The sequence below is a fragment of the Paenibacillus sp. 22594 genome, assembly GCF_052044425.1.
Classification (GTDB): Bacteria; Bacillota; Bacilli; order Paenibacillales; family Paenibacillaceae; genus Paenibacillus_AQ.
The window spans coordinates 1-57,671 of the sequence record NZ_JBQENA010000003.1 but is presented as its reverse complement, the minus strand read 5'-3'; the positions used below and the strand labels follow the sequence as shown (position 1 = coordinate 57,671).

The 57,671-nt window shown below is 45.6% G+C and carries 44 protein-coding genes (1 of these 44 running past the window's edge); 36 read left to right on the top strand and 8 right to left on the bottom strand.

The annotated features are described in order from the left end of the window. Positions 1 to 236, top strand: partial view of a glycine cleavage system protein GcvH gene (gene gcvH, locus ACTJKB_RS11075; protein ID WP_440833962.1) — the 3' portion only. The gene continues 157 nt to the left of window position 1, outside the view; 236 of the gene's 393 nt are visible here — the last part of the coding sequence; its start codon lies beyond the left edge, outside the window; the stop codon is at positions 234 to 236. A gap of 127 nt (positions 237 to 363) precedes the next feature. Here the strand turns inward: gcvH and ACTJKB_RS11070 are convergent, their stop codons facing one another. From ACTJKB_RS11070 to ACTJKB_RS11060, 3 genes are all read right to left on the bottom strand, one after another. Continuing rightward, positions 364 to 999, bottom strand: a complete 636-nt coding sequence (locus tag ACTJKB_RS11070; protein WP_440833960.1) for a hypothetical protein — start codon at positions 997 to 999, stop codon at positions 364 to 366. A 71-nt stretch (positions 1,000 to 1,070) separates the two neighbouring features. Next, positions 1,071 to 1,934 carry a flagellar motor protein MotB gene (locus tag ACTJKB_RS11065; RefSeq protein WP_440833959.1) on the bottom strand — a complete coding sequence of 288 codons (864 nt, stop codon included), beginning with the start codon at positions 1,932 to 1,934 and terminating at the stop codon, positions 1,071 to 1,073. Further along, a complete protein-coding gene (locus ACTJKB_RS11060; protein WP_440833957.1) occupies positions 1,931 to 2,716 on the bottom strand; it encodes a flagellar motor protein in 786 nt (261 codons plus the stop codon). Before ACTJKB_RS11060 ends, ACTJKB_RS11065 begins: the two co-directional genes overlap by 4 nt. Positions 2,717 to 2,896: 180 nt before the next feature. On the opposite strand from ACTJKB_RS11060, the gene uvrB reads away from it, so the two are divergent. Together uvrB and uvrA are read left to right on the top strand one after the other, a co-directional pair. After that, positions 2,897 to 4,888, top strand: coding sequence for an excinuclease ABC subunit UvrB (gene uvrB / locus ACTJKB_RS11055; RefSeq protein WP_440833955.1), 1,992 nt, complete (start codon positions 2,897 to 2,899; stop codon positions 4,886 to 4,888). A 389-nt stretch (positions 4,889 to 5,277) separates the two neighbouring features. Beyond that, positions 5,278 to 8,151 (top strand): excinuclease ABC subunit UvrA, encoded by a 2,874-nt coding sequence (gene uvrA, locus ACTJKB_RS11050; protein ID WP_440833954.1) that lies wholly within the window; start codon positions 5,278 to 5,280, stop codon positions 8,149 to 8,151. A gap of 103 nt (positions 8,152 to 8,254) precedes the next feature. Here uvrA and ACTJKB_RS11045 read toward each other — a convergent pair whose 3' ends face one another. Continuing rightward, positions 8,255 to 8,491, bottom strand: coding sequence for a DUF3977 family protein (locus ACTJKB_RS11045; RefSeq protein ID WP_440834734.1), 237 nt, complete (start codon positions 8,489 to 8,491; stop codon positions 8,255 to 8,257). 6 nt (positions 8,492 to 8,497) lie between these two features. Beyond that, positions 8,498 to 10,147: a nitrite/sulfite reductase gene (locus ACTJKB_RS11040; protein ID WP_440833952.1), complete on the bottom strand. Its 1,650-nt coding sequence runs from the start codon at positions 10,145 to 10,147 to the stop codon at positions 8,498 to 8,500. 436 nt (positions 10,148 to 10,583) lie between these two features. Here ACTJKB_RS11040 and ACTJKB_RS11035 point away from each other — a divergent pair, with 436 nt between their 5' ends. From ACTJKB_RS11035 to galU, 6 genes are all read left to right on the top strand, one after another. Beyond that, positions 10,584 to 10,793, top strand: a complete 210-nt coding sequence (locus ACTJKB_RS11035; RefSeq protein ID WP_074087233.1) for a hypothetical protein — start codon at positions 10,584 to 10,586, stop codon at positions 10,791 to 10,793. A gap of 148 nt (positions 10,794 to 10,941) precedes the next feature. Further along, on the top strand, positions 10,942 to 12,117 hold the full coding sequence (locus ACTJKB_RS11030) for a S1C family serine protease (protein WP_440833951.1): 1,176 nt from the start codon (positions 10,942 to 10,944) through the stop codon (positions 12,115 to 12,117). Next, positions 12,086 to 14,062 carry a stalk domain-containing protein gene (locus tag ACTJKB_RS11025; protein ID WP_440833950.1) on the top strand — a complete coding sequence of 659 codons (1,977 nt, stop codon included), beginning with the start codon at positions 12,086 to 12,088 and terminating at the stop codon, positions 14,060 to 14,062. The genes ACTJKB_RS11030 and ACTJKB_RS11025 overlap by 32 nt, the downstream gene beginning before the upstream one ends. A gap of 147 nt (positions 14,063 to 14,209) precedes the next feature. After that, entirely contained in the window at positions 14,210 to 14,881 is a 672-nt protein-coding gene (locus ACTJKB_RS11020) for a hypothetical protein (RefSeq protein WP_440833948.1), read from the top strand. A gap of 428 nt (positions 14,882 to 15,309) precedes the next feature. Further along, positions 15,310 to 17,829 (top strand): DUF3656 domain-containing U32 family peptidase, encoded by a 2,520-nt coding sequence (locus tag ACTJKB_RS11015; RefSeq protein ID WP_440833946.1) that lies wholly within the window; start codon positions 15,310 to 15,312, stop codon positions 17,827 to 17,829. A gap of 270 nt (positions 17,830 to 18,099) precedes the next feature. Then, complete coding sequence (gene galU, locus ACTJKB_RS11010) at positions 18,100 to 18,987, top strand: UTP--glucose-1-phosphate uridylyltransferase GalU (protein ID WP_074087226.1); 888 nt, start codon at positions 18,100 to 18,102, stop codon at positions 18,985 to 18,987. Between the two features lie 233 nt (positions 18,988 to 19,220). Here galU and ACTJKB_RS11005 read toward each other — a convergent pair whose 3' ends face one another. Continuing rightward, positions 19,221 to 21,968, bottom strand: coding sequence for an O-antigen ligase family protein (locus ACTJKB_RS11005; protein ID WP_440833945.1), 2,748 nt, complete (start codon positions 21,966 to 21,968; stop codon positions 19,221 to 19,223). A 321-nt stretch (positions 21,969 to 22,289) separates the two neighbouring features. On the opposite strand from ACTJKB_RS11005, the gene ACTJKB_RS11000 reads away from it, so the two are divergent. The 27 genes from ACTJKB_RS11000 to ACTJKB_RS10870 all read left to right on the top strand — a co-directional run bounded on the left by ACTJKB_RS11000 (position 22,290) and on the right by ACTJKB_RS10870 (position 54,499). Then, positions 22,290 to 23,087: an ABC transporter permease gene (locus ACTJKB_RS11000; RefSeq protein WP_440833943.1), complete on the top strand. Its 798-nt coding sequence runs from the start codon at positions 22,290 to 22,292 to the stop codon at positions 23,085 to 23,087. After that, positions 23,077 to 24,420 carry an ABC transporter ATP-binding protein gene (locus tag ACTJKB_RS10995; protein WP_440833942.1) on the top strand — a complete coding sequence of 448 codons (1,344 nt, stop codon included), beginning with the start codon at positions 23,077 to 23,079 and terminating at the stop codon, positions 24,418 to 24,420. Before ACTJKB_RS11000 ends, ACTJKB_RS10995 begins: the two co-directional genes overlap by 11 nt. 35 nt (positions 24,421 to 24,455) lie before the next feature. Further along, positions 24,456 to 26,447: a class I SAM-dependent methyltransferase gene (locus ACTJKB_RS10990; protein ID WP_440833941.1), complete on the top strand. Its 1,992-nt coding sequence runs from the start codon at positions 24,456 to 24,458 to the stop codon at positions 26,445 to 26,447. Positions 26,448 to 26,468: 21 nt separating this feature from the next. Further along, positions 26,469 to 27,482: a glycosyltransferase family 2 protein gene (locus ACTJKB_RS10985; RefSeq protein WP_440833940.1), complete on the top strand. Its 1,014-nt coding sequence runs from the start codon at positions 26,469 to 26,471 to the stop codon at positions 27,480 to 27,482. Then, positions 27,442 to 28,518 (top strand): glycosyltransferase family 2 protein, encoded by a 1,077-nt coding sequence (locus ACTJKB_RS10980; RefSeq protein ID WP_440833939.1) that lies wholly within the window; start codon positions 27,442 to 27,444, stop codon positions 28,516 to 28,518. The genes ACTJKB_RS10985 and ACTJKB_RS10980 overlap by 41 nt, the downstream gene beginning before the upstream one ends. Before the next feature lie 12 nt (positions 28,519 to 28,530). Beyond that, on the top strand, positions 28,531 to 31,923 hold the full coding sequence (locus tag ACTJKB_RS10975) for an acyltransferase family protein (RefSeq protein ID WP_440833937.1): 3,393 nt from the start codon (positions 28,531 to 28,533) through the stop codon (positions 31,921 to 31,923). Between the two features lie 41 nt (positions 31,924 to 31,964). Beyond that, positions 31,965 to 32,861, top strand: a complete 897-nt coding sequence (locus ACTJKB_RS10970; protein WP_440833935.1) for a glycosyltransferase family 2 protein — start codon at positions 31,965 to 31,967, stop codon at positions 32,859 to 32,861. Positions 32,862 to 32,902: 41 nt separating this feature from the next. Then, on the top strand, positions 32,903 to 33,313 hold the full coding sequence (locus tag ACTJKB_RS10965) for a sugar 3,4-ketoisomerase (RefSeq protein ID WP_440833934.1): 411 nt from the start codon (positions 32,903 to 32,905) through the stop codon (positions 33,311 to 33,313). 44 nt (positions 33,314 to 33,357) lie between these two features. Further along, complete coding sequence (locus ACTJKB_RS10960; RefSeq protein ID WP_440833932.1) at positions 33,358 to 34,362, top strand: acyltransferase family protein; 1,005 nt, start codon at positions 33,358 to 33,360, stop codon at positions 34,360 to 34,362. A gap of 33 nt (positions 34,363 to 34,395) precedes the next feature. Then, positions 34,396 to 34,971 carry an acyltransferase gene (locus ACTJKB_RS10955; RefSeq protein WP_440833931.1) on the top strand — a complete coding sequence of 192 codons (576 nt, stop codon included), beginning with the start codon at positions 34,396 to 34,398 and terminating at the stop codon, positions 34,969 to 34,971. 10 nt (positions 34,972 to 34,981) lie between these two features. Beyond that, positions 34,982 to 36,079 carry a DegT/DnrJ/EryC1/StrS family aminotransferase gene (locus ACTJKB_RS10950; protein ID WP_440833929.1) on the top strand — a complete coding sequence of 366 codons (1,098 nt, stop codon included), beginning with the start codon at positions 34,982 to 34,984 and terminating at the stop codon, positions 36,077 to 36,079. Next, positions 36,060 to 36,995, top strand: coding sequence for a glycosyltransferase family 2 protein (locus ACTJKB_RS10945; protein WP_440833927.1), 936 nt, complete (start codon positions 36,060 to 36,062; stop codon positions 36,993 to 36,995). Before ACTJKB_RS10950 ends, ACTJKB_RS10945 begins: the two co-directional genes overlap by 20 nt. Next, positions 36,946 to 37,350 carry a GtrA family protein gene (locus ACTJKB_RS10940; protein ID WP_440833925.1) on the top strand — a complete coding sequence of 135 codons (405 nt, stop codon included), beginning with the start codon at positions 36,946 to 36,948 and terminating at the stop codon, positions 37,348 to 37,350. The genes ACTJKB_RS10945 and ACTJKB_RS10940 overlap by 50 nt, the downstream gene beginning before the upstream one ends. A 17-nt stretch (positions 37,351 to 37,367) precedes the next feature. Further along, positions 37,368 to 38,111 carry a sugar phosphate nucleotidyltransferase gene (locus tag ACTJKB_RS10935; protein WP_074108961.1) on the top strand — a complete coding sequence of 248 codons (744 nt, stop codon included), beginning with the start codon at positions 37,368 to 37,370 and terminating at the stop codon, positions 38,109 to 38,111. 22 nt (positions 38,112 to 38,133) lie between these two features. Beyond that, positions 38,134 to 38,682: a dTDP-4-dehydrorhamnose 3,5-epimerase gene (rfbC, locus tag ACTJKB_RS10930; RefSeq protein ID WP_440833923.1), complete on the top strand. Its 549-nt coding sequence runs from the start codon at positions 38,134 to 38,136 to the stop codon at positions 38,680 to 38,682. Between the two features lie 76 nt (positions 38,683 to 38,758). Then, complete coding sequence (rfbB, locus tag ACTJKB_RS10925; protein ID WP_440833922.1) at positions 38,759 to 39,781, top strand: dTDP-glucose 4,6-dehydratase; 1,023 nt, start codon at positions 38,759 to 38,761, stop codon at positions 39,779 to 39,781. Positions 39,782 to 39,789: 8 nt separating this feature from the next. Continuing rightward, positions 39,790 to 40,650, top strand: coding sequence for a dTDP-4-dehydrorhamnose reductase (gene rfbD, locus ACTJKB_RS10920; protein WP_440834733.1), 861 nt, complete (start codon positions 39,790 to 39,792; stop codon positions 40,648 to 40,650). 147 nt (positions 40,651 to 40,797) lie between these two features. Further along, a complete protein-coding gene (locus ACTJKB_RS10915; protein ID WP_440833920.1) occupies positions 40,798 to 41,850 on the top strand; it encodes a glycosyltransferase family 2 protein in 1,053 nt (350 codons plus the stop codon). Between the two features lie 235 nt (positions 41,851 to 42,085). Further along, the gene (locus ACTJKB_RS10910) at positions 42,086 to 42,985 is read left to right on the top strand and encodes a glycosyltransferase family 2 protein (protein WP_440834731.1); all 900 of its coding nucleotides are present in this window, start codon (positions 42,086 to 42,088) and stop codon (positions 42,983 to 42,985) included. After that, positions 42,982 to 44,382 carry an undecaprenyl-phosphate glucose phosphotransferase gene (locus ACTJKB_RS10905; protein ID WP_440833919.1) on the top strand — a complete coding sequence of 467 codons (1,401 nt, stop codon included), beginning with the start codon at positions 42,982 to 42,984 and terminating at the stop codon, positions 44,380 to 44,382. The genes ACTJKB_RS10910 and ACTJKB_RS10905 overlap by 4 nt, the downstream gene beginning before the upstream one ends. A gap of 340 nt (positions 44,383 to 44,722) precedes the next feature. After that, entirely contained in the window at positions 44,723 to 45,445 is a 723-nt protein-coding gene (locus ACTJKB_RS10900; RefSeq protein WP_440833918.1) for a heptaprenylglyceryl phosphate synthase, read from the top strand. Positions 45,446 to 45,501: 56 nt separating this feature from the next. Beyond that, positions 45,502 to 47,847 carry a DNA helicase PcrA gene (pcrA, locus tag ACTJKB_RS10895; RefSeq protein ID WP_440833917.1) on the top strand — a complete coding sequence of 782 codons (2,346 nt, stop codon included), beginning with the start codon at positions 45,502 to 45,504 and terminating at the stop codon, positions 47,845 to 47,847. Positions 47,848 to 47,922: 75 nt separating this feature from the next. Beyond that, positions 47,923 to 49,935: an NAD-dependent DNA ligase LigA gene (ligA, locus tag ACTJKB_RS10890; RefSeq protein WP_440833915.1), complete on the top strand. Its 2,013-nt coding sequence runs from the start codon at positions 47,923 to 47,925 to the stop codon at positions 49,933 to 49,935. 131 nt (positions 49,936 to 50,066) lie between these two features. Further along, positions 50,067 to 50,774 carry a response regulator transcription factor gene (locus ACTJKB_RS10885; protein ID WP_440833914.1) on the top strand — a complete coding sequence of 236 codons (708 nt, stop codon included), beginning with the start codon at positions 50,067 to 50,069 and terminating at the stop codon, positions 50,772 to 50,774. A gap of 19 nt (positions 50,775 to 50,793) precedes the next feature. Then, positions 50,794 to 51,909 (top strand): sensor histidine kinase, encoded by a 1,116-nt coding sequence (locus ACTJKB_RS10880; RefSeq protein ID WP_440833912.1) that lies wholly within the window; start codon positions 50,794 to 50,796, stop codon positions 51,907 to 51,909. A gap of 98 nt (positions 51,910 to 52,007) precedes the next feature. After that, positions 52,008 to 52,625, top strand: a complete 618-nt coding sequence (locus ACTJKB_RS10875; protein ID WP_440833911.1) for a hypothetical protein — start codon at positions 52,008 to 52,010, stop codon at positions 52,623 to 52,625. Beyond that, positions 52,622 to 54,499 (top strand): transglycosylase domain-containing protein, encoded by a 1,878-nt coding sequence (locus ACTJKB_RS10870; RefSeq protein ID WP_440833910.1) that lies wholly within the window; start codon positions 52,622 to 52,624, stop codon positions 54,497 to 54,499. Before ACTJKB_RS10875 ends, ACTJKB_RS10870 begins: the two co-directional genes overlap by 4 nt. A 4-nt stretch (positions 54,500 to 54,503) precedes the next feature. On the opposite strand, the gene ACTJKB_RS10865 is transcribed toward ACTJKB_RS10870, so the two are convergent. Both ACTJKB_RS10865 and ACTJKB_RS10860 read right to left on the bottom strand, forming a co-directional pair. Next, positions 54,504 to 55,778 carry a molybdopterin-dependent oxidoreductase gene (locus ACTJKB_RS10865; protein ID WP_440833908.1) on the bottom strand — a complete coding sequence of 425 codons (1,275 nt, stop codon included), beginning with the start codon at positions 55,776 to 55,778 and terminating at the stop codon, positions 54,504 to 54,506. A gap of 194 nt (positions 55,779 to 55,972) precedes the next feature. Further along, complete coding sequence (locus ACTJKB_RS10860) at positions 55,973 to 57,226, bottom strand: MFS transporter (protein WP_440833906.1); 1,254 nt, start codon at positions 57,224 to 57,226, stop codon at positions 55,973 to 55,975. Positions 57,227 to 57,671: the final 445 nt, after the last annotated feature.

Sequence of the window (57,671 nt, the reverse complement as noted above, 5' to 3'; positions counted from 1 at the left end):
CGGCTGGCGACAGCGTGGGTAGCATCGAATCCGTCAAGACGGTATCTGAGCTCTATTCTCCGGTATCGGGAACAGTGACCAAAATCAACGATGCACTCGAAGTCAGCCCGGAGCTGATTAACGATGAGCCTTACAGCGGCGGATGGATTTTTGAACTGGAAATCACTGGGGAGTTTGCCGAAGTGGCGTCCGGACTGTTGGATGCGGCAGCTTACGGCAAGTTGATTGAAGAATAGAACACCTTACGGACACTAGTTTTCTGCATATAAAATAAAGACAGGCCTTCACATCGAATTTCGTGTTACTAATGTGTGAGGTCTGTCTTTTTGTGATTTTTTTGCACTTATACATTGGAATCTGCCACTAATTGGGGAATTCGAGAAGCCCTGGATACAGCTGCGGTGCGATGTGCCATAACACAGGAAGCAGGGCGATCGCAATAACCGCGAACACCATGCACAGCAGGGTGAAACGGTAACGCTTCCGTGGCCGTCCCGCAGGCCTTAGCACGAAATAGTACACGCCAAACGAGTATAAGGGGAACAGTAACGCAAGAGTCATAGCCATGCATACCATAAAGGTCGACTCCCCGGCATTGCCCACGATCATCGCCATAGGATCATATCCAGGATCAATCTGGTACAGAAAAAAAAGAAGCGGGAAATAGGCGAAAAGGACGTGTAAGGGGAACAAACGGATGTGCCGGTCTTCTGCCAGCCCATACAGCATCCACCAATACCCGAGCCAGAGCAGGGCAAATGCCCCCCCGGCCAGCAGAAAATTCCCGCCCATCCATAACAGATCACTGGCGCTATATGCTTCAGTACTATTCCCCCAGAAAATGGAGTGTGGAGAGAATAACATCAGGATTGCGACGGCAGCACCAGCCAGCGGGGTGAAGAAAATTTGAAAAAAAGCGGTAACCATCAATGATACGAAAAGCCGCAAATTCCTCAAAAAACGGGTGGGGTCAGGTGTTGCTCCTTCAGTGGCCTGCATCGCTTTCAGTCTCCTTTACCAGCACAAGTATATTCATTGGTCTTCTGCTGACTCTGAGCTGAAAGGTAATGTTACTCCTCTTCCTGAAGTTGCCGCAGCACTGTAATCTCCACGCGCCGGTTTTTCTGCCGTCCTTCTGGGGTGGAATTGCTCACGGCTGGACGGGTGTCTGCATATCCGGCATATTGAAACGTACCCGGATTCAATCCCTCATGATCCAGAAAGAAGCGCAGCACCGAGAGGGCACGGGCGCCGGATAATTCCCAGTTGTCGTTATAACGGGAACCGGCAGACACCGGCGTATTATCAGTATGGCCTTCGATACTGATTGTTGCTCCAATACCGCGGAATAGTCCTGACAGCTGTCGCAGCGCGGGGAGCGCTGGCGCTTTGAGCTCGGCTCTGCCGACATCGAACAAGTAACGGTTGCTGAGCGTAATCGCAATGCCTTGCGGTTTATCCGCCACAAAGATCTGGTCACCCAGATTGTTGTCTTTGACATATTGGGTGATGACGCCCATGAGCGCAGCCAGTTTGGCTTCCTGCTCGCGGAAGGCCTGCTCACGCGCCGAAGGCTCCGGGTCGGCAGGGGGCGGACTGGCCGCCGGGCCGGTAGCTGCATTTTCCTGCTCCTGACCTGTATCAGAGCTGTCTCCGTTCCCCCCATTCTTCCCATTCCCCGTTCCTTCGGATTGCAGCCCTTTTTGACCATCCAGAACACCATTTCCACCATCCAATACCGGATTTCCGCTTCTGAAAGTGTCCGATAAAGAGCTGGTGACGATGTTGAACTTATGTGTATCCAAACTGCTCATGGCAAACAAAATCACGAAGAATATAAGCAGCAGTGTAATCAGATCCGCATAGGTGATCATCCACCGGTCGCGGTTTTCCCGTCCTTCTATGCGTGGCTTTCTGCGGTTTCTCTGCCTCATGAGGGACCTCTGGTAATGTCGCTGCCGCGTTCCCCGGCGGAACGGTTCAAGAAGGAACGGAGCTTTTTACGCACAAGCTGGGGATGATCCCCGTTCTGCAGGGCAAGAATGCCTACCATAAGCATTTCCATTGTACCCAGCTCACTTTGGCTGCGGGATTTGATCTTGGAGGCAATGGGTAAAAATATTAGATTAGCGCTGGCCACACCGTATAGAGTCGCTGTAAAAGCAACTGCGATGGAAGCTCCCAAGTTAGAAGGATCGGTAAGACTGCTGAGCACGCGGATCAGACCCATAACCGTACCGATGATGCCCATGGTGGGTGCATAGCCGCCTGCGGCTTCAAAAATTTTGGCATAGCCTTCGTATTTGAGCTCTTTAGCGTCCATCTCCAGCTCCAGAATCTGCCGGACCTGCTCGGGGTCTGTTCCGTCAACAATGAGCATGAGGCCTTCACTGGTAAAGGGGTCGGGGTGCTCTTCGGCTCTTTTCTCCAGGGCCAGCACACCGCTGCGTCTTGTGACTGTAGCCATGGAAATCAGCTCTTCTGCCTGTTCTTCCGAGGTGTCCGCATGTCTGCCAAAAGCTATCCGCACCGCCGCTGGCACGCTGCGCAGTCTGGAGGCCGGGAAGCTGATCAGCACGGCGGCAAGCGTGCCTCCGAATACGATGAGTGCAGCATTCAACTGCAGCAGGCCGGACAGGCTTCCGCCTTCCCAGAAAAAGCCGCCGATGAGTGCTGCCAGACCAGCCAGCAAGCCGATAATTGAAGTAATATCCATGAGTTCAAGCTCCTTAAATTTCTATATATTATGGTTTGCATGAATCTGGGCAACACTGTATAATAAACGGGAACAAGTATTCTTATCTTCCATATATTTCAGTTAGTATGGAGAGAGAATCATCAGGGCCACAATTATAATATATTCATATATTTTAGACGATAGAGGGGAGACGGGCAAATGAATGATATTGTCGTCAGTACACAGACTTTTCAGTTGGAGTCCGAGTACACACCCCAGGGCGATCAGCCTCATGCCATACAAGAATTAGTGGACGGCATCCGGCAGGGCAAGAAGCACCAGACGCTGCTGGGAGCGACCGGGACAGGGAAGACCTTTACCATCGCACAAATGATTTCCAAGCTAAACCGGCCCACGCTGGTTATTGCGCACAACAAGACGCTGGCTGCCCAGCTGGCGAGTGAGTTCAAGGAGTTTTTTCCAAGCAATTCGGTAGACTACTTCGTCAGTTACTACGATTATTACCAGCCAGAGGCGTACATTCCCTCCTCCGATACCTACATCGAGAAAGATTCCAGCATAAATGAAGAGATTGATAAGCTGCGCCACTCCGCGACCAGTTCCTTGTTCGAACGGCGTGACGTCATTATTGTAGCCAGTGTTTCCTGTATTTACGGCCTCGGTTCTCCACAGGAATATGGAAGCCTGCTGCTGTCGTTGCGCGTGGGTATGGAGAAGCCTCGGAATCAGATTCTGAGCCGGCTCGTGGATATCCAGTACCAGCGTAACGACATTAACTTTGTGCGGGGCACTTTTCGCGTGCGTGGTGATGTGGTGGAGATCTTCCCGGCTTCACAGGGCGAGCATGCCATCCGTGTAGAGCTGTTCGGCGATGAAGTGGAACGGATTACTGAAATTGATGTGTTGACCGGAGAATTGATCGGGGAACGCGACCATGTGGCAATTTTCCCGGCATCGCACTTTGTCACCCAGGAAGAAACCATGCGTGTGGCCCTGGTTAATATTGAGCGTGAGCTGGAAGAACGGCTGGCTGTGCTCCGCGATGCAGGTAAATTGCTGGAGGCCCAGCGTCTGGAGCAGCGGACCCGTTACGATATCGAGATGATGAAGGAAGTCGGCTTTTGTTCCGGGATCGAGAACTATTCCGGACCGCTCACCTTCCGTGAGCCGGGAGCAACCCCTTACACGCTCATGGATTACTTTCCTGATGATATGCTGATTGTAATCGACGAATCCCATGCGACATTGCCGCAGATTCGGGCGATGTACAACGGTGACCGCGCGCGCAAGACAGTTCTCGTAGAGCATGGCTTCCGCCTGCCGTCCGCGCTGGACAACCGGCCGCTGCAGTTCGAAGAATTCGAAGATAAGGTGACTCAGATTGTATATGTGTCCGCCACACCAGGCCCTTATGAAATTGAACATTGCGAGACGATGATTCAGCAGATTATCCGGCCTACGGGTCTTTTAGACCCGATTATCGAGGTTCGTCCGACAGAGGGGCAGATTGATGATCTGATCAGTGAAATCCGTGACCGGGTGGAACGTGACGAGCGTGTGCTGGTTACGACTCTGACCAAGAAAATGTCCGAGGACTTGACTGATTATTTCAAGGAAATCGGCATCAAGGTCCGCTACATGCACTCTGACATTAAGACGCTGGAGCGTATGGCAATTCTGCGTGATCTCCGGTTAGGCGCCTTCCATGTTCTCGTGGGGATCAATTTATTGCGGGAGGGTCTGGATTTGCCGGAGGTATCCCTGGTCGCGATTCTCGATGCTGACAAGGAGGGCTTCCTGCGCTCCGAGCGTTCACTCATTCAGACCATCGGCCGTGCGGCCCGTAACTCCAATGGCCGCGTAATCATGTATGGTGACCGTATCACAGACTCGATGGAAAAGGCTATGTTCGAAACCCAGCGCCGCCGGGAAACGCAGATTGCCTACAACGAAAAGCATGGAATCACACCCACTACGATCAACAAGAAAGTGCGCGAAATCATCGAGGCCACTAAGGTCGCCGAGTCCAAGGCGGAGTATCTTACCGGCGTGGGTGGCAAGATGAGCAAGAAGGACCGCCAAAGCCTAATGCAGCGTCTGGAGGCCGAGATGAAGGATGCTGCCAAGAACCTGCAATTTGAGCGTGCCGCAGAGCTTCGCGACGCTCTGCTGGAGCTTCGGGCAGAGTGAGGTTTGTACAGTAAAGTACAGGAACGGCGCTGTATATGGCCTTTCCTTTTGGATAAATTGATCTTTGTCCTTGCGTATCCCGAAGGGACAGCCTGCAGTTCGCAGTCTGCGCATCCCGAAGGGACAGCCTGCAGTTCGCAGTTTGCGCATCCCGAAGGGACAGCGGTTTGTCCCTGAAGCGCCCACATTCCAGCGGTCCCGTTAGGGACAAGCGCTCTTCAGTCCACATCGACTAAGCCCATCCGCCCTCACTCCTTCGCCAGCAGCATTGCGGGTGTCCAGAGGGTGCAACCCTTGGGGCCCTCCCTTGGCTAAGGGAGGGTTTGGGAGGGATCGAAAATATTTTGAAATAGCTTTGAAATAGGCTTGATATCTAGGAGGTTATACCGTTGGCGAATGAAAATATTGTAATTAAGGGTGCGCGAGCACACAATCTCAAGAACATTGACGTAACGATTCCACGTGACCGCTTCGTCGTGCTGACGGGACTTAGCGGCTCCGGCAAATCGTCGCTTGCATTCGATACGATCTACGCAGAAGGACAGCGCCGTTATGTGGAATCCCTGTCAGCGTATGCACGACAGTTCCTTGGCCAGATGGAGAAGCCGGATGTCGATTCTATTGACGGGTTATCCCCGGCGATTTCAATTGACCAGAAGACAACAAGCCGCAACCCGCGTTCTACGGTAGGTACGGTTACGGAGATTTATGACTATCTTCGGCTGCTGTTCGCCCGGGTAGGGCATCCGCATTGCCCGGATCACGGCATCGAAATTACTTCCCAGACCGTGGAGCAGATGGTGGATCGGATTATGCAGTATCCCGAGAAGACCCGGCTGCAGATTCTGGCACCGGTAATCTCAGGACGCAAAGGTGAGCATAAGGGACTGTTCAGCGACATCTCGAAGCAGGGCTTTGTCCGTGTGCGCGTGAACGGTGAACTGCGTGAGGTTACTGAGGATATCGTGCTGGAGAAGAATAAGAAGCATACGATTGAGGTCGTGGTGGACCGGATCGTCATTAAGGATGATGTACAGACCCGGTTGACGGATTCGCTGGAGACCGCACTGAAACTGTCCGGCGGGCAAATTCTGGTTGATATCATTGGCCAGGAGGAACTGCTGTTCAGCTCGAACTTTGCCTGTCCGATCTGCGGGTTCAGTATCGAGGAACTAGCGCCGCGGATGTTCTCTTTCAACAGCCCCTTCGGGGCTTGCCCGGAATGTGATGGGCTTGGTGTGAAGATGGTTGTCGACCCGGATCTTCTAATTCCCGATCAAGAGAAGAGTATTGAAGAAGGCGCCTTTTTGGCCTGGACCGGCAGCACATCGAACTACTACCCGCAATTTCTGAAATCGGTTTGCGAGCATTTCAAAATCCCGCAAAATGTGCCGGTAAACAGCCTGTCGCCAGAACATATGCAGAAGCTGCTGAACGGAACGGGCAGCGAGAAGATCCGCTTCCGTTATGAGAATGACTTTGGCCAGCGGAAGGACGCGCTTGTCGCCTTCGAAGGGATTATTCCCAATCTGGAGCGGCGATACCGGGAGACGGCTTCCGATGGCATTCGTGAGTTCATTGAAGGCTTCATGAGTGCCAAGCCTTGCCATGTGTGCAAAGGCAAAAGATTGAAGAAGGAAATTCTCGCCGTAACAGTCAACGAACGGAATGTTGCGGATGTTACCGATCTGTCGATTGGAGATTGCCTTGAATTCTTCGACAACATTGCTCTGAGTGAGAAGGAAACAGCCATTGCCAACCTGATTCTCAAAGAAATCAGCAGCCGGCTCGGCTTCCTGGTCAACGTTGGTTTGAACTATTTGACGCTCAGCCGTGCAGCGGGCTCGCTCTCCGGCGGTGAAGCGCAGCGGATCAGGCTGGCGACCCAGATCGGTTCCAGTCTGATGGGCGTGCTGTATATTCTCGATGAACCGAGTATTGGTCTGCATCAGCGGGACAATGACCGCCTCATCTCAACACTTGGGCATATGCGCGATTTAGGCAATACCCTGATTGTGGTCGAACATGATGAAGATACGATGATGGCTGCCGACTATATTATTGACATTGGTCCGGGTGCGGGTATTCATGGCGGGCAGGTTATGGCACAAGGCACACCTCAGGAGATTATGAATGATCCAAATTCCCTGACCGGAGAGTACTTAAGCGGACGCAAGTTCATTCCGGTTACCTCCGATCGGCGCGCTACAGATGATCGCTGGATTGAAATCCGCGGGGCCAAAGAGAACAACCTGAAGAATGTGAATGTCAAAATTCCACTTGGTGTTTTCACGGCCGTAACCGGTGTTTCGGGTTCGGGCAAGTCTTCGCTTATCAATGAGATTCTCTATAAGAGTCTGGCGCGTCAGCTGAATAAGGCTGTCAAGGTGCGGCCGGGTCAGCACAAAGAAATCCGCGGGCTGGAAAACCTGGACAAAGTCATTGAAATTGACCAGTCGCCAATCGGACGTACACCGCGTTCCAATCCGGCAACCTATACGGGCGTCTTCGATGATATTCGTGATTTGTTCTCCAAGACGAACGAAGCCAAGGTGCGCGGCTTCCAGAAAGGCCGATTCAGCTTCAATGTCAAAGGCGGACGCTGTGAGGCGTGCCGTGGGGATGGCATTATTAAAATTGAGATGCACTTCCTGCCGGATGTTTATGTTCCCTGCGAAATATGCAAGGGTAAACGTTACAACCGTGAGACGCTGGAAGTGAAGTATAAAGGCAAAAGCATCTCCGATGTACTGGAAATGACCGTAGAAGATGCAACAGAATTTTTTAAGAATATCCCAAAGATTCACCGTAAAATGCAGACCCTGCTGGATGTTGGGCTAGGGTATATCAATATTGGTCAGCCGGGAACCACCTTGTCCGGCGGTGAGGCGCAGCGGGTGAAACTGGCCTCCGAGTTATACCGGCGCAGTACCGGCAAGACATTATACATTCTGGATGAGCCGACAACAGGATTGCATGTAGATGACATAGGCCGTCTGCTTGAGGTGCTGCATCGTCTAGTGGACTCCGGTGAATCCGTGCTCGTCATTGAGCATAACCTCGATGTGATTAAGACCGCCGACTATATCATTGATATGGGGCCAGAGGGTGGTAGTGGCGGGGGGACTGTCCTTGCTACGGGAACACCGGAGAAGATCATCAAAGTGGAGGAGTCCTACACCGGCAGATACCTGAAACCGGTATTGCTCCGTGACACCGAGCGCACCAAAGCTCTGGAGCTGCAGACCTCGGACAGTGTATAACCGATAGGATTCAAAGCAGGGCAGGGGCGTTTCCGGCTTGTAGCCGAAAACAGGAAAGGGCCGTGGCAATGCACCACGGCCTTTTTACATAAATGAAAACTATTCAATGACTGCTGATCCCGATGATGATTTTGAAGGCATTGCGCGTTTTTCTTGAACGCTTGAAGCCCTCTCTGAAATCCATAATCCATACGGTTTTTCTTATCCATACTCTAATATACAATGAGTGAAATTTGATAGGGTGCACAACACCCTTTTCTTCGATCTCTGTGCCATCAGCCAGTTCCGTTTCCGTTCTTAGAAGCCATCTGTTGCCAACACCGAACTCAATATATTTCAGAAGACATTACTCCTTGGACGTAGTTACAGGTTCAGCTTCCAAAATAGCGGTAAGCTGTTCCTGAAGGGCAGGTTCGCCTACGCGTCCCGTAAATGCATGGAAATTCTCCTGTTCTTGACGCTGTTCCGTGTAGAAGGAAATGAGCTGCTTCAGAACGGGGCCCACCCGTTCTGCCTTTACGCGGCCCTTCAACGGCCGGGCGAATTCAGCTGCAGGACCACGGTCTCCGCAGCCAAGCGTTCCGCCAACAGCGATATCGAACGCATCGGTCATACCGTCCGGTGTCTTGATCAGCGTGCCTTGCAGGCCGATATCGGCAACCTGCTTTTGTCCGCAGGCATTGGGACAGCCGATGAAGTGAATGCGCAGCTTCTCATCAAGCCGGATATGCTCATCCAGATAGGCAGCGACACTGACAGCTCTCTGTTTGGTCTCGACGAGGGCCAGGTTGCAGAATTCATTGCCCGTGCAGGCGACAGTGCGGCTGATGAAGTGTTTGGCTGATGGCGACAGCCGCTGCAGCACTGGGGCTTCCAGAAGAGCGCTGAGCTTCTCATTCGGAACCCCGCTGATGATGATGTTTTGTGACATCGTGGTGCGGAGCTTGCCTTCACCGTACTGATCCGCCAGCTCGGCTAACTGATCCAGCTCATCGCTGTTCATCCTACCGACGGGAACATTCAAGCCAACATAACTGAGACCTTCCTGAACCTGCGGATGGACTCCGTCAAAATAAGCGGCTTGCCAGCCAATCGTCTGGTCCTCGCCGCGCGGGGGCAGCTCGCCTACGACTTCGATCAGCTTTTCTTTGAATTTCTCCGCGCCCCAATCGGCGACAAGGAATTTCAGGCGGGCGTGATGACGTTTCTCCCGGTAGCCGTTATCCCGGAACAGTGTGACAACACCGGCAGCTACCTTTAGTGCCAATTCCGGTTTTACGAAGACATCAAGCTTTTGCGCCAGATGTGGTTTGGCTGACAGTCCGCCGCCAACCATCAGATGGAACCCCAGAGTTTCAACACCATCGATGACTTTTACTGCAGGTGTATAAGCCAGATCATTAATTTCCGCTTGTGCGTTATTGTACTTGTTAGCAGACACAGAGATTTTGAATTTGCGCGGCAGGTTGGAGAAGTCACGGTTCAGCATAAAGAAATCATTCAGCTGTTCTACTATATCCGTCGTATCAAACAGTTCATCCTTGTCGATCCCTGCCAGTGGGTTGCCGACAATTGTCCGCGGACAGTCGCCGCAAGCTTCGAAGGAATACAGTCCGGCGGCTTCGAGACGCTTGAAGATATCCGGCAGATTCTCGACAGTAAGCCAGTGGAACTGGATGGCTTGGCGTGTAGTCACATCAACCAGGCTTCGCCCGTACAATCTGCCGATTTCAGCCAGTGCTCTGGCTTGGCTTGAAGTCATAATACCGGTGTTGATCCGCACACGCATCATAAAATGGCCATCACGCGGCTTTTGCTGATACACTCCGGCCCATTTGAACAGATCCATATCATCGGCCGGGATGGAACTGTAGCCCTCCAGGGCATATTTTTCAATAATGGTGCGGATCACATCCAGGCCGTCCTTCTGCAGTTTGACGAATTCGAACTTGCTCAGTTTCTCGGGTGCAGCGTTCCATATCGGTTCGTAAGCCATATCTAACTTCCTTTCTGGTTATGTATCGGATGAATCAAGAAGCCCTAAGATTATAAGCCCGATGGTAACATAGTCCGGAGTAGTCCGGCAGTGAGGGTTGTAGCACTACAGTATAACGATTGTTTATCAATAAATAAGGACTTGCTGATAGTTCAAACAGGCATATGCAGAGCATGTCCGTCGTAAGATTCAAAGAGGGGTATATTCGTTGAATAAATAGATATAAGCTGAGTTCTTTGACAAAGAGTGCACAACAGCAACTTCTGTGATCTAAATTGCTGATGTGCAGTATATTTTCCCGGAGAAAAAAATTTTTTGTGACAATTACATAAGTTTTTAAGGATTTTCTATTGCGTCACTGAAATGGTAGCGATAACATAGAAGGAGATATGGAATAGATGAACTAGCTTGACAATACTCTTGGGGAGGTAATGCCATGCTGCTTGCTGAAGCTGCCGCGCAAGGACCGTCTAAATTTCATACCTTCGATGTATTTATGATTTTGTTCACCGTTCTGATCTTCATTGGAGTGATCCGGCTGTTACGGGCACCCCAGAAGAACAAATTCGCCATTGCCTTTGGAGTGGTGAGTCTGCTGGTGTTCGTGGTTTCGGACTACGCAATGGTGATGAACTGGATAAGTTAGTACACAAGTGACAATTGCAGAGCATTATATTCTAGGAAGACACCTTTAACCGCCACTGGCGCTGCTGAAGGCGTCTTTTTATCATTACTAAAGGTATATCCATTAGATTTCAGCAATTCATAGATACAGAGAGGGCCGGTGAAGACGGATGTGGTGGGGGAAACGTAAGTATAGAAAGAGTCTAAGCCTGCTGCTGTGCGGAGTGCTGCTGTCCGGTACGGGGAGCGGTGCCTATTCAGCACTTGCAGCGGGAATTCCAGACAATAGTCCGGCTGGAGCCAAGGACTTCAAGGTTGGGGCTTTCAAGCAAGTAGGAGCTGCAACAGCTGCCGGCAAAAAAAATGTGGTGATGACAGTTGACGCGGTGCCGCAGATTATTAAAGAGGTGTCCCCCTCTGTGGTGGGCATTATCGGCAAATATTCCGGCGACCGCAGCAGCGGACCGGATGACCGGTACAATCTGACCCATGGCTCGGGAATTATAGTCAAAGCGGACGGCTGGATTATAACCAATGCGCATGTCATAAAAGGCTTGCAGAACGCGGTAGTGGTAACGTCAGACGCTAAAAGCTACAGCATCACGGCTTCCTATATCGATGAAGTCAGTGACCTGGCGCTAATCAAAATCAATGCCAAATCGCTGAAGCCCGCCAGGTTTGCCAGCGCATCGAGCAAGCTCCAGGTGGGGGAGAAGGTGATTGCTATCGGGACCCCTATTTCCTTTTCGCTGCGGAATTCGGCTACAGTGGGTGTGGTCAGCGGGCTGAACCGGGCCGTCGATGCCGCCTATCGGCTGATTCAAAGTGATACAGCTATTAACCCCGGGAACAGCGGCGGTCCGCTGGTTAGCATGAGAGGGGAAGTGCTGGGGGTGAACAGCCTGAAATACGCTGCGGTTGGTGTGGAAAATATGGGTTTTTCCATTCCGGCGGATACCGTTCAGTACATCATGAACCAGTTGTTTAAATATGGTGAGGTAAAACGTCCCAGCCTGGGCCTGGAGCTTGAGGAGAGCTGGTCCGCGATTGTTGGGCTGCCTGCTCAGGACCCGCTGACTGTAACCAAGGTCGTATCTGCAGAAGCAGAACAGGCGGGGATTACCGCAGGCGATGTGCTGTATGCGATTGACGGACATCGTGTTGCTTCACTGGTCGATATCAACGAGTGGTTCAAGAGTTATAAACCGGGTACAGCAGTGAAGCTGCTGATGCAAAGTGACGGGGATATTGTGACCCGTAAGCTGGTGCTGGGTCAAGGTGACCCGCTGACCGGGGGAGAGGAGGCGGAAGGTGATGGAGAAGCTGAAGCACAGACAGAAGAATAGCGGACTGCCAGTGGAGGCAGGCCGGAAGACAATAAGCAGAATGATACGGTCGGGGATGTGCGCGTTGCTGGCAGTGTTAATGCTGTTGGCAGTTCTGCCACTCCAGCAGGTGCAGGCAGCGGAGCAGAAGCTGCTGCAGCTGAATCTCAAGGTCGGTAGCACTACCGCAACCGTAAACGGCGAGAAGGTTGTGATTCAAAAGCCCATAGAGGTTAACGGAACGGTGCTCGTGCCGCTGGGTATATTCAAAAAAGCCTTCGGCAGCAGAGTCTCCCTTGAAGCGGGCGATGTGGTCAAGGTGATGTACGGGCCCCATACCGGGGCCATGACCATCGGCAGTACAACCGCCTGGAAGGATGGGGTCAAGATCACGCTGCCAGTTCCCCCGCGTATGGTTTCGGGAACACTGCTCGTACCGATGCGTTTTGTGGCCGGAGTTCTGGGAGCGCGGGTTTCTCCTGGCAGCGGTGGTGGACTGCTAATCACGCTCTCGCCGTCAGAGGCTGAAGAAGAAACGCCGGAGAGCGGCGGAATCGACAGTGATGTCGGCAAAACACGGATTGGCAACAGTTACTATGGGTGGAGTATGAACTATCCATCCGGTCTGGTGGTCGGCGACAGCGGCGGCAATGAAAGTGTAGCTACTTTTACAAGTACAGAGAATCTGTATTATCTGGAGGTTCATGCTTCACCGCTGGAAATAGCAGCAGATCCTGATGAATTGCTGGAGAGACTGGTTCGCGCGGCTGAAGAAGGCGGGGAGACGATTCTGGACCGGGTGGTTTTTCCGAATGCGGAGGTTCCCTACGCCCGGATTGTCAGTAAGGATTCCAGCGGTGCATTGTGGGAAGGCCGTCAATATTACAGTAACGGAAACTTATATGAGCTCTACCTGACAGATGATAATGCAGGGAATTACAAGGATCTGAATCAATATGCTTCACTGTTGAACTCATTTGTCCCTTCATTTAACGCCGGCGACAAGAGTATCCGTGATCTCTCAACGGTCAAAAACGGTCTACGCGAAGGATACAACGACGATTACGGAATATCTCTACAGGTTCCTGCAGGTTGGACTATGGATGATCAACACCTGTACTATGAGAGTAACAAAGGAAGCCATCTGCTTGTAAAGGTTTCTTCAGCGCCATCCGGATCTACATTGGAGAGCTGGAGCAAAGATCTGGATTCACAGATTAGTGATACCTTTGTGCCGGGTGCATATGCCATGCAAAAGGATATGGAGGCCGTAGTCTCTGGTGAGCCTGTGCTCGTTAAGGAAACGGGTCTGAACCCGGGCAGCGGCTGGAGTACAGAGTATCAGATCCTTTTGCAAAAATCCGGCTACCGCTACTACGTGGAATATTGGGCAGCAGCGGGGCAGGATGAGGACAAGGCTCGTTTTAAGACGATCTTAAGCTCCATAGATATCGATTTTTCTAGGATCAAGGAGAACTTTGGCAGGCTGGAGACCGATGATTACATAGCGCTCCGCAGCCAGGTTGTAACCAAAAGCTCCAAGACCTACGGCTATAGCATAGATATTCCACGGCTGTGGATACCTTATCAGGATGTTTTTGAGAGTCAGACCGTAGAATACCGGTTCACCGGCGGACGCTTCCAGATCAATGCTAACCCTGAGGGTTCCGTGGATTATGCGGTAGGCTTGCTGCAAAGTTACTACAAGAACAGCAAAAATGATCCCAAAGGCCCTCAGCTAATCAGCATGGAGGAAATTACGTTTGCGGGAGTCCCCGCCACGATGCTGACGGTCCGCCAGACTAGGGGCGGTATCCCTGGACATATGAAGCAAGTAGTTTTTGGTAAAAATGATCTGGTCTACACCCTCACCATAACCGTAAATGACGCCAACTCGACGCCTGCCCAGCAAGCAGCTCTCGATACGACGCTGAAGTCCTTTCGCATAGCGGCGGGTGGGGAGTAGGGGGGGGGCAGGAGAATTGGAGACTGCTTCATATAACGGTTGCTGCCCCTCTTTGGCAGAAGTATAATAAGGTCAGACGAAGAACGTCCCATTACCTTTTTGGTAGCTTGGGGCGTTCTTTTTTTTTGCGAAAGAGGTGGATAAGTAATGGGTGGAAGTTTTGAAAAAGCGCATGAGTCGTTAGTAGAGCGCCATTTAAGTGTGCGAACAGGGGAGCGGCGAGGGAGGCTGGCCAGGGGACACCAATATGCGGAAAAGCTGCTGCTGCAAAATGTCTGGTGGCCGCTGTTCGGTAACCTGGATCATCTGCATCCAGAGTATGAAGTGTATGATTGGAACCGTAAATCGCAATTCCTGGATTTTGCGTTCATTCAACCTTACGGGAAATTCGGACTGGAATGTGACGGATATCAGAGCCATGTGAAAGACATGGACAGAGAGAAGTTCAGTTATTCTTTAAACCGTGATACCTTTCTGACAGGCATGGGCTGGAGAATCATTCATTTTTCGTTTGATGATGTTCAAAAGCGTCCGGAAGTCTGCCGCATGCTGCTGCAAATGGTCATCGGCCCAACATTAATTCGAAACTCACCGGCATCTTCAATTTCCCCTCAGGAAAGAGAAGTATTAAGAATGGCCTGGTGCACAGGACAAGGGATTCGTCCCAAAGATATTATGGTCCATTATGATGTGAACTTCCGAACGGCACGGAAATGGCTGCAAGGCCTGGTTGGCAAAGGTATGTTGCGCCCTATACTTAAAAATGCGTATATCTGTAGCTACGAGCCGGTTGAGGGTTTTCCAGAAGTATGGTCGTAGGCAGTCTTTGCAGATAGTCCTTGTGGAGAGTCCTTCTAGAGAGTTCTCGAAGAGAGTCCGTTGAGATTGTTGTATGAATTACAACTTTGAATGGAAGATTAGGCTGTATTCGCTGAATTGTTGTACGAAATACAAGATATTCTCTCTTAACCATGCTGAAGTCAGATAAATGCTGCCTTTCATACAACATTTCTTAACTTGAGCCCCGAATTCTGCGGGAATGTTGTATTCTGTACAACACGTGATCCGGTTGAGGGTATGAATTAACATTATCGTTAATCGGCAGCGCGGATTACCTAAAGATACTTTTGTTCTTGAGCATATATAAATCTTGGCAAATCAATGGCGAACTGGTGTGATGTTTGATACAATTAACAGGTTAAAAAGCTTTAAATGACCCGCCGGTAAGGCGGTTTGGGAGGATATAAATGAACGAGCAAGGAATACGCAGAGAAGACGTGGAACTGCTGGCTCCAGCGGGTGACTGGGACTGCATGCGTGCGGCGGTGGCAAATGGGGCGGACGCTGTCTTTTTTGGCGTAGAAAAGTTTAATGCACGGGCGAGAGCGAACAACTTCCGCATGGACGAGCTGCCGGAGATTATGGCATTCCTGCACAGCTATGGTGTGAAGGGGTTCCTGACCTTTAACATACTGGTATTTGAGAATGAGCTGCCTGACGCTAAGGAACTGATTGATGCTTGTGTGGATGCGGGTGTGGACGCAGTAATCGTGCAGGATCTAGGGCTGGTCAAAATGATCCGCGAGATCTCCCCGGACTTCCCGATCCATGGCTCTACGCAAATGACGATTACTTCACCGGAGGCGGTGGAGTTCACCAAGCCTTGGGGGCTGGAACGCGTAGTGCTCGGACGCGAGAATAACCTGAAGCAAATTCGTACGATCGGGGAGCAGGCGCGCCTGCCCATGGAAGTTTTTGTACATGGGGCGCTGTGCGTCTCCTATTCTGGCCAATGTCTGACCTCGGAAATGTGGGGCGGACGCTCCGCTAACCGCGGGGAATGCGCACAGGCCTGCCGTCTGCCGTATGACCTGATGGTGGATGGCGAGATCAAGCCGATGGGCGATGTCACTTATCTGCTGTCGCCTAAGGATCTGGCGGCGATTGATCTGATGCCGGAGCTGATCGAGGCAGGAGTCACCTCCTTCAAAATCGAAGGCCGCCTCAAAAGTCCGGAATATGTAGCTAACGTGGTAGGCAAGTATCGTAAGGCAATTGACCGGTACTTTGAAGGGAATTGGTCACCGACCTCCAAGGAAGATATCCGTGAGCTGCAGCAGAGCTTCTCCCGCGGCTTCACGCATGGCTTCCTGGAAGGTACAAACAATAAAAAGCTTGTGGACGGTACCTTCCCGAAAAGCCGCGGCGTCTATATGGGGACCGTAGAGCAGATTCTGCGTGATGGCGTAGTGTGCCGCATTCATGCACCGCTTAAGCGTGGAGATGGCATTGTTTTTGACGCTGGCGATCCGACGAAGAAAGAAGAAGGCGGACGCGTCTACGATCTGCGCCGCAAAGGCGTGAAGCTGGAAGGCGAAGCCGGGGAAGGCTGGATCATTGATATCGTGCCAGGACGGAGTGACGTGGATCTGCGCCGCCTCCATGTCGGCGACCGCATCTGGAAGACGAATGACCCTGCGCTGGACAAGGCGCTGCGTCAGACCTACGAAACCGAGAAGCCTTACCGGGTCTTCCCGGTGCATGTGAAGGTAGAGGGGCGGGCGGGTGAGCCGCTTGCCACCTGGTGGACCGACGTTCAGAAGAACGTGACGGTCCGCGTGGATTCGGAGCTGCTGCTGGAAGCCGCGCAGAAGCGTCCGATGGATGCCGCCCTGCTGGAAGAGCAATTCGGCCGCCTGGGCGGGACCGTATTCCAGCTGGAGGCTATGGAGTCGCACCTGGAAGGCGACGTGATCGTGCCTATGCGCGAGCTCAACAGCATCCGCCGCCAGGCGGTGGAGCTGCTTGCGGGCGAGCGCCCGAAACCTCCCGTCTACGTGAAACGGGAGGTAGAGGTCTACGGCGGCGCTTCCCGCAGGGGCGCCGCAGGTCCGCGCGGTGAAGCGGAGCTCACCGTGCTGTGCCGCAGCCTGCCGCAGGTGCAGGCTGCCCTCGAAGCTGGCGTAACGAATATATACGCCGACTTCGAATTCATCAAGCAGTTCCCGGCAGCGGTGGACGCTGTACGGGCTGCTGGGGCCAGTATTGCGCTGGCTACGCCACGCATTCATATGCCAGGCGAGAACGGCTACCATGCCAACATCCTGCGTTTGCAGCCGGATGCTGTCCTGGTGCGCAATACCGGAGCGCTCTATTACTACTTGAAGCGCCGCATGGAGCAGCCGGATGCCGTACATCCGCGCCTGATCGGCGATTTCTCCCTGAATATCGCCAATCACAAAGCGGTAGATCTGTTTCTGAACGCAGGCTGCGACGCAGTAACACCGTCCTACGACCTGAACATCCAGCAGATGGTCGATCTGCTGGAACACAGCGATACCTCGCGTATGGAGGTCGTGATCCATCAGCATCTGCCGATGTTCCATACCGAGCACTGTGTCTACTGCACCTTCATGAGCGAAGGCACGGATTATACCAACTGCGGACGTCCCTGCGAGGAGCAGCGAGCTTCCCTGCAGGACCGCATCGGCATGGCCCACCCTGTTCGTGTAGACGAGGGTTGCCGGAATACAGTCTACAACGCAGTGGAACAGTCCGGAGCGGAATATCTGAACAATTTTCGTGAGCTTGGTGTGAACTCCTTCCGTGTAGAGTTTCTGGAAGAAACGCCGGAGCAGGTTGCTGAGGTCCTCAGCCTCTATAGCCGTGCGCTGCGCGGAGAGATTTCCGGCACACAGGTATGGAAAAGCCTCAAGGCTACCAACCAGCTTGGAGTTACGCGCGGTCAATTGGTGAACGCGAAGTAAGCCGGATCGTTCGGGCGGAGATCGATCAGCAACAACGCAGGTTCTGTTTATATAGTGCCTGCAGTTCATCCTAATAAATCCCAGGGTCAGTGTAATTAGGAGCTTGTAGACAAGCTCTTAGCACACTGGCCCTTTTATATACATATCCCTTGCGGTTTCAATAACATCCCTGCCAAAACACACCCAAAACTGCTATAATTAAAGCAAATATGCCATTTTCCCTTTAGCAATGAAATGGAAATTAGAGAAGATCATAGAAGGAGCCCTGTCATGAAGATCCGTAAAGCTATTATTCCCGCAGCCGGTCTTGGCACCCGCTTTCTGCCCGCGACCAAAGCTATGCCCAAAGAAATGCTGCCGATTGTAGACAAACCAACCATCCAGTATATTGTTGAAGAAGCGGTCGCTTCCGGTATTGAGGATATCATTATTGTAACGGGGAAAGGCAAACGTGCGATCGAAGACCATTTCGACAATTCATTTGAGCTGGAATTCAATCTGGCCGAGAAGCAAAAGTGGGAGCTGCTGGAATCTGTACGCAAATCCTCCGAAATGGCCGACATCCACTACATCCGTCAAAAGGAACCCAGAGGTCTCGGTCATGCCATCTGGTGTGCCCGTAAATTTATCGGCAATGAGCCATTTGCTGTTCTTCTTGGGGATGATATTGTTGAAGCTGACAAACCCTGCCTGAAGCAGATGATTGAAATTTACGAACAATATAAATCCTCCATCGTAGGCGTTCAACCTGTGCCTTGGGAAGAGGTTTCCCGTTACGGTCTGGTGGATGGTACGGAATTGGCTGATCGGGTCTTCAAAGCCAACCGTCTGGTGGAGAAGCCCAAGAGAGAGGAAGCTCCGTCCAACCTTGCGATTCTGGGGCGGTATATCCTGACTCCACGTATTTTTGACATGCTCGGTGAGCAGCAGGTAGGGGTAGGCGGTGAAATCCAGCTGACCGATGCCATCTCCCGCTTGAGCGAAGTGGAGCGCATTATTGCTTATGATTTCGAAGGCAAACGCCATGACGTCGGCGAGAAAATGGGCTTCATCCAGACCACCATCCACTATGCGCTTCAGCATGAGGAGCTCAAGGAAGGTCTGCTGGACTACCTCAAAGCAGTGATTGACAGCGAAGCACAGAAAGCAGCGAAGTAAAGGGCTGCGGACAGCTTTTCTTTCTAACCTGGCCCCCGGATTCATCTCTAACAAATTATTATTCAATCCCAAAAGAGCGCCCCGCTGAACACAGTCAGCGGGGCGCTCTTTTGCATGTAAATCTAACATTGGAATCTTTAGAGTAACAGTAACAAGTATTTCGTCATTTTCTCACAAAACGGGTGCCATCCTTAACAAAGGACAACACCCGCTTTGCTTACAATCTCATTTAGTTAGTACTGCGTATTTACAATGGCATCGATTTGAGCGGCTTCCGCTGGATCTGCGGCAATCAGCTTGTCATAGACTGGCTGATCTTGAGCAGCATTTGCTTTTTTTAAGGCGGCCAAGTACCAACGGGCAATCTCACGGTTGGCTGCATCCTTGTAATCTTCGGACAGACCAAGCTTCAAGGTATTGGAGGCCGCTTGAACTTGACCTGCCATCAACTGGATTCTGCCCGCATTGAGTGCAAGTGCAGGAGTAACAGGGAGTGACTGGAGCTGCAAGTCGGCTTGTACCTGGTTGTAAGCACTAATCCCGACATTCAGGTACATGACTTTACTGTCAGCATCCTGCTGGGTGAAAGCCTGCTGAGCCAGCTCATAGGAGCGGGCAATCAGCGAACTGTACCAGTTCGTATCCCAGAGGGTTGCGCTGTTCACAACATCCGTATAATGATCACCCAGCCCAAGCTTTAGGGTTGCCGTGGCTTCCTTATTTTGTCCTGCAATCTGCTGCATTTTTGCCACATTCAGAGCAATCGTTGGTGTTACCGAGAATGGACGTCCCTGCAGCTGCTCAGGAGGCAGAGTTTTCAGATGCTCAACACCATCCGTTACATGCTTATAAGCATCAAGTCCTGCAGTTAGGTACTCCTGCTTCTTGGCTTCGTCCTTTTTGGCATTTGCGGCACTTGCCAGCGCCTGGGAACGGCTGATCAGAGCATCGTACCATTCAATATCCCAGTTAAACTTATCCGCGTTGTCCCGATAGACGGCGAAGGAGAGCTCGCTTTGGCCTTTCAACTCATACGATGTAGCCAATAGCTGGAGCAGCTTCTTGTTATAAGGCTCATCCTTAAGCGCACGGTTGATCACGGTGAACGATTCGTTCAAGTACTGCTCATCCTGAGTTTGGCCATACACCTGCTGGTCCATAGAGGCGAGGTATGCCGCTGCTTCCGGATGGTATGGACGATCCTTTAACGCGGCTACCAAAGGTGCCTTGAGCTCCTCATATGATTGACTTACACCCATCAACTCCTTGGCCTTCACGGCCGAACTGCTGGAGCTAATGGCGCTAATCGACAGGAAGAGCATAAAGGCTGTACCGATAGCCAGGGCCGCAAGGTAACCATAGCGTAACCCTGTTGTATTCCAATTCCGGCGCAGTGATTTGCTGTCCATGGCAACGCCCATTCCGGCAAGACCTACGAATATCAGAATGCCCATAAAAGCATAGCTGAGATTGAAATCCAGCAAGCTGTGGAGAAGAATCGATAAAGCAATAATATAGAAAAAGAATCCATTTTCAAATTCATTTTTATCCCGTTTGAGATATCCACGAATGTATTTGTAGAAAATATAGCCGATAAAACCCATGAACACGATAAATCCGACAATACCTACTTCAATCAGATATTGCAGGAAGAAGTTATGCACCTGGCGGCTTGTATACGGGTTGTTCTGATAGTGCTCATACAGCGAAGTCCAGCCCCCGCCCCCAGCTCCAAGTATCGGATAGTCCTTAATAACTTTTACGGCATCCTTATAAAAAGTAATACGTTCAAGTACACTGTGCTGCTTGAAGTTGATGTTCTCCAGACGTGTTTCCATGTTGGCAGGAAGTACGGTGCGTACGCTTGTACCGATCAACAGGAAGGCAACAACCGCAACCAGCACAACGGACAGCAGCGGCAGCCACAGACTAGAAAGCTTGCGTGATTCCCAGCCGCCGAGCTTGTTCTGCAGCCAAGGAGAGAGATACTGCTGAATGGCCCAGCCAAGTACGGCGACCACAGCGGAGGCCCCAAGCAGATAAGCCCAGCCCTTTAATGCTGCTGCAGAAGTGAAAGCTGTATTCAGTTCCGTCCCAAGATTGGTCATCGGGCCCGCAATGACAAGCGAGGCAATGCCGGCAATAGCAAGATGGATAATCCAGAGAATCTGCTTCGCAGGCTTCAGGGACAGTAGCAGAAGAATGAAGACCACAGGCAGCATCACTAATCCCCCGCGGGACAAGGTCAGCAGCAATGAAATAATGATAGGAACAAGCATGAATCCATGAGTCAGCGTTCCATACCACTTCTTGGATCGAACCAACGCGAAGACAGCCACAAATAGAAATGCCATCAGAAAAGCAGCATATGTATTCGCATATTGGAAAATAGAGGTCAACCGCAGGCCATTGGAGTCAGTCATTACCGCATCCAGATATTTGCCTCCGCGTACAGTATCGGAGAACCACCCCACCAAACCTCCGGCCAATTTCCAGCTGCCCAGCCAGTTCAGCAGACCAAAACCTACAATGAAATAAGAAATAGCCAATATAGCATTTTGAATGACAACATTTAGTTGCTTTTGCTTGAGCAGATATAACGCTATAATGAAGACTGCAATATACATACTCTGAACAAAGAGGATATTCATCGCCATATAATGCGAAACAGCGACAAACAATGACAGGGCATACGTTATAGGAAGCAGCAGCGAAGCCACAACCAGCAAGTCGCGCTGCTCCTCCAGCTTGAACTTCTTATAGTACAAGCCCATCCAGACCAGCAGCAGAAGACCACTGAGCAAGGAAGACACATAAATCGGCTTTTCAAAGTCGATCTGCTGTCCATTAAACAATCCTACCTGAAATGGGGTCCACACCAAAAACATAATGAAAGCAACAACCAATGCCCACACCGGGCTGGATATCTTTTCAACATTTCTCGACTGAGCTGCATTTTTACCGTATACTGGTTTCGACACGTTTTAATCTCCTTTTCCTGTAGGTACGTGGATATTTTAACATATGACTATATGTAGAGTCAGTAATAATTCAATTTTATCTAGTATGCATAAAATTACAACAAATTAATAAAGAGGTAATTTATATAAAAAAGGTCGAAATCGAAGTTTGGGGGAAATTGGTTTAGTGCAGAATCAAATATATATAACCTATCGATTTATTAACGGTCAAGTCTGGAAATATTGAATGCTAAGTTTAGATAACAACAAATACAGAGTACTGTTTCAAAATATATAATATATCTATAGTTTATTTCATCTATAAATTAAGGAGAGAGATTAATGTCTGTTTTTTCATCAATCTATAAAAATAAAAATTTAATAAAACAACTAACTAAAAGAGATATATTAGTTAAATATAGAGGTTCAATGTTGGGAATGATCTGGTCAATACTAAATCCCTTAATAATGCTGATCATCTATACTATCGTATTCGGTGAGATATTTAAGTCTAAGTGGGGAAACACTGAAAATGAAAGTACCTTTATTTTTGGGTTGACACTTTTTACTGGGATGATTGTATATAATTTATTTTCAGAAGTGTTGAGTCGGTCCGCTACGATTATTCAATCAAATGTTAATTATGTAAAAAAAATAATCTTTCCGCTTGAAATACTGGTTGTTGTCTTAATGCTAACAGCTTTATTTAATGGACTTATAAGTTTAATTGTACTTATCATAATGAACATTTTTTTGGGCCAAGCCTTATCTTGGACAATTCTTCTAATTCCAGTTGTTTTATTTCCAATCATTTTATTATCGATGGGATTGGCTTGGTTTTTAGCAGCTTTAGGAGTCTTTTTCAAGGATACAAATTATATTGTTACTCTAATTCTTCAAATCGTGCTGTTTTTATCACCTGTTTTTTATTCAATAGAAAATGTTCCGGATTATTTGAAAGGTATCTATAATTTTAATCCTCTTGGAATAGTGATACAGCAGATGAGAGAAATTGTATTATGGGGTGAAATGCCAAACTGGATTCAGTGGGCAAATATTACCTCCATATCGCTTGTGATTTTTGTGGGTGGTTATTACTTCTTTACAAAGTTGAAAGGGGCATTTGCAGATGTTATCTGAGAATAATGCTATAGAAATAAAAAATATAAGTAAAAAATATTATTTATATAATAGTCCTGCTGATAGAATGGTTTCTTCGTTATTTAAAAATTTTAAAAAGTTTAATGAAGTCAATGCTTTGAATAATATTAGTATAAATATCCCAAGAGGAAAGACTATTGGTCTAATAGGGCAAAATGGCTCCGGGAAAAGTACCCTGCTACAAATAATTACAGGTATTTTAAAGGCGACTAGTGGTGAAATTAAGGTTAACGGTAGAATTGCGGCATTATTAGAATTGGGATCGGGTTTTAATCCGGAATTTACCGGAAGAGAAAATGTTTATATGAACGCTACAATATTAGGTTTAACTAAAGAAGAGATTAATGATAGATTTAGTGATATAGAAAAGTTTGCTGAAATAGGTCACTTTATTGATCAACCGGTTAAGACCTACTCAAGCGGCATGTTCCTTAGATTAGCATTCGCGACTGCAGTTCATACAGATCCTGACATACTTATTGTTGATGAAGCTTTGGCTGTAGGGGACGTGCGTTTTCAGAGTAAGTGCTTTCGTAAATTTAAGGAATTTCAGGAACGAGGAAAGACTATTCTTTTTGTTACACATGCAACCGAACTTCTAATACGACATTGTGACTACGCGTATTTAATTAATCAAGGAGAATTAATCCAGGAGGGGCTTCCGAAAGAGGTTGTTAATACTTACTTGGATTTACTCTATGGTAAACAAAAGAAACTGAATGTTACGACTGAAACTCGAGAGGCAAACATTCAAAGTAAAGAATTAGATATAAAAGTACAAAATAAATATTCTCAAGAAACGATTGAATTTATTACGAGTGAGAATTTAGTCTCAAACTGTGAAAACAGAAGGAGTTATAATCAAAATGAATTTAGATGGGGAGATAAAAGAGCTGAAATTATAGATTATTTAGTATTATCAAACGATATGGCAGATCCAATCGATTGTAGCTCTACGGAATTACTTCAAATAATCATGAAAGTAAAGTTTAATGATAACGTAACTTCTCCAATATACGGGTTAACTATTAAGACGGTAGATGGCGTTACTGTTTATGGGAACAATTCCAGAGATGATTCGATTGAGGTCTCTTCACAAAACGAGGCTAATATTTGCTGTGTTCAGTTTGCTTTTGTTCCTCAACTTGTAGAAGGGGATTATTTTATTTCATTAGGGATAGCTGAAGATGTTCCTGGATTAGAGGCTCCGCCGCTAGATAGAAGGTACGATCTTATACATTTGAAGTTTCATCATGATTCTTTAGGGTTTGGTATTGTAGATCTTGGAATGAAAATTGAACAATTGATTTAAGTTGTTTTTGATAACTAATTTAAATTTGTAATGGGGTGAGTATCATTAGTGCTGGAGATGAGTTTCAAGCTTATTCTAAATTACTGAATCTAAAATACTATAATGGAAAAGACAATTATAGTGATGGGGAAATTGAAGAGGAAATTATTAATTATCTAAGAGAGTCACAAGGTGACGAAACAAAAATAGAAAATATATACGAAAAGGATACACGTTGGCCCATTGTTTATCATTTATCTCATATTAGAAAAAATATTGTTAATTGGTATCCTTTTAAACAAGGGTCTAGGATATTAGAGATTGGTGCAGGGATGGGGGCTATTACCGGTACACTTTGTGATAATGCTAGTCATGTGACAGCAATAGAATTATCTAAACGGAGAGCAGAAGCAATTGCGATTAGAAATTGTAATCGAGACAATTTAGAAATAATTGTCGGGAACTTAAACGATATTGAGTTACCCTATAAATACGATTATATTACTTTAATTGGTGTGTTGGAATATGCTGGTTCCTTTACTCATGAAGAACAACCCTATAACGAATTCTTGAAGAAAGTCAGTAAGTTTCTTGCTCCTAATGGTAAGGTTTTAATAGCTATAGAAAATAGATTGGGACTTAAATATTGGTGTGGTGCTAAAGAGGATCACACTAATGTACGATATGATGGAATCTCTGGATATCCTTCTTCTAAGGGGGTAAGAACATTTGGGCGAAATGAACTTGAACAGTTATTATTCTCTTCGGGGTTTAAGAATAATCAATTTTATTATCCGTTACCAGATTATAAACTTCCACAGGTTATATTCTCAGATGATTTTTTGCCTACAATTAAAAACTCGAAGAGATACAGACCTTTTTATGCTGAAATTGAAAATCTACATTTGAGTGAACATAGTGCCATTGATGCTGTGATTGATAACAATTTGTTCCCTATGATGGCAAATTCTTTTTTTGTTGAATCGACTTTTAACTATAATGAAGATTCAAAGGTTTCTTTTGTTACTTTTAACAACGACAGGTATGAATATTTGAGAGTGCATACAAGAATAGTAAACAATAAGAAAGTGGAAAAATTTTGTGATAGAAAGGCATTGAAGCATTTAGAGGAAATTGAGGATAATAATATCCAACTTACTAAATTGGGAATGCCTATGATCAAAGAAGTGTTGAATAATAACCGATTAGTTAGTGATTTTATTTCCTCTGAAACTGTTGAAGATAGAGTTCTTGATTTCTTTAAAAACAGAAAAAAAGATAGAGCCATTGAAGTGATTGATCAATTTTGGAATCTACTTTTGACATGTTCAACAACAAATAAAGCTGATAATAACAGCTCTTTTTATTTTTACATCGACGGCTACATTGATCTAATCTTTTCAAACTGCTTCATAAAAGAAGAAGAATTTTATTTTTTTGATCAAGAGTGGAAATTCGGGGTTATTCCAACAGAGTTTATTTTATTTAGAGCTATAGTCAATTTATATCGTTTTAATAGTTTTATTGAAACGATAATTTCCATGAATGAACTTCTTTCAAGATACAGCATAGATGACAATAAAATTGATTATTTTAATGAATTAGAAGAAAAAATAATGAAACGAATTCTTGATAAGCACATAGTAGAATATCTTGAAACTCGAAGTCATTTTAATGATAGTAATAGCCTTGAAGAATCACATTCCGATCAAATAAATAAAATCTGTAATGAATATGAAATAGAAATAGTACGAATTCATAATGAAAATTCAAATGAGTTGAATAATAAAAACAATCAAATTAAATCAATTGTTAAAGACTATGAGAAGGAAATTGATAGACGTCAAAACGAAAATAATTGTCGTATTCAAGAGATATGTGACGATTATGAAAATGAAATAGCTAGACTTAATGCAATCATTAGTGAGCATAGTGTTGAAATGTCATTGGTACAAGAGACAAATAAGGAATTGGAATTATATAGAAATGAAACGCAGCAAAACTATATATTAGTACGAAAAGCTTGGAAAAGCTATTTTAAAAAATAGTTAATTTGAGGAGTAATGATTTTGAATATAAAACAAGGAATTAGAAAGATAGCAAAGCGAATATATATTTTGTCGCCTGTTCCTTATAAGATGAAAAAAAGAATGAGTTATTTTGTTAAACGTAACTTTTTTCGTGAGTATTCTGGGGAAGGAATTATTGATATATATAGCAATTCGTATAAATCAAGCATTTTAAATGAAAATGCAAAAAAAGTTTCAGTTGTGATTCCTAATTATAATTATGCTGAATATATAGTTGAACGAATTGATTCGGTCCTGCTTCAAACCTATCCTATTCATGAGTTAATAATAATAGACGATTGTTCTCGAGATAACAGTGTGGAAGTTATTGAAGATCACTTAAAAAAACTTGGATCTCCGCAAAATATTAAATTTATTATTAATGAAAAAAATAGTGGGAATGTATTCGCTCAATGGCAGTATGGATTTAAACATGCCTCAGGAGATTATGTATGGATTGCAGAGGCCGATGATAGTTGCCATCCTAGATTTCTTGAAAGTGTAATGGAAGGATTTCACGACGAAGACGTTGTAATTTCATACTGTGAGTCTTTAACGATGAATGAGCATAATCAAGTCTTGATGAAAGATCTTCGGCCATGGATAGATATTTATAAAACTGGCAAATGGGATAAAAGCTATATTTTAGATGGAGCAGAGGAGATTACCTCAACCATGTGTATCAATAACACTATAGCTAATGCCTCAAGTGCTGTGTTTAAAAATGGGGATTACCAAGAAATACTGGAAGTTTCTAAGGGATATAGATTAGCTGGAGATTGGTATGCCTACATGAGGATTCTCGAATTTGGTAAAGTAGCCTATTTGGATGAATCTCTAAATTATCATAGAATGCAAGAAAAAAGTGTAACTCTTAGTATTAATAAAGAGTTGGAGTTTGCTGAAATATGTAGAGTGCAAGATTATGCTTTAAATAATTACACTTTAAAAGAAGAGGTTAAGCAAAGAGTACTTGAAAGAAGAGAAAGGGAGAGACTCAGATTTGGACTATAATAAAACACTTTCAGTGATTATACCTGTTTATAATACTGAGATGTATCTTAAACGTTGTTTAGATTCTGCATTGGCTGCGCTCCCAGGAAATTCAGAAATACTTATTATTAATGACGGTTCCCCTGATCAATCTGAAATAATCGCTCTGAAATATAGTGAGGACTTTCCAACTATAATTCGTTATTTTTACAAGACTAATGGTGGGCTGTCTGATGCGAAAAACTATGGTCTCAATCATGCTGAAGGTGAATATATAATATTTTTAGATTCAGACGATTATGTAGAACTGGATATGTATAATGAAATTCTAAATGAAATGATACAAACTGGCGCGCAGTTGGGGATTTGCGATATTAATTGTGAATATGAAGTAGATGGCTCCAGTGTAATAAGTTGCTGCTATAACCCTAATAGAGGGAGTGCTTTTTTTCAGATTATGGACACTCCTTTGGTTGCTGCATCCTGGAATAAAATTATTCACAGAAGTTTGTTTGAGGGGTTGGACTATCCAACGGGCCTTAACAATGAAGATGTAGCTGTTACTCCTATAATTTTAGCTCGGGCTAATCGTTTTGTGATAGTGAAAAAACCAATGTATAAGTATGTACAGCGCCCTGGATCAATACAAAATTCAAAATTTAGTAATAAACGCTTTGTTATTATTGATACAACAAATATTGCGATAAAGCGTGCCGCTGATCTACCGATACATATTCAAAAGCAGATCAAAGGCTCACTATATATTCATCAAATTCTTGGGGTTCTTCTCTATCCAATCAGGAATCAAAGTTTCTTTAGAAGATATTTTATGATAAGGGAATTTATGGGGAAAGTGAATATTAGCTTTAGCGATTTTTTTCAAAACAGATATGTTGTGGATAACGGGTTAATAGATAATCGCAAGCACAGAATATTTAAGAGGTTAAGTGTAATGTTGCTCAAAAGAAAACTATATTTAATCACTTCTATTTTTTTTGAGTTTGTAAATTTAGCGGAAAAAGTAAACGCGCAGATTGTTAAGAAGGGACATAAATAGGTGGGTAATCATTTGGGAATAAATAAAAGAATTGATTGGATTGATATTTTCAAGGGATTAATTATACTCTTTGTAGTTATAGGGCATGAGAATGGATTTCTGGTTAAATACGTTTATTTATTCCACATGCCTGCCTTTTTTTTTATATCCGGATTCACTTCGAACTTAGACAAACAAGGTTTTTATGCTTTCACCCGAGACAGGTTTATGAGACTAATAATACCTGTATGTTGTATTAATATTCTATTCTTCTTATTTAGATGGATTATGAATTTGCTGGGATTTGGATTGTTGTTCTATAACGAGCCAATGAATACTGAAGGTTTTATCCAAAGCATTTATAACTTTTTTGCTTTTAACATAGGATCAGATTTAGCAGGGGTATCATGGTTTTTTATTGTTTTATTTTTGTGCTCCGTATTGCAGAAGGCTTTATATGATATTTTTCGTAAAAGAAAGACTGCAGTATTAATTACATCATTAATACTTTTTATTCTTGGGTACTGGTATGTAAGACATAATATTGTTTTTCAAAGAACATTATTTGATCTGGTTTTAATTGCACAGTTTTATTTTATGTGCGGCCTTCTTTTATCAAAAAGCAAATTTAAGACGACACAAATGAAAATCAATAGCGATATTCTTATATGTGCGCTAGTATTGCTTCTTTACCCCTTGTATTATTTTGCTAACATAAAATGGGGAGGTACGGATTATCCTAGCAGAAGTTTTGGTAATCCTATCATTAATGTAATCTCTGCTTTTATTGGCATTTCAATTACAATTATAATAAGTTATTTAATTAGAAATATTAATATATTGAAAAGAGTGTTCACTACATTAGGTGAGAATACGTTAACAATAGCACTTTTTCATTTCTTAGCTTTTAGAATTTGTTTTGGGTTTCTTTATATGCTTAATATCGTTGAACGCACCCAAGTACAGCAGCTTATACCAAGTAAGAATCCAAATTACGAGCCAGTTCTTCTTGTGTTTACTATTATTTTCTGTTTGTTTACTAATGCAATATTGCAAAAAAATAGTATTTTGTCTACTTTACTACTAGGTAAACGGACAGATCTTCAAAAACAAATATCATTATTATTAGATTATTGCTTTAAACCAATTATTAAATTAGGTGAGAAGATGAAATCAGCAATTTATGATAAAATATCAGATTTTATTCTCCTTATAAAGCAAAAACCAATACTAGTTATTTTTATGTTGGTCATTGTTGGATATAAAATTACATATTTTATGAGACCATGGATAAATGTTAATGATGAGTTAATAACACTAATAAGTTCCCAGAAAGGTATAGGATCAATCTATGAATCTATTGCCAATATTACACTAGGTCAAGGAAGAGCATATTTTTTTGGTAATGTGATAGCTATGCTAATGTTTGCTATTAAAAACACGCTTGTTTTTCGTGTGCTGAGTTTATTAATACTGCTATCTAACATATATTCATTTGTTTTGTTGTGTAAAGAAATCAGGAAATCCAACGTCTTATGCTGGATGGTATGCTTTGCTTATTTCGTATGTTTAACTTTTTCATGGGAACCGACTATCCCTAATGCATATACATCGTTTTATGGGTTGAGTATAACTATTTTATTTTTATCATTGAGGAGTTTTTATCTATACCTTGAGAATAAGCAAACAAAACATATGATTTTCAGTACATTAGCATATGTTATATGTCTCTTTACTTACGAATTATTTATTTTATTCGCGCCTCTTTATTTGTTAATAGTACTTAGTAGAGAGAAGGGACTGAAAAAGTCCATCCTAAGAGTACTTCCAATAGTAATATCTACTGCAGCATATCTAATATTTTATCTGGTTTGGCGAACACTTTTCGGTGCAGGATATGAAGGTGCAACTGTTGATATTGCTAGCTTTTCAATTCGTGACTGTATACATGCTATCGTAGTTTTGAGTCTTAGTGCTGTACCGGGTTTATTATTCTTTAGTGCTAAGTATCGGTATATATTATTTACTTTATATGGTGATCAGCAATTTGATAACCAATATTTAAATATGATAGCCCAAGTATTTACACTGGAAAATATTATTTTAGGGATTTTATCTTTCTATGTCTTCTATAAATTATTGAAAGATTCTAACGAGACACTGCCTTTGAAAAAAATGATCGCCTTGTTGTGTGTGACTGCAGCTTATGTGTTTTTACCAAGTACTTTACTGTCAGTTACTCCCCTTTATCAAAATGCAGTGAAAACAAGTACGTTTGTGACGGTTACTGCCTCGTATATTTCATTATTTGCATTTATTTTGTTTTTTTGTTTATTAATAAGCTGGATACTGCCTAGAATATCCTCTCAGAAGAATCGAAGAGTTGTACTTTTGATAGGTTCTAGTATGATCGCTTTGGCATGTATTTTTAGTAATTTTCAGAGTAATACAATTACTAAACATCAAAATTATTTAAAACAGCGGTTATCATTTATAAACTCATTTATTAAAAGTGATGCATTCAGGAATATTGAAGACGGTGCAATGGTATATTCCCCTTCTATATTTAAATCTGAAATGAGTCTGGCTATCCACGATTCGTTTTGGGATGAATATACAAAGATTCAATTAGGCAAAACCGTTCATTTTACAAAAGAGTTACCCAATTCAAGTATTAATATACCTGTATATTACCTGAAAGAGACCGAACTTGACTCAAGAAATGAACGATATATCGTATTCGGAAAAATGAATGAAAGTGTAGAACTTGCTGATTTCACGAGTAATGAAGCCCTGGTGTTATACAGCGGTAAACAGAAACAACATATTATAGAAGGTAAGATGAACGGTGGCGGCGATAAAAGTGTCACACTAAATAATCAAAGTGCTATATCTGTAAACGATATATTCCAATTTAATGTTCAAGTCCAGGATGCTTTTACTAATGATAAACTTCCAGGGACGTTAATCTTTGATCTCAAGGGAGAGACAATGAATTTGAATAGTATCGGATTAGTCACTGGTCAATATGAAAGTTATGAGCTATATAAAAGCAAGGTTGGAAGTACATTGGCTACAGGAGCTGAACAGACAGGGTGGTATGCTCCAGAGAGCAATGGATCTGGTAGATGGATGGGAAAAGAAGCAAGTGTCAAGTTATTAGCCGGACAATCTGGGACACTTGTTATTAATGGTTACATGACAAATTATATAGAGTCAAATGAAATTGCGGTTCTGATTGACGGATCTGAAATGGACAGACAAATAGTAAGAGAGGGCAATTTCACTTTTAATGTTAAAGTTCCTTTCGATGAAGTGATTAAAGTTACCCTGAAAGCAGCTAGAACGATGATTCCAGCTGAATTGAATATTAATAACGATACCAGGGAACTTTCAGTTTTAATCAATTCAATTGAAATTAAGTAACCATCCTCTTGAGGTGAAAAATGAATAAAGTCCAGGTTCTAATGTCAACATTTAATGGCGAAAAATATATTGAAGAACAACTGCAAAGTATATTACAACAAAACTATCATGATATAGCCATTCTTATACGCGACGATGGTTCAAACGATAATACAGTGCCTATCATCCAAAAATATGTAAAATTGTATTCTGACAAAATTCGTTTCATTAAAGGTAGTAATGTAGGGGTTATACAAAGTTTTTTTGAGTTACTACACTTAGTAGACTTAGATGCATCGTATTTTTGCTTCTGTGATCAAGATGATGTTTGGATGAATGATAAGGTTAAAAGAGCGGTGCGGTTTTTGCAGTTATGTGATACGGCTGGGATGTATTTCTCATCTACAATGCTGGCAGATCAAAACCTTAGTCCGATTAAAGTGTGGCCAGCTCCTCCGCAAAAGGCTCCTCACTTCTACAATGCTCTAGTACAAAACATTGCTGTAGGTGCGACCATGGTTATTAATAGAGCGGCGCGAGACTTAGTTACTTCTAAAACAATTAATCCAATAAATCTTCAAATGCATGATTGGTGGATTTATCTATGTGTATCTGCATTTGGAAGAGTATATTATGACGAGCAACCAACGCTATATTATAGGCAGCATAACAATAATGTTGTAGGTGGCCATCGAACTATTCTGCATGAATTGTGGAATAAGTGGAGGAGTTTTCGAAAGCATTCCGGTCATAAACTTTTGAAAAAGCAGGCAATGGAGTTTAATAAGCTTTATGCAGATCAGTTAGATGCTGAAAAACTCGATCAGTTAAAGCTATTTATCCAAGATCGAAAGTCATTGAAAGATAAATTACAATTTCTGCAAAGATCAAAGCTCTATCGTCATTCATTTTTAGAAAATCAATTATATAAATTTCTCATTCTAATTGACTATGTTTAAGAATCGGTTGGGATATTGGACGAATTATAAGGAGGATTAAAGTGCAGACATTATCAAGTAGAATAGTGCGAATAGAATCTTTGGGTGACGAAAGGGGACAACTAACGGTACTGGAAGAGAATAAATCCATCCCTTTTGAGTTCAAACGAGTATTCTACATATATGGTACTATAGCAGGAGTCCGCAGGGGATTTCATGCCCATTATAAAACCAGGCAGGCATTAATATGTGTTAAGGGGAGTTGCAAAGTGCATTTGGATAATACCAAAAGGACAGAAGAAGTAGAATTAGATTCCCCGAATACAATACTCATTCTTGAACCTAATGATTGGCATGAAATGTATGACTTCTCACCTGATTGTGTATTATTAGTACTTGCATCTCATTTATATGATCCCGAAGATTATATTCGTGATTACGATAAATTCATAAAAGTTTATTCAAAAAGCTAATGAGTTATTCAGTTATTTTGTTTTAGAAAGAGGAGAGGTCAAACGTGCAGATAAGATGGATCAACTTTTTAAAGGGTGCAGCTATGCTTGCGGTTGTTTTTGATCATTTATACGGGTTGGTCTATTTAAATACTTTTATTCATAGTTTAACGATTTACTCAGTCACATTATTTATCATTTTGGCTGGATTTACTTCATCAATATCTATAGGAAGAACGAAGTTACCAATTAAATCGTATATATATAAAAGGGTAGCTCCAATTGTTGTCCCATATTTGGTTGCAACTTTGGTTTATCATTTGTATTGGAATAAGTTTCATTTTGATTTTAATACTTTTAAAAATCAGGTTATAATGTTCAATGGTGCAGCTCCTTTTTACTTTGTTTTATTTTTCCTCCAACTAATAGTCGTTTCCCCGCTACTTTATAAATTATTTCAAGGACATAAATTTTATCAACAGATATTAGGTTTATTATTTATTTATTTGATGAGTTTTTATTTAACTCACTTCACAAATGTTGCGAATTACTACGGAGGAGCTAGCAGAATTCTAGGTGGATCATATTTATTCTGTTTTTGTCTAGGGATTTTTCTGCAATTACTCTCAACCAATCCGCCTAGTTTTCTAAAGCGAATATTTCAATCTGATATAAAGGGACTTGTATTTGGGCTGGTAGCTTCATTGTTTGCATTGTTCGTATACTTAAATACTCATTTGTTAGACAAGAGTTGGGCCAACCCTCCTAATAAAAGCACGTTAGTCTATACACTTATAATAGCAGCGATTTTATTTTTTATTTTTCAAATTGCTGAAAAAAGATTCAAACGACTCTCATTAATTTTCACACCAATAGAATTAATTGGTAGTAATTCTCTTTATGTATTTCTATATCATTCTTTATTTATCTACTATGGACAAAAAATAGGATTACTGACGATTAATTCAGGGAAGATATTATTTCCAATATTCTGCTTGGTGTGTAGCGTATTGATTGGCATAATTACTACTAGGAGTAAGAAAATAATAAAGTCTCGTAGTGTGAAATAATTCGTGATTAATAATATTGGAAGGTGTAGATGAATGGGGAAATATTTTAGTCATCCACAAGCCATTGTGGAATCAGAGAATATTGGCGCGAATACTCGTATTTGGGCATTTGCTCATATTTTACCGGGGGCCGTTCTAGGTGAGAATTGTAACGTGAATGACCATACTTTTGTTGAAAATGATGTAATTATAGGAAGTAACGTTACGGTTAAATCTGGTGTGTATATTTGGGACGGTGTTAGAATACAAGACAATGTTTTCATTGGACCCAATGTTACTTTTACTAATGATCTAAGACCCCGTTCCAAGCAGTACCCAAGTATATTCCTAAAAACTGTCCTTGAAGAATGGGTTTCGATAGGTGCAAATGCAACTATAATCGCAGGCAACACTATTGGTAAATATGCCATGGTAGGGGCGGGTTCACTGGTAACTAAAAATATCCCTAATAACACACTATGGTATGGCAATCCGGCAAAGTTTAAAGGGTATATTTGTAACTGTGGAGAGAAATTGAGTACTCAATTTTCCTGTTTAGCATGTGGTAAACAGTATTCTTTGAAAGACGGGAATATTATTGAAAACAATAAACTACTTGAAATAGAATAGGTGGGCTAATATGATCCCTTTCCTTGATCTGAAGAAAATTAATTTGCGTCATGAAGAAGCGATATTAGATTGCGTTCATAAAGTTCTGAATTCCGGATGGTACATTTTGGGTGAGGAAGTCAAAACTTTTGAAGCTGAATTTGCTGATTATTGCGGGACTAAGTTTGCTCTGGGAGTAGCGAATGGATTAGATGCTTTAGAATTAATTATGAGATCCTACAATATTGGCCCCGGTGATGAAGTGATTGTGCCCTCTAATACTTATATCGCATCCATTTTATCAATATCTGCAAATGGGGCTATACCTGTGTTAGTAGAGCCTAACTTACTGACATATAATTTGGATCCTGACAAGATAGAGGAAAGTATTACTCCTAATACTAAAGCGATTTTGGTGGTTCATCTTTATGGTCAGGCATGTAATATGGGACCAATTAAGAATATTGCAGAAAAATATAATTTGAAGATAATCGAAGATTGTGCTCAAGCTCACGGTGCTGTTTATGCTGATCGAAAAGTTGGAGATTTAGGAGATGCCGCAGCATTTAGCTTCTATCCGGGTAAAAACCTGGGTGCCTTAGGAGATGCCGGAGCAATTACGACAAATGATGAAAACTTATATAAAGATCTTCACGCCTTAAGGAACTATGGGTCACAAAAGAAATACGAAAATCTCTTTAAAGGATATAATAGCAGATTAGATGAATTTCAGGCTCCTATATTGAGTATGAAATTAAAATATCTAGATCAAGATAATGAGTATAGAAGAAAGATAGCAACCTATTATTTAAATAGTATCAATAATGAACACATTGTATTACCAAGCGTCGAAGAAGGACCGTTATCACATGTTTGGCATGTTTTCGTTGTCAGAACTTCGTTAAGAAGTCATTTTATTGATTATATGACCGATAATGGAATTCAGACAATGATTCACTATCCTATTCCTCCTCATAAACAAAAAGCATATAAAGAATGGAATGATCTAGTTTTCCCTATTTCCGAAAAAATCCATTCAGAAATTCTGAGCCTTCCAATAAGTCCTGTAATGGATATGGATGATGTGAAAAGAATTGTGGAGGTTGTAAATGAGTATAGACCGAATTAAATTATCGATTGTTGTACCTGTATACTATAACGAATTGAACATTCCACATACTATCCCTCGATTGCAGAACTTAGAAAATATTATAACGGATTGTGATTTTGAGTTTGTATTTGTAGATGATGGTTCGAAGGATAATTCATTTTCGATGTTGATGGAAGCGAAGCAGCAAGATCCGCGGATTAAAGTCATTAAGTTAAGCCGTAATTTTGGTTCAATGTCTGCTATACAGGCAGGATTAAGATATACTACTGGTGATTGTGTAGGTATCATTGCAGCCGATTTACAAGACCCTCCTGAAATGTTTAAGGAGATGATAGAACATTGGAAATTAGGTAAAAAGATTGTTCTTGCTACAAGAGAAGATAGGGAAGAATCATTCTCACAAAAAATGTTTTCTAATACTTATTATTATTTGCTAGAGAAATTTGCTTTAAAGGGATATCCAAAGGGCGGATTTGACTTTTTGTTAATAGATAGACAAGTTGTTAATGAAGTAGTCCATATCCAGGAGAAAAATACTAATATTATGAGTCTTATATATTGGTTGGGGCATGATCAAGTACAAATCCCTTATGTAAGACAGGAAAGAAAACTAGGCAAATCCAGGTGGACGCTTTCAAAAAAAATTAAGCTTTTTATTGATTCTTTTGTAAGCTTCTCATATTCCCCTATCCGCTTTATGTCTTTTATAGGTGTCATAACTGCGATTTTAAGTTTTTTATATGGGGTTTTTGTAATAATTGGTACTTTATCTGGGTTTATTGAGCTTCAAGGCTGGACAACAATTATTGCTTTAATTACTTTTTTATTGGGAATTATTATGATTATGCTGGGTATTATAGGTGAATATCTGTGGAGGATTTTAGATGAAAGCAGAGAGCGGCCATCCTACGTTGTTGACCAAACTTTTGAATAAAGAATTCTTGAAATTTGTAATAAGTGGGGGGATTAATACATTAGCAACATATTTAATGTATTTACTGCTGCTATTATTCTTTAATTATTCTTTGTCTTATACAATTTCTTATGTTTCAGGAATATTTCTTTCCTACTACTTAAATACAGTGTTTGTATTCAAAGAAAAAGTTTCATTCAAAAAATTTCTTAAGTTTCCTATTGTGTATTTGATACAGTATTTAGTTAACATATTTATGTTGTATGTTTTAGTAGAGCGTGTACATTTGTCTACTGGTATTGTACCTTTAATTGTTATTGTAGTAACAATTCCAATTACCTATGCACTTTCTAAGCTTATTATAAAAAGTAAATAAATAATGGAGGTAAGATAATGAAGGGTATAATTTTAGCAGGTGGTACAGGCTCACGCCTTTTCCCTTTAACCAAAGTTACTAATAAACATTTACTCCCCGTTGGTAAATATCCAATGATTTTCCATTCTGTTTTCAAACTTAAACAAGCAGGGATTAATGACATTCTTATCGTTACAGGCAAGGAGCACATGGGAGATGTAGTAAACTTACTTGGCAGCGGGCGAGATATGGGTGTTTGTTTTACATATAAGGTTCAGGATGAAGCTGGTGGTATCGCACAAGCACTTGATTTAGCTGAACATTTTGTTGGTGAAGATCAAATGGTCGTTATACTTGGAGATAATGTGTTTGAAGATGATATTACTCAATATGTTAGTAACTTTCAGGATCAGAAGAATGGTGCCAAGATCCTCATCCAAGAAGTTCAAGACCCTAAACGGTTCGGAGTACCTGAGCTTAAAGGACAACAAATTGTTTCAATTGAAGAAAAGCCGGAACAACCGAAATCTAACTATGCAGTAACAGGAATTTATATGTTTGACCATAAGGTGTTTGATATAGTTAAGACTCTAAAACCCTCAAACAGAGGAGAATTGGAGATTACGGATGTAAATAATGCATATATTAAACAGAATGAACTTACATTTGATATTCTTCAGGGTTGGTGGACAGATGCTGGGACTCACGCATCTTTGGCACGTGCTAATGAACTGTCTCAGAACTTGTTGTTTGGAGAGGCATTTGGGAAATTGAAAATATAGATATAGGGAGGAACTATTAGTTATGAAAGTCACTCCTCTAAGATTACAGGGTGCGAATATATTAGAGCCAATTATACACGGGGATAGTCGGGGCTATTTCATGGAAAGTTACAACGAACAAATCATGCATGGAATCGGTATTCAAGATCATTTCATTCAAGACAATCAATCCCTCTCAGCAGAGGTTGGTGTACTCCGAGGCTTGCATTACCAGTTGAATCCCAAGGCACAGACGAAACTGATTCGTGTGCTCACTGGGGCTATTTATGACGTAATCGTTGATATCCGTCGTAACTCTCCAACATTCGGCCAATGGGTTGGTGTTATCCTCAGTGAATATAACAAGCGCCAGTTGCTGGTGCCAAAAGGCTTTGCCCATGGCTTCTGCACACTCGTTCCAAACACCCAAGTCTTATACAAAGTGGACGAATATTATTCCCCTGAGAATGACCGTGGCATATTATGGAGTGATCCGGCGCTTGGCATTGATTGGCCGACGTCTGCTCCTGTGCTGTCGGATAAAGACCAGCGTCATCCGTTATTAAAGGATGCGGAGCTGAATTTTGATTAATGCTTATTGTGAATAATCGCTTCTGGGCGGAAGTGGTTCATACATTATTACTTCTAGAAAAAAGGTGGGTACACAAATGAAACTACTCGTTACCGGCGGAGCCGGCTTCATCGGCAGCAACTTCGTAATATACATGCTGCAGCAGCACCCGGAATATAAAATTGTAAATGTAGACGCTTTGACGTACGCGGGAAATCTGGAGAACTTAAAGTCAATTGAAGGAAACCCGAATTACTCTTTCGCAAAAGCAGACATTACGGATGTCCAGGCAATGGACGCGCTTTTCAGCCAAGGGGTTGATGTTGTGGTCAACTTTGCAGCGGAATCACATGTGGACCGGAGTATTTTGGAGCCGGATGTATTTGTGAAGACGAATGTATTGGGGACTCAAGTGCTCTTGGATGCGGCAAAAAAATATAGCGTGACTAAGTTTGTACAGGTCTCCACGGATGAAGTGTACGGAACACTCGGAGCAACCGGTCTATTTACGGAAGAAACGCCTCTGACTCCGAATAGTCCTTATTCCGCAAGCAAGGCAGGCGGGGATTTATTGGTGCGTGCTTATCATGAGACGTTTGGCTTGCCGGTAAATATCACACGCTGCTCCAACAACTACGGGCCGTACCAGTTCCCAGAGAAGCTGATCCCACTGATGATTTCACGTGCACTGGCGGATCAGGCGTTGCCGGTATATGGCGATGGGATGAATATCCGCGATTGGCTGTACGTTGAGGATCATTGCAGTGCGATTGACCTTGTTATTCATGAAGGTGTGAATGGTGAAGTGTACAATATTGGCGGGAACAATGAGCGCACGAATGTGCATATTGTAAACACGGTGCTGCAGGAGCTGGGCAAACCGGATTCGCTGATCACTTATGTTCAAGACCGTCCTGGTCATGACCGCCGCTACGGCATTGACCCAACCAAGATTACCAATGAACTGGGCTGGAAGCCGAAGCACACCTTTGAGACAGGGATTAAGGAAACGATTCAGTGGTATCTAAATAATCAGGAATGGTGGACCCGCATTCAATCTGGGGAATACCAGAAATATGCTGCACTCCAGTACGGCAGTCGTCTGGGGGATTCTCTGTAATGCCGAAGATGAAGGTGCTTGTTACAGGCTCAGCCGGACAGTTGGGTCAGGATTTGGTGCTGTTGCTTCAGGCGCAAGGTCATGAGGTTCTGGGCTGCGACCGTCAGGAGATGGACATTACCGATCTGGATCAATGCGTGGAGATCATCGGCGGATTTGCTCCGGATGCTGTCATTCATTGTGCTGCGCATACAGCGGTAGATGCCGCTGAGACTGACATCGATGCTGCTTACCTGATTAATGCCACTGGAAGCCGTAATGTAGCGCTTGCTGCGGAGAAGGTGGGAGCGAAGATGGTATGCATCAGCACGGATTATGTTTTTGATGGCATGGGGACACAGCCGTACCATGAATATGATAATACCGATCCCCAAAGCATCTATGGCAAATCGAAGCGGGCTGGAGAAATCCTGGTGCAGTCCATATCCTCGAAATTCTTCATCGTTCGTACTTCCTGGGTGTATGGCAAGTATGGCAATAACTTTGTGAAAACCATGCTGAAGCTGGGGCAGGAAAAACCGTTGCTGCAGGTAGTACACGACCAAGTCGGCTCGCCGACCTATACGGTGGATCTGGCCAACTTCCTGTTGGATCTTGTTCAGACAGAGAAATACGGCATCTACCACGCCTCCAATAGTGAGTTCTGTACCTGGTATGAGTTCACGCAGGCGATCTTCGCTGAAGCGGAGGATATCCTTGGATTGAAATTCACTGCAAAGCTGGAACCCTGCACAACCGAGCAGTTTCCACGTCCAGCACCGCGTCCGGCGTATTCAGTGATGGAGCATCTATCCATTCGCACGAACGGGTTTCAGGATATACGGCCATGGCGTGAAGGGCTGAGGGACTTTTTGCTCGAGCTAAAATAAATTGATAGGGACTCCTGAACCGCAACGGCGGGTTGGGAGTTTTTTTCTTAGCCGCCCATTCTTGTTTTCGGTATAATGGAGTGTAGCTGATTCAGTTTTTGGGTCAGTTTGATTACCTGTTATATAAACCAGAATCCGAGGACTCTTATGAATAACCAAATAAATAATAATATCAGCAATACGATCAATAACAAAACAATTAGCGTACATATTGTTACCTATAACAGCGCAGATGACATTATAGATTGTCTGACGGCAGTTATCGCCCAGGACTATCCCATTGAACAGATTGTGGTAGTAGACAATGCTTCGGCGGACGGTTGCAAGGATAAGGTGAAAGAGTTCAGTCATACAATCGAAGCGGAGGCCCATCCAGCTCAGCAGCAGGAAGCAGGGGTTGAGGGCACCTTGAAGGGGGAGGTAAGAGTTCCTTCACTGATTTTTTTGGAAAACCACACCAACACCGGCTTCGCCCCCGCCCATAACCAGGCTATTGCTGCCACCAATACAGACTATGTTATGGTTCTGAATCCGGATCTTACGCTGGCGCCGGATTATGTATCCAGACTCATCAAGCAGATGGAAGCCAACCCGAAGATCGGCAGTGCTACTGGCAAGCTTTTGCTAAAAGAGGACCACTCACTTGTAGACAGCACGGGGCTGCGGATGAACAGGGCACGGCGTGCGTTTGACCGTGGAGCGGGAGAGCCTGCAGCGAACTGGCTGGAGTCGGGTCCGGTGTTTGGAGTGTCTGGTGCGGCTGCATTGTATTCCCGGCGGATGATTGAGGATATCAGTATAGACGGTGAGTTTTTTGATGCGGATTTCTTTGCTTATAAGGAAGATGTGGATGTGGCCTGGCGGGCTGGGCTCTTCGGCTGGTTAGCCTATTATGATGCGGAGGCGATCGGTCACCACGAACGGGGCTGGAAAACAGCTGGACGTGACAGCAAGCCGATGTTCATCCGGAGAATTTCCTATATTAATCGCTATAAAATGATCTATAAAAACGAACCTGCCCGCAAGTTATTTTCTACATTCCTCTATGCTTTGCCTTACGAGGTCGCGGCACATGGGTATATGCTGATTAAGGAACCGAAGCTAATCCAAGCCTGGAAATTATTTTTTGCACAATGGAATAATCTCAAGCAAAAACGCAAGTGTATTCAAACCAAAGTTAGAAGATTGAAAAGCGAGTAAACCAGATGAGAGAGAAAAGATAAATAGAAGAGCTGCAGGAGCGTTCTAATATTTTCCGCAGTCCATTCCGTATATGTGGTGCAATTTGTTAAAACCTCCTAATCAGGCCGAGCCTATCAAGGAGGTTTTTGTGTTATAATGATTGTCGATAGATTACTATATTTGTCAGGAGCGTAATGCATTGAGTGTAGATGTCAGTATCATCGTCCTAAATTACAACACATGCCGCCTGACGATGGATTGTCTGAGGTCGGTGTATGATTCGAAAACTAAATTTTTCTATGAAATTATTCTAATAGACAATAACTCCCGGGATGACTCGGTAGAGAGGATCAGCCGGGAATTTCCCGATGTGATGCTGATCGCCAATTCAGAGAATGTCGGGTTTGCCCGTGCCAATAATCAGGGGATGGAAGTCGCTTCAGGCCGGTATGTGCTGCTGCTGAATTCGGATACGGTTGTGCGGAAGGATACCCTGGAGACGATGGTCTCCTTTATGGACAGCCGGCCGGATCTCGGAGCTTCGGGCTGCAAGGTGATTTTGCCGGATGGTTCATTGGATAAAGCCTGCAAGCGGGGGTTTCCTACTCCATCCGCTTCCTTCTATTATGCATTTGGCTTCAGCAAGCTGTTCCCGGACCGACCGAGATTCAATGGCTATCAGTTAGGTTATCTGGATCCGGATCAGGACTATCCTGTAGATTGTCTGGTCGGGGCGTTCATGCTGCTGCGGCGGAAGACGATTGATCAGGTAGGCGGGCTGGACGAGGATTTTTTCATGTATGGTGAGGATTTGGATTGGTGCTTCCGGATCAAAGAGGCCGGCTGGGGGATTTATTATTATCCGCAGACCTCCATTGTCCATCTGAAGGGCGGCAGCGCGCGGCGCAGACCGTTCAAGATCGTCTATGAGTTTCATAGAGCGATGATTTTATTTCACCGTAAGCATTATAGCAAGCGGTACAACAGTATGATTAATGGAGCGGTCTATGCTGGAGTGGGTGTGAAGTTCATGCTTTCGCTGGTGCGTAATGCTCTGATCCGTCCCCGGGCGGTGCCTTCACCGGCACAGACCCTTACAGGCTCCGCAGAATCAGGTTCAAGAACGGAATCGAATGCTGAGGTGAGATTATGATACGCCGTAATCAAAGGTTTTTGACACAGCTATATATCGTTGCGGACTTTCTGGTGATCCAGATAGCCTTTCTGGCAGCCTGGTGGCTCAAGTTCAAAAGTGGCTGGCTGGAGTCTTACCGGACGTTGCCGGTGGAGTCATATGCGTATTGGAGTTTTATCTACGGCGGGATAGCAGTGCTGATTGGGATTGTGCTGTCACTGTATCAGCCGAAGCGCAAAAAACGTTTTGTCGACGAGTTCCTCAAGATTTTTCAAGTGCATATCATGGCCATCTTTATGCTGCTCGGTTTAATGTTCTTCCTGAAGGAAATTGACGTATCCCGGCAATACCTTGCGATCTATATGGGTTTTAATGTTCTGTCCATCATGCTGTACCGCTATGTACTGAAGAAGATGCTGAAGTCCCTCCGTGAAAAAGGCTTCAACCGTCAATTCGTCCTGATTCTGGGGGCCGGTACTTTGGGTAAAAGATTCTACAACAACTTGGTGCAGTACCCGGAGCTCGGGTATGAGACCATCGGCTTTCTGGATGACTACCACACATGGGATGGCATTGAAGGGGAACGCTACAAGCCGATTTTGGGGACCGTGGATGAATTGCCCGGGATGCTGGAAATGCTGCCGGTCGACGAAGTGATTCTTGCCCTTCCACTGGATGCCCATTCTAAATATCCGGCAATTATCGCCGCCTGCGAGAAGGCTGGAGTACGGACGCTGATCATTCCCGATTTCTTCGATTATTTGCCAGCCCGTCCATACTTTGATAACTTTGCCGGAATGCCGATGATTAATGTGCGTGACATTCCGCTGGATATGACCGGCAACAAGCTGGCCAAACGTGCCTTTGATGTTCTTTTCTCGCTGTTCGCCATTATTGTGATGTCGCCAGTGATGCTCATTGTAGCGCTCGGTGTGCGTCTGACTTCACCGGGTCCGATTATTTTCAAACAGGAACGGGTAGGGCTGAACCGGCGCAATTTCATGATGTACAAGTTCCGCTCGATGAAAATGCAGCAGGATGGGAAGGAAGATACAGGCTGGAGTACTCCGGTTGATCCTCGCCGCACCCGGTTCGGAACCTTTATCCGGAAGACCAGTCTGGATGAGCTGCCACAATTTTTCAACGTGCTGTTTGGCCAGATGAGTGTGGTAGGACCGCGGCCGGAGCGTCCCTTCTTTGTGGAGCAGTTCCGCGGGGAAATTCCGAAATATATGGTTAAGCATCATGTACGTCCGGGAATTACCGGCTGGGCACAGAGCAACGGCCTCCGTGGAGACACCTCCATTGAAGATCGGATCAAGCATGATATTTTTTATATCGAGAATTGGTCGCTGCTGTTCGATATCCGGATTATTATCAAGACCATTCGCAATGGCTTCAAAAATGCTTACTGAACTTATAACAGCAAAATAGATTGATCTGTTGAAACGGGTGCCATCCTTGAAGCTGAGGAAGACATATCCGTTTCTTTTTTTTACTCCAACTTTGGGGGTAGACGGTTTCTATACGGACTTTATTTCCGAGGAGGATTTGAGCCTGCGTAAAGGGTTCCGTTAAGGAGCGGAAAAAGGCGAAAAAATGTTCGCATTTTTCCGCTCTTTAAATTGACACCCCCCTTAGTGCTGGCATAGACTAGAGATACAGCTTTTGCGGTAGCGGAAGTGTTTTTGGCATGAAAAACAAGCATGTAAACCGCACCTAATCTAATCGGTTGAATAATGAGGATGGACGAAGATGAATGAAATAAGGCAAACGATTCAGCTGTGGCGGCATGTGTTTAAGCTGGATCCGGACCGGGAACTTCGAGAGACTGAACTGGCTGCGGTCTGCTTATCGGGAACGGACGCGATACTAGTCGGCGGTTCTACCGGGGTTACTTATGAGAACACGGCTGCTCTGCTGGCCCGAGTGCGTCAATTCGAACTGCCTTGTGCCCTTGAAGTTTCTGACCTTGAGGCGGCTGTGCCGGGTTTTGATCTGTATTTGATTCCTATGGTGCTGAACAGTCCCGAACCAGACTGGATATTGGGCCATCACCGCCGGGCCATTGAGCGTTACGGGAGCTTGATTCCGTGGGAGCACTTCCTTGCAGAAGGATATATTGTGCTGAACGGGGACTCTTCCGTGGCCCGTCTTACAGGAGCTGAGAGCTTGCTGAGCGGAGAGGGTGCTGCTGCTTACGCGCAGATTGCGGACAAGCTGATGAGCCTGCCAATCGTTTATCTGGAATATAGCGGTACATTTGGTGATATGGGGACGGTGCGAACCGTAAGAGAGACTGTGGAGCACAGTCAGCTTTTTTATGGGGGCGGAATTACCTGTGAATCTGAAGCCGAGCAGGCTGCAGCCCTATGTGATACAGTAGTGGTCGGCAATATCATCTACCAGGATGTGCGGCAGGCACTGCTCACCGTACAGGCGGTAAAGAGAACACCGCAGATTGACTTTACAACATAAAAGAACGGAGATTCCATTTCCTTAATTTACGATATTTAGAAAGGAGCATGTCACACATGCAACTTGTTAACATACAGGATGCCGTAAGCCGGCTTAATCCTCCGCAGCGTCAGGCAGTAGAAACCACGGAAGGTCCCTTGCTCATTATGGCCGGAGCAGGAAGCGGCAAGACGCGCGTGCTTACCCACCGCATTGCCTGGCTGATTGCGAACCGTAAAGCGCCGCCTTGGGCGATTCTGGCGATTACCTTTACTAATAAGGCCGCCCGGGAGATGCAGGAACGTGTCTCGAAGCTGGTAGGGCCGGAAGGCCGGGATATTTGGGTCTCCACTTTTCACTCGATGAGTGTGCGGATTCTGCGCAAGGATATTGAACGGATTGGCTTTACCTCCAATTTTTCCATTCTGGATTCAACCGACCAGCTGTCTGTTATCCGCAACTGCATGAAAGATTTGAATATCGACACGAAGAAGTTCGAACCCAAGGCTGTCCAGTCGATGATCAGCACCGCCAAGAATGAACTTATCACACCGGCGCAATATGAGCAGAAAATCGGCGATTATTTGGAAGGTCTCGTGGCCAAGGTATATACCATGTACCAAAAGCGCCTGAGAGCCAATAACTCGCTGGATTTCGATGATCTGATTATGAAGACGATCGAATTGTTCAAGGAAGTGCCGGAGGTGCTGGATTTCTACCAGAAGAAATTCAAGTATATCCATGTCGATGAGTATCAGGATACGAACAGGGCGCAGTATATGCTCTGCCGGATGCTGGCGGACAGCCATCACCGCATTTGCGTCGTCGGCGACAGTGACCAGTCGATTTACCGCTGGCGTGGGGCGGATATTACGAATATCCTGAATTTTGAAGAGGACTATCCCGAAGCCAAGACGATTATGCTGGAACAGAACTACCGCTCTACCTCGAACATTCTGAATGCGGCCAATGGCGTAATTGCGCTGAATACGGGACGCAAGCCCAAGAAGCTGTGGACGGATTCTGTGGAAGGCGCGAAGATAAAAGTGTTCCGCGGCGACTCAGAGCATGACGAAGGCTATTTCGTCACGGGAGAAATCAGTAAAAATGTCAAGGAGGGACAGGCGTATCAGAATCACGCGATCTTGTACCGTACCAATGCGCAATCACGCGTAATAGAAGAAATTTTGATCAAATCGGATATTCCCTATCAGATTGTCGGGGGGATCAAGTTCTATGACCGCAAAGAAATTAAGGATCTGCTGGCCTATCTCCGGCTGCTGTCCAATCCAGATGACGATATCAGCCTAACGCGGATTATCAACGTTCCGAAGCGGGGGCTGGGGGATACGACGGTGGGCAAGCTGGCTGCCGCCGCTGCATCTCAAGGGGTCTCAATCTTCCGGGCGCTGCAGACGGTGGATGATCTCGGCTTCGCCGGACGGACGCGCAATACACTGGTAGAGTTTTACGATATGATCGAAGCGCTGCACCGGATGGTGGAGTTCCTGTCGGTGACGGAGCTGACCGAGAAGATTCTGGAGCTATCGCAGTACCGTCTGGAGCTGCAGAATGAGAATACCCTTGAATCCCGCTCCCGTCTGGAAAATATCGACGAATTCCTGTCCGTAACTATGGAATTCGAGAAAAATAATGAAGACAAGTCACTGGTCTCCTTCCTTACTGACCTGGCGCTGATCGCAGACATTGACAGCGTGAACGATGAGGAGGAGCGCAGTGACGCTGTAGTGCTGATGACTATGCACAGCGCCAAGGGGCTGGAGTTCCCGACCGTCTTTATTATCGGGATGGAAGAGGGCGTATTCCCCCACAGCCGTGCCTTCCAGGACAATGACGAATTGGAAGAAGAGCGGCGTCTGGCGTATGTAGGGATCACCCGTGCGGAGAAGCAGCTGTTCCTCAGCTGTGCACGGATGCGCACGCTGTTCGGCCGGACGACGGCCAATGCGCCGTCGCGCTTCCTGGAGGAGATTCCGGAGGAGCTGAAGGAAGATACGGGAGGGGCTTCGGACCGCTTCCGGCGCGGCGCGGAGGTTGGTGGTGCTTATGGCGGCCGCGGCTTTGGCGGAGGCAGCCGGGGGAACTTCGGCAGCCGCAGCGGGGCTGCCGGGAATGCGCCGGCAGGAAGCGGGAACGCCGGCTTCGGCGGCAGCACAGCGTCAGCGGCGACCGGTACGAGCCGAGTGACCGTGACCTCAGGAGGCGCGCAGCGCGCTCCGGGGGCTTCGACGCCCGGCGAATTCAAAGCCAGCGACAAGGTCTCCCACGGCAAATGGGGCATCGGCACCGTTGTGTCGGTGAAGGGCAGCGGCAACGATACGGAACTGCAGATTGCTTTTCCGGCGCCGGTGGGTGTGAAGCGGCTCCTGGCCGGCTTTGCACCGATCACCAAAGTTGAATAATTCGGCTGCGATTAACGAATGTGTTTTTGGACCACGCTAACCGTAGGAAACAATTTGATGGAGGGATGTCCCCCGATGGATGCTATGCACACTATGGAGGAGCTCGTAGCTGAGCTGAATCAATATAACTATCATTACTATACTCTGGATGCGCCGCAGATCAGCGACAAAGAGTATGATGTTCTTTACGATAAGCTTGTAGCCCTTGAAGCAGAGAGCGGCATCGTGCTGCCTCATTCTCCTACTCAGCGTGTGGGGGGAGAACTGCTCAAAGGGTTCACACCCCACAGGCATCTGGCACCGCTATGGAGTCTGGATAAGGCGCAGAATATCGAACAGCTTCGCAGCTGGAATACGCGGGTGCTGAAGCTGGTGAATGATTATAACGCCAAGAACCCTGAAACCCCTCTTCCTGCGCCCTGCTATGCGGTAGAACTGAAGTTTGACGGCTTAACACTTAACCTGACCTATCGTGACGGGGTGCTGGTACAGGCAGCCACACGCGGCAATGGTGTGACCGGGGAAGGCATTCTTGCCCAAGTGAAAACCATCAAATCGGTCCCGTTGACGATTCCATTTAAGGAAGGTCTCATTGAAGTGCAAGGCGAAGGGATTATGAATCTTTCTGTGCTGGCGGACTATAATACAAGAGCGGCTGAACCGCTTAAGAATGCCCGTAACGGGGCAGCGGGGGCACTGCGCAACCTCAACCCTAAGACGACCGCCGACCGCCGGCTGAACGCATACTTCTATAATGTAGGCTATGCGGAGGGTGTACAGTTCACAGACCATCAGGAAATGATGGATTTTCTGAGGAATAACCGTTTTAAGGTTAACCCATACCTTACCTATTTTGATCATTTTGACGATGTTACCGAACAACTGGCAGAAATTGAAGAGGGCCGTTCCGGTCTAGACTATCTGATTGACGGCGCGGTTATCAAGGTAACTGATTTCCGCATCCGTGAGGTACTCGGGTACACCGATAAATTCCCGCGCTGGGCGGTGGCTTATAAGTTCGAAGCGGAAGAAACCACAACGATCCTGGAGTCGGTCAGCTGGAACGTGGGCCGTACCGGCAAGGTCACCCCGTTGGCACGGGTGGAAGCAGTGGAGCTGGCAGGAGTAACCGTCCAGAACTGCACCTTGAACAACGTTGGTGATATCGAACGCAAGAATCTCAAGCACGCTCTGGGTACACGTGTGTTCATCCGCCGCTCGAATGATGTCATTCCCGAAATTCTTGGCAAGGTAACAGAAGAGAGTGACGGCGGAGAGATTATTTTTCCTGAGGATTGTCCGGCTTGCGGTTTCCCGCTGGAAATGCGCGGCGCGCACCTCTTCTGCAATAACAAGCTGAATTGCAAGCCGCAGATCATCGGGCGGATCACCCATTTTGCTTCCCGTGATGCCATGGATATCGAAACCTTCAGTGATAAGACTGCCGGACAGCTGCATGAGGAACTAGAGGTGCGAGAACCAGCTGACTTATATGAACTGACCTTCGAGCAGCTTGTGAAGCTGGAACGTTTTGGGGAGAAGAAAGCCGATAATCTTCTTAAGGCGCTGGAGGAGAGCAAAGGGCGGGACCTTGCGTCTTTCCTGTTTGCACTAGGTATTCCGAACACTGGCAAAGCAACCACCAAAATGCTGGCCGATCACTACCGCAGCCTGGACGCAGTCATGCATGCAACCGCCGAGGAATTGTCCGGACTCCCTGACATTGGAGGCATTGTAGCAGAGAGCATTGTGAGCTTTTTCGCAGATCCCTTTGTAGTAACCAGTATTAACCGTATGCTTACACTCGGTGTAGAGGCGAAGGCGCCTGAGGCTCCACGCCAAGTGAATACCAATTCTTTCTTCAGCGGCAAAACAGTAGTGCTCACAGGCTCGCTGCAAAAGCTTACCCGGGAAGAAGCAGCGGAGCGTCTGGAGGCGCTAGGCGCCAAGGTATCCGGCAGTGTCTCCAAAAAAACCGATCTCGTCATCGCCGGCGAAAAAGCGGGCAGCAAGCTGGCCAAGGCTCAGCAGCTGGGTATTCAAGTGATTGAGGATGAGGAAGAGCTACTGCGGCTATTGGAGAGTTAGACGCAGACAACAGAACAGATACATTCACAAAGCCCTGGTTCGATAACATCGAATACAGGGCTTTTTGCCATATTCATTTATAATATAAAATAGGGAGAAGGCTATTTAAGGATTAGAAAGGATACTTGCCTGTGAAACAAGAAACGATCCTGCTTGTGGATGATGAGAAAGAAATTGTAGAACTGCTTGACATTTATTTCCGGAATGAGGGATACCGGCTGCTTAAAGCCTTTGACGGAGTGGAGGCACTGAAACATCTCAGAGAAGAAACAGTAGATCTAGTTATTATGGATGTAATGATGCCCAGATTGGACGGAATTGCGGCTTGTATGAAAATCCGGGAGGAGAAGAACATGCCGATTATTATGCTCTCTGCCAAAAACACGGATATGGACAAAATTCTCGGGCTGAGCATAGGGGCTGATGATTATGTCGGAAAGCCGTTCAATCCGCTGGAGATCGTGGCACGGGCTAAGTCACAGTTACGCCGTTACCATCGATTCAACAAGGATGCTCCGGCAAGGGGCAGCGAGAATGAACTCATTTTCGAAGATTTGATTATAGATATTGCTAAGCATGAGGTCAGTGTAGATAACCGGAAGGTGAAGCTGACACCCAGAGAATTTTCCATATTGGAACTGCTGGCAAAGCATCAAGGACAGGTGCTCAGTATGGAGCAGATTTATACGAATATCTGGTCTGATCCATTCCTGGATGGCGGCAATACAGTGATGGTGCATATTCGCAATATCCGTGAAAAAATTGAGCTGGATCCTAAGCATCCTTGTTATTTACAGACCGTGTGGGGGATCGGATACAAACTGGACGGGCCGTCCTGAAAGCTTGAGGTGAGAGACGTTGAATGCGAAATATATAAGTACAATCCGTTGGAAATTCATATGGGCATTTATGTTGAGCGTTCTATCTGGAGCCATTCTACTGCTGGGTGGCTACCGGCTGGTGAATGCCCTGCTCTATTTGAACCCTTCTCCCCCGTCGGCGGCGTATTCACAGTTACTGAGATGGGTCATTAATCATATTGGCTCCGTACCTGTGATGACTGCTGCGGGAATTCTCAGTTTTTTGTTCTTCTTTTTTATCTTCACACGAAAAATAGTCTCATATCTGGAGGAAATCACGCGCGGCATCCAGCAAATTACGAAGCTTGGTGAGTCGCATCGGATTGAGGTTAGAACTGCGGATGAGCTGGGGATGCTGGCGGAGAACATCAATATCATGTCTGAACGGCTGCAGCAATCCCTTCTGGAAGAACGCAAGGCTGTCGAAGCCAAAAATGAGCTCATTACAGGTGTATCCCATGATTTGCGCACCCCGCTGACTTCAATACTCGGCTATCTTGAATATATCGAGCAGGACCGATGCCGGGAAGAAACGGAATTGCGCTATTATGTAGACATCGCCTATCAGAAAGCACAGGTACTGCGAAAACTCATTGATGATTTGTTTGAATATACACGTGTTAACAACGGAGGACTGCCACTCGTGCCAGAACGTCTGGATTTAAAAGCGTTTATGCGCCAGTTGGCAGAAGAGGCGGTTCCGGAGCTTACTCGGGCAGGGATGACCTACCAGATGGTGGATGAAACTGAATCCTTGTGGATCGATGCAGCTCCTTATGAATTGCTGCGCGCCTATGAGAATCTGATTGCGAATGCGATCAGATATGGACGGGATGGTAAAAGGATAGAGATCGGTCTGGCCCGTGAGGGCGATGAAGCCGTAGTGCGGATCAGTAACTTTGGGGAACGGATCGCGGAAAGAGATCTCCCGCATATTTTCGAACGCTTTTACCGGGCTGAACGCTCCCGTTCTCAATACACCGGTGGCTCGGGCCTGGGCTTGGCAATTGCGAAGGGTATTGTTGAACGTCATCAGGGAGTAATCTCGGCTGCAAGCGATATGTACCGGACGGATTTTATTACACGGTATCCGTTGTCTCGGAACCCTTCTTAAGAAAATCTTCAGAACTTTGCCGGGTGCATCTTAAGAAATAGCCGTTATCCTTGTGTGACATGAGGTGACTATCACCTGTGTGACTGGAGGGATAGAATTTGAAAAGATTTAAAACGGTACGCTCCGGCTATCTGTACATTTTTGGAGGAACTGCGCTGCTCAGCGGTATTTCTCTTGCTGCTGTATACTCGTTGGCTGCATTACTGTATTCCCGCCATACTGCAGCTTCCGCGGTCTATTGGGTCCGCAGCCTGCGTTGGCTGATCAATCATATCGGCCGTATACCACTCGCTGTCCTGATGTTTACGGCGGTTTTCACTGTAATCTTTCTGCTTCGGTCGCAAAAAATATCTGATGATCTCAAAAGTCTTTTGCGGGCTTCTGAAGAATTGTCTACCCTTGGTTTCTTCCGGGAGCTTAAGGTGGTCAGCGGTGGTGAACTGGGCCAATTGGCCGAACATTTACATAAAGTCAACAGGCCGGAAAAATCGGCGGACCAAGGTCCTTGCGCTTATAATCTAAAGGATTCAGCTGATCCGGTTTTGGAAAATGATGTGCTCATGGCGCTGATTTTAAGAACAAGAACGTTGATGCGATTGCTGAATGAAGCGTCCACTGAAGAAGGGGAGCAGATACAGACTTTGCAGGTGGAGGCGGCGAAACGCGAGGCAATGGGTATGGAGAGGTTCATGGAGAACCTGATGGTCCGCTCATGAGCCGACTGGACGCCGGGGCAAGGCGAAAACTGCTGCGCATTTTTTATACTGCTTTTGACATCGGGGTTGCCTGTGCCCTATTGCTGGTGGCCCTTATAGTCTACGTTCATCTATACGGGGATGCTGTATTAGGCCATCATCCAGAGAAGTTGAAGCTGGCGGAATCCAGTGTAATTCTTGCCTCCGATGGGACCGTGCTGCGCAGAATTCCTTTGCCGGAATCAGGATATAGGATGTCAGCCCGTCTGGAAGAGATGCCTGAACTGCTAATTAAGACCTTTTTGGCGGTCGAAGACCACCGCTATTACAGTCATCAGGGCCTGGATTATACAGGAATTCTGCGGGCTGCATTGCACAATGCGGTGGATCTGGACCATTTGGAGGGAGGCAGCAGCATTACTCAGCAACTCGCCCGAAATCTATATCTGAACAGAGACAAAAATCTGTTGCGTAAGCTGAATGAGGCTTCCCTGGCTATAGCTTTGGAGAAACGGCTGTCGAAAGAGGAGATACTGCAGCTCTACCTTAACCAAATCTATATGGGCCAAGGACAATATGGAGTGAAGGCGGCGGCCGAGCATTATTTCGGCAAAATGCATATGAAGCAGTTGGAAATCTGGCAAATTGCTGCTTTGGCGGCGATTCCCAAAGGCCCCTCTATTTACAATCCTGAGTCGGCGGGGGAACGGCCCGTGGAGAGGAGAAAGCTTGTTCTACGGATCATGGAGCAGCGGGGATTGATTACCCATGAGGAAATGGTGGCTGCTGCGAAGCAGGAGATTAGGCCTGAAGCGGGTAAAGAGTCGTATTCTACTGGAACAGGGGCTTCCTACATTAATACCGTGCTTAAAGAAGCCTCCCGGCTGACCGGGAAGACGGAGACAGAACTGCAAACAGGCGGATACACGATTGTGACGGGAATGAATCCCGGTGCCCAGCTAGCGTTGGAAGAGACTTTCCGCAATTCTGATTTCTTCCCCTCCGATGGGAAAACGCAGCAAGTGGAGGCAGCCATGGTTATAATCAACCATGATAATGGAGAGATTGTGGCGTTAACTGGAGGACGTGATCCAAGTATAGGCAGCCTTAATCGGGCAATTATTGATGCACGTCAGCCGGGCTCCGCTTTTAAGCCGGTAATTGATTACGGTCCGGCGCTTGAGAGCGGAAAATTCATGCCGGACAGTCTTCTCCTTGACCGGAAACAGAGATATGGGAGTTATAGCCCTGATAATCATAATGGCATATACCGGGGGCAGGTAAGCATGAGTCAGGCACTACAGCAATCTATTAATGCTCCGGCAGTCTGGCTGCTGAAGCAGGTGGGTGTTGAGAACGCCCGTGCATTCGCAGCCAAGCTCGGTATAGTGCTGCCGCAGGAAGACAATAATCTGTCAATTGCGCTTGGTGGGCTGCATACAGGTGTCTCTCCTCTCAAAATGGCACAGGCATACAGTGTATTCGCAAGCGGTGGAACCTTTAACGAAGCCCATACCATTCGGAGCATATCAGATGCGCAGGGTAAAATGTTGTACAGGTATGCATCTAAAAGAAAGCAGGTTGTCTCACCGCTCACTGCTGCAAGCATGACTGCAATGCTTCGCGACGTAGTGAACAAAGGGACAGGTGTAAAAGCACGGATGAACATCCCGGTAGCCGGGAAGACCGGAACGACCCAGGCTGATCTGCCAGGCGTCACCAGCAAGGCCAACCGGGACCTTTGGTTCGTCGGGTACACCCCTGCTTGGACAGCCGCTGTATGGATGGGGTTTGACCATACCGACAAGGATAACTATATGACCGCGGGCAGCGGGATGCCGGCTGCTTTATTTTCCACCGTGATGAACAAGGCGTATACCGGCTCCGGGCGATAAAGGTCTATACCCGTTTTGCACTGGGTAGCCAGGCATCCTTGTCATATCCGCGTTGTTCCCAATAGCCGACATGATCTTCTGCAATGAGCTCGATCCGGTTTAGCCACTTGACTGATTTATAGGCATACATTTGCGGAGTCACCAGACGTACGGGTCCTCCAAGCTGGTTCGGAATAGGTTTGCCGTCGTGTAGCACAGCAACCATTACATCCTTCATCCGTGCTTGGTCCAGAGTCAGTGAATCGGTGTAGACACCATCACCGGAATAAAATTTTACCGTTACTGCCTGCTCCTGCACTCCGGCCATGTCAAGCAGCTTTGCGAGCGGGAGGCCCTCCCATGTGTTTTTATAGACCGACCAGCCCGTGACGCAGTGAAAATCGCTGACCTGCACCTCACGCTGCAGCTTGACGAATTCATCCCAATTCCAAGTGAACTTCTTGTCAACCAGGCCATCGATCGTAAAAGACCAATTGCTGTTATCGAAGGATGGGATATCAGTTACAGTGTAGACCCGAAAGCTGCCTTCTGCTCCGCCTCCAATGGGTGGCGCGGAATCCGCCAGCGGCACTGGATCAGGAATCAGGGCATTGGCGTTACTTGCAGCATATTCGGCAGCCCCAGGGAGCTGTAATGATTTGCCGATCCAACGTACAAAGGTTGGACCGAGCGTTATAGCGAGGCCTGCTCCGACAGCCACCTTAATAAAACCCCGCCGCGTATATATTGGTTGAGGTCCGTTTACAGCTGCCGGCTTCTGTTTAACTCCATAATCCGGGGGTTCGCCTTCTGGTGCCATTTCCGGTACAATGGAGCGCTTCTTGGGCTCTTTCAGCCATTTGACCCTGGTAATGGAGTGGTAGATCATGACCGGAAGCCCCACCCAGGTGAGAAGATCATGAATAAATAGCGCCGTATTGGCCGCTCTCGGTCCGGCAAGCCTGAACTGCCAGAGGACAATCCCGGATACAATCCAGCCGGTCAGCATAGCCATCACAAAAACCACATTGGCTTTTTGCGAATTTTTCCCGTTCAGCCTTTTCCAATGCTTGGCCGCAAGCAGCAAATAGTAGATGACCGGAACAAGCAGTACCAGCCCAAAAGCGATATGAGCCCACTTCAGCCACACCCGACCCTCACCAAGCAGCTCCCGCCAGAAACCGCCAACCAGCATTAAACCGCTCACGGCCAGAATCAATACCAGCCATGCATTCCACATGTGAATGGAAATAAGCTTTTTGCCATACCCTTTGCGGAGCCCCGCCAGTGCTTTTTTCAATGATGTCCCTCCTCTAACCCGTGATCGGTGGTGAATCATTCAACTTTTAACTAATTGTACCGCATAACTCAGTGAATGAATAATTCTCTTTAGGGTAGGCTTGTCCATGCGCTTATCAAAAAGCCCATCATTCTCAACAAAGGAGAAGGATGGACTTACCACAAAAGTATGAAGAATGCGCAACTTGTTGTTTATTACTCTGCAGCCCATTCCTCCAGTTTTTGATCCCCGGGGAGCAGCAGTGCAAGCAGGCCTAGCAGAGGCAGGAACCCACAAGCTACAAAGACAGTCACGATACCAATCCGGTCAATGAGCGCACCAATGACAACAGAACCAATACCGCCTAGTCCGAAAGCAAGTCCGGTGATCAGTCCTGAGACCGTCCCGATATTTCCCGGATACAGCATTTGTGCATAAATTACGGTCACGGAGAAGCTGGATAACAGGATGAAACCCGATATGACCAGCAGAACAAGCGCCCAGGTTTGACTTACAAAAGGAAGCGCCAGTGCAAAGGGGACGGTTCCCACCATAGAGATCAGTATCAGATTGCGCCGTCCAAAGCGGTCAGCAAGCGGTCCCCCAAAGAATGTGCCAACCGCACCGGCAGCCAAGTACAAAAAAATATAAATTTGAGCATGATCAATGGTCATTCCATAGTTCTTCATTAAGTAGAAGGCGTAGTAACCGCCGATAGAGGCGCCGTACCAGGAACGGACAAATACCAGGAAGACTAGAATGATAGTGGCAGTCAAAATACTTTTGCTGCGTGCAGGATCTATGGTGCGTGCAGCTGATTTTTTACGGAAGGTGTATCCTTCGTTCAGCATTTTCCGGTACCAGCTGGCTACGTAGGTCTGAACAGCGATACCTGCTGCGGCGATGACAGTGAACCCAAGCGCGCCCATTTGCCCGAAAGGAATGAATACCCATTTCATCAAAAGCGGACCCAAGGACTGCCCAGCGTTGCCGCCAACCTGAAAGATGGATTGTGATAGCCCCTTCCGCTGTCCCGCAGCCATATGAGCTACACGCATGCCTTCGGGGTGAAATGCTGCTGAACCGAATCCGACAAGCATAACTGAAAAGATCACCAGTGCATAATTACCGGCAAAGGCCAGCAGGAACACACCGGAGAAGGTGCAGCACATCCCTAGCGGAAGCAATATAGGGCGTGGTTTACGGTCAGCGGCATAGCCGATAACGGGCTGAATCACTGAAGATGTGATATTAAGGGCAAAAGCGATCCATCCCACCTGAGCGTAAGAGAGCAGCATATTGTCCTTAAGGATAGGAAACATTGCCGGAATGAGTGCTTGAATGGAGTCATTAAATAAATGGACAAAGCTGACTGCCAATAAAATACGGTAAATGGTAGCCTGCTGCAGATGTCGCTGCTGGTCTTCATTTAGTACCGGTGGTGAGCCCGGTATGGGATTGTCGTTCATTGGATCTCCTCTCAAGCTGGTTATGGATATTGATTATTGCTGATTTTCATTTAGCTTCATTGTAGCCATAAGTACTGCACTATGGAAATCAATTTGTGCCCCATCCATGCGAATTATACGCCAACTCATTTATTTATAAAAAAAGCTTGCAAACATTAGGACGGCATGATATATTATCTCTTGTGCTTATGAGGCATCGACGCTGATTGAAAAAGCGAAGAAGAAATAAGTTGACAAGAAACAACGAAACATGATATGATCTAATTCCTGCGCTTGACACGAAGTGTTGAGATGTTAGGAGCAAGTTCTTTGAAAACTGAACAAATGGAACGCGTTAATTTTTATTAGATTCATTTATTGAATCGTCAGTTTCAAAATGAGCAATCGCTCTTTCTAAATACCAATTTGGAGAGTTTGATCCTGGCTCAGGACGAACGCTGGCGGC

Bases quoted from the DNA above. Each gene is read 5' to 3' on its own strand.
- ACTJKB_RS10945 (WP_440833927.1), top strand. From the start codon at position 36,060: ATGAGTATAGACCGAATTAAATTATCGATTGTTGTACCTGTATACTAT.
- uvrB (WP_440833955.1), top strand. From the start codon at position 2,897: ATGAATGATATTGTCGTCAGTACACAGACTTTTCAGTTGGAGTCCGAG.
- pcrA (WP_440833917.1), top strand. From the start codon at position 45,502: ATGCAACTTGTTAACATACAGGATGCCGTAAGCCGGCTTAATCCTCCG.
- ACTJKB_RS11065 (WP_440833959.1), bottom strand. From the start codon at position 1,934: ATGAGGCAGAGAAACCGCAGAAAGCCACGCATAGAAGGACGGGAAAAC.
- ACTJKB_RS10900 (WP_440833918.1), top strand. From the start codon at position 44,723: ATGAATGAAATAAGGCAAACGATTCAGCTGTGGCGGCATGTGTTTAAG.
- ACTJKB_RS11070 (WP_440833960.1), bottom strand. From the start codon at position 999: ATGCAGGCCACTGAAGGAGCAACACCTGACCCCACCCGTTTTTTGAGG.
- galU (WP_074087226.1), top strand. From the start codon at position 18,100: ATGAAGATCCGTAAAGCTATTATTCCCGCAGCCGGTCTTGGCACCCGC.
- ACTJKB_RS10940 (WP_440833925.1), top strand. From the start codon at position 36,946: ATGAAAGCAGAGAGCGGCCATCCTACGTTGTTGACCAAACTTTTGAAT.
- ACTJKB_RS11030 (WP_440833951.1), top strand. From the start codon at position 10,942: ATGTGGTGGGGGAAACGTAAGTATAGAAAGAGTCTAAGCCTGCTGCTG.
- ACTJKB_RS10860 (WP_440833906.1), bottom strand. From the start codon at position 57,226: ATGAACGACAATCCCATACCGGGCTCACCACCGGTACTAAATGAAGAC.
- ACTJKB_RS11000 (WP_440833943.1), top strand. From the start codon at position 22,290: ATGTCTGTTTTTTCATCAATCTATAAAAATAAAAATTTAATAAAACAA.
- ACTJKB_RS10935 (WP_074108961.1), top strand. From the start codon at position 37,368: ATGAAGGGTATAATTTTAGCAGGTGGTACAGGCTCACGCCTTTTCCCT.
- ACTJKB_RS10995 (WP_440833942.1), top strand. From the start codon at position 23,077: ATGTTATCTGAGAATAATGCTATAGAAATAAAAAATATAAGTAAAAAA.
- ACTJKB_RS10910 (WP_440834731.1), top strand. From the start codon at position 42,086: ATGGATTGTCTGAGGTCGGTGTATGATTCGAAAACTAAATTTTTCTAT.
- rfbB (WP_440833922.1), top strand. From the start codon at position 38,759: ATGAAACTACTCGTTACCGGCGGAGCCGGCTTCATCGGCAGCAACTTC.
- ACTJKB_RS10915 (WP_440833920.1), top strand. From the start codon at position 40,798: ATGAATAACCAAATAAATAATAATATCAGCAATACGATCAATAACAAA.
- ACTJKB_RS10870 (WP_440833910.1), top strand. From the start codon at position 52,622: ATGAGCCGACTGGACGCCGGGGCAAGGCGAAAACTGCTGCGCATTTTT.
- ligA (WP_440833915.1), top strand. From the start codon at position 47,923: ATGGATGCTATGCACACTATGGAGGAGCTCGTAGCTGAGCTGAATCAA.
- rfbD (WP_440834733.1), top strand. From the start codon at position 39,790: ATGAAGGTGCTTGTTACAGGCTCAGCCGGACAGTTGGGTCAGGATTTG.
- ACTJKB_RS11040 (WP_440833952.1), bottom strand. From the start codon at position 10,147: ATGGCTTACGAACCGATATGGAACGCTGCACCCGAGAAACTGAGCAAG.
- ACTJKB_RS11020 (WP_440833948.1), top strand. From the start codon at position 14,210: ATGGGTGGAAGTTTTGAAAAAGCGCATGAGTCGTTAGTAGAGCGCCAT.
- rfbC (WP_440833923.1), top strand. From the start codon at position 38,134: ATGAAAGTCACTCCTCTAAGATTACAGGGTGCGAATATATTAGAGCCA.
- ACTJKB_RS11025 (WP_440833950.1), top strand. From the start codon at position 12,086: ATGGAGAAGCTGAAGCACAGACAGAAGAATAGCGGACTGCCAGTGGAG.
- ACTJKB_RS10970 (WP_440833935.1), top strand. From the start codon at position 31,965: ATGTCAACATTTAATGGCGAAAAATATATTGAAGAACAACTGCAAAGT.
- ACTJKB_RS10950 (WP_440833929.1), top strand. From the start codon at position 34,982: ATGATCCCTTTCCTTGATCTGAAGAAAATTAATTTGCGTCATGAAGAA.
- ACTJKB_RS10955 (WP_440833931.1), top strand. From the start codon at position 34,396: ATGGGGAAATATTTTAGTCATCCACAAGCCATTGTGGAATCAGAGAAT.
- ACTJKB_RS10905 (WP_440833919.1), top strand. From the start codon at position 42,982: ATGATACGCCGTAATCAAAGGTTTTTGACACAGCTATATATCGTTGCG.
- ACTJKB_RS11035 (WP_074087233.1), top strand. From the start codon at position 10,584: ATGCTGCTTGCTGAAGCTGCCGCGCAAGGACCGTCTAAATTTCATACC.
- ACTJKB_RS11015 (WP_440833946.1), top strand. From the start codon at position 15,310: ATGAACGAGCAAGGAATACGCAGAGAAGACGTGGAACTGCTGGCTCCA.
- ACTJKB_RS11060 (WP_440833957.1), bottom strand. From the start codon at position 2,716: ATGGATATTACTTCAATTATCGGCTTGCTGGCTGGTCTGGCAGCACTC.